The 57671-nt window shown below is 69.5% G+C and carries 47 protein-coding genes and 1 pseudogene (2 of these 48 only partly in view); 29 read left to right on the top strand and 19 right to left on the bottom strand.

All coding sequences use genetic code 11. The annotated features are described in order from the left end of the window. A protein-coding gene (gene hrpA / locus KEG57_RS09160) for an ATP-dependent RNA helicase HrpA (protein WP_272417695.1) crosses the window boundary here: on the bottom strand, positions 1 to 3252 show its 5' portion. Its footprint begins 450 nt before the window's first position; 3252 of the gene's 3702 nt are visible here — the first part of the coding sequence; it begins with the start codon at positions 3250 to 3252; the stop codon falls past the left edge of the window. Positions 3253 to 3351: 99 nt separating this feature from the next. Continuing rightward, on the bottom strand, positions 3352 to 3888 hold the full coding sequence (locus tag KEG57_RS09155; RefSeq protein ID WP_272417694.1) for a hypothetical protein: 537 nt from the start codon (positions 3886 to 3888) through the stop codon (positions 3352 to 3354). A gap of 62 nt (positions 3889 to 3950) precedes the next feature. Between KEG57_RS09155 and KEG57_RS09150 the strand changes: the two genes are divergently transcribed. From KEG57_RS09150 to KEG57_RS09140, 3 genes are all read left to right on the top strand, one after another. Beyond that, positions 3951 to 4766: a M15 family metallopeptidase gene (locus KEG57_RS09150; RefSeq protein WP_272417693.1), complete on the top strand. Its 816-nt coding sequence runs from the start codon at positions 3951 to 3953 to the stop codon at positions 4764 to 4766. 82 nt (positions 4767 to 4848) lie between these two features. Next, complete coding sequence (gene rnz / locus KEG57_RS09145) at positions 4849 to 5781, top strand: ribonuclease Z (RefSeq protein WP_272417692.1); 933 nt, start codon at positions 4849 to 4851, stop codon at positions 5779 to 5781. 91 nt (positions 5782 to 5872) lie between these two features. Next, on the top strand, positions 5873 to 6967 hold the full coding sequence (locus KEG57_RS09140) for a DUF4215 domain-containing protein (protein WP_272417691.1): 1095 nt from the start codon (positions 5873 to 5875) through the stop codon (positions 6965 to 6967). Positions 6968 to 7023: 56 nt separating this feature from the next. Here KEG57_RS09140 and KEG57_RS09135 read toward each other — a convergent pair whose 3' ends face one another. The 9 genes from KEG57_RS09135 to KEG57_RS09095 all read right to left on the bottom strand — a co-directional run bounded on the left by KEG57_RS09135 (position 7024) and on the right by KEG57_RS09095 (position 12988). Then, positions 7024 to 7266: a hypothetical protein gene (locus KEG57_RS09135; RefSeq protein WP_272417690.1), complete on the bottom strand. Its 243-nt coding sequence runs from the start codon at positions 7264 to 7266 to the stop codon at positions 7024 to 7026. After that, entirely contained in the window at positions 7263 to 7898 is a 636-nt protein-coding gene (locus tag KEG57_RS09130) for a hypothetical protein (protein WP_272417689.1), read from the bottom strand. Before KEG57_RS09130 ends, KEG57_RS09135 begins: the two co-directional genes overlap by 4 nt. Positions 7899 to 8024: 126 nt before the next feature. Continuing rightward, a complete protein-coding gene (locus KEG57_RS09125; protein ID WP_272417688.1) occupies positions 8025 to 9347 on the bottom strand; it encodes a serine/threonine-protein kinase in 1323 nt (440 codons plus the stop codon). A 23-nt stretch (positions 9348 to 9370) separates the two neighbouring features. Beyond that, positions 9371 to 9643, bottom strand: coding sequence for a hypothetical protein (locus KEG57_RS09120; RefSeq protein ID WP_272417687.1), 273 nt, complete (start codon positions 9641 to 9643; stop codon positions 9371 to 9373). A gap of 100 nt (positions 9644 to 9743) precedes the next feature. Beyond that, complete coding sequence (locus KEG57_RS09115) at positions 9744 to 10610, bottom strand: hypothetical protein (RefSeq protein WP_272417686.1); 867 nt, start codon at positions 10608 to 10610, stop codon at positions 9744 to 9746. A gap of 140 nt (positions 10611 to 10750) precedes the next feature. Then, a complete protein-coding gene (gene dps / locus KEG57_RS09110; protein ID WP_272417684.1) occupies positions 10751 to 11227 on the bottom strand; it encodes a DNA starvation/stationary phase protection protein Dps in 477 nt (158 codons plus the stop codon). Between the two features lie 106 nt (positions 11228 to 11333). Then, positions 11334 to 11876: a carboxymuconolactone decarboxylase family protein gene (locus tag KEG57_RS09105; protein WP_272417682.1), complete on the bottom strand. Its 543-nt coding sequence runs from the start codon at positions 11874 to 11876 to the stop codon at positions 11334 to 11336. Between the two features lie 4 nt (positions 11877 to 11880). Beyond that, positions 11881 to 12420 carry a peroxiredoxin gene (locus tag KEG57_RS09100; protein ID WP_272417681.1) on the bottom strand — a complete coding sequence of 180 codons (540 nt, stop codon included), beginning with the start codon at positions 12418 to 12420 and terminating at the stop codon, positions 11881 to 11883. 118 nt (positions 12421 to 12538) lie between these two features. After that, complete coding sequence (locus KEG57_RS09095; protein ID WP_272417680.1) at positions 12539 to 12988, bottom strand: Fur family transcriptional regulator; 450 nt, start codon at positions 12986 to 12988, stop codon at positions 12539 to 12541. A 284-nt stretch (positions 12989 to 13272) separates the two neighbouring features. Here KEG57_RS09095 and KEG57_RS09090 point away from each other — a divergent pair, with 284 nt between their 5' ends. Continuing rightward, entirely contained in the window at positions 13273 to 13965 is a 693-nt protein-coding gene (locus KEG57_RS09090; protein WP_272417679.1) for a hypothetical protein, read from the top strand. 29 nt (positions 13966 to 13994) lie between these two features. Here KEG57_RS09090 and KEG57_RS09085 read toward each other — a convergent pair whose 3' ends face one another. Further along, positions 13995 to 18971: an AAA family ATPase gene (locus KEG57_RS09085; protein WP_272458371.1), complete on the bottom strand. Its 4977-nt coding sequence runs from the start codon at positions 18969 to 18971 to the stop codon at positions 13995 to 13997. Positions 18972 to 19141: 170 nt separating this feature from the next. Between KEG57_RS09085 and KEG57_RS09080 the strand changes: the two genes are divergently transcribed. Both KEG57_RS09080 and KEG57_RS09075 read left to right on the top strand, forming a co-directional pair. Beyond that, positions 19142 to 19504: a hypothetical protein gene (locus KEG57_RS09080; protein ID WP_272417677.1), complete on the top strand. Its 363-nt coding sequence runs from the start codon at positions 19142 to 19144 to the stop codon at positions 19502 to 19504. Between the two features lie 18 nt (positions 19505 to 19522). Continuing rightward, on the top strand, positions 19523 to 19954 hold the full coding sequence (locus KEG57_RS09075) for an acyl-CoA thioesterase (protein WP_272417676.1): 432 nt from the start codon (positions 19523 to 19525) through the stop codon (positions 19952 to 19954). Here KEG57_RS09075 and KEG57_RS09070 read toward each other — a convergent pair. Beyond that, entirely contained in the window at positions 19944 to 21203 is a 1260-nt protein-coding gene (locus KEG57_RS09070; RefSeq protein WP_272417675.1) for a PAS domain S-box protein, read from the bottom strand. The two genes, KEG57_RS09075 and KEG57_RS09070, sit on opposite strands and share 11 nt — an antisense overlap. Beyond that, entirely contained in the window at positions 21200 to 22726 is a 1527-nt protein-coding gene (locus tag KEG57_RS09065) for a leucine-rich repeat domain-containing protein (protein WP_272417674.1), read from the bottom strand. Before KEG57_RS09065 ends, KEG57_RS09070 begins: the two co-directional genes overlap by 4 nt. Before the next feature lie 86 nt (positions 22727 to 22812). Here KEG57_RS09065 and KEG57_RS09060 point away from each other — a divergent pair, with 86 nt between their 5' ends. Together KEG57_RS09060 and KEG57_RS09055 are read left to right on the top strand one after the other, a co-directional pair. Next, on the top strand, positions 22813 to 25707 hold the full coding sequence (locus KEG57_RS09060; RefSeq protein ID WP_272417673.1) for a vWA domain-containing protein: 2895 nt from the start codon (positions 22813 to 22815) through the stop codon (positions 25705 to 25707). Positions 25708 to 25778: 71 nt separating this feature from the next. Then, positions 25779 to 27299 (top strand): GMC family oxidoreductase, encoded by a 1521-nt coding sequence (locus KEG57_RS09055; protein WP_272417672.1) that lies wholly within the window; start codon positions 25779 to 25781, stop codon positions 27297 to 27299. Here KEG57_RS09055 and KEG57_RS09050 read toward each other — a convergent pair whose 3' ends face one another. Continuing rightward, entirely contained in the window at positions 27300 to 28340 is a 1041-nt protein-coding gene (locus KEG57_RS09050) for a hypothetical protein (protein WP_272417671.1), read from the bottom strand. A gap of 16 nt (positions 28341 to 28356) precedes the next feature. Then, positions 28357 to 29688: a hypothetical protein gene (locus KEG57_RS09045; protein WP_272417670.1), complete on the bottom strand. Its 1332-nt coding sequence runs from the start codon at positions 29686 to 29688 to the stop codon at positions 28357 to 28359. A 242-nt stretch (positions 29689 to 29930) separates the two neighbouring features. Between KEG57_RS09045 and KEG57_RS09040 the strand changes: the two genes are divergently transcribed. Genes KEG57_RS09040 through KEG57_RS09030 form a run of 3 tightly spaced genes read left to right on the top strand, consistent with a single transcriptional unit; the run spans position 29931 to position 35035 of the window. Beyond that, positions 29931 to 32441, top strand: coding sequence for a S1 family peptidase (locus KEG57_RS09040; RefSeq protein WP_272417669.1), 2511 nt, complete (start codon positions 29931 to 29933; stop codon positions 32439 to 32441). Between the two features lie 22 nt (positions 32442 to 32463). Beyond that, positions 32464 to 34551 carry a caspase family protein gene (locus KEG57_RS09035; protein ID WP_272417667.1) on the top strand — a complete coding sequence of 696 codons (2088 nt, stop codon included), beginning with the start codon at positions 32464 to 32466 and terminating at the stop codon, positions 34549 to 34551. A gap of 37 nt (positions 34552 to 34588) precedes the next feature. After that, positions 34589 to 35035, top strand: coding sequence for a CoA-binding protein (locus KEG57_RS09030; protein WP_272417666.1), 447 nt, complete (start codon positions 34589 to 34591; stop codon positions 35033 to 35035). Positions 35036 to 35044: 9 nt separating this feature from the next. Here KEG57_RS09030 and KEG57_RS09025 read toward each other — a convergent pair. After that, a pseudogene (locus KEG57_RS09025) lies at positions 35045 to 35464 on the bottom strand (hypothetical protein); the annotation flags it as partial. 12 nt (positions 35465 to 35476) lie between these two features. Beyond that, entirely contained in the window at positions 35477 to 35869 is a 393-nt protein-coding gene (locus KEG57_RS09020) for a hypothetical protein (protein WP_272417665.1), read from the bottom strand. Between the two features lie 82 nt (positions 35870 to 35951). On the opposite strand from KEG57_RS09020, the gene KEG57_RS09015 reads away from it, so the two are divergent. The 6 genes from KEG57_RS09015 (at position 35952) to ftsH (ending at position 45131) form a co-directional block, all read left to right on the top strand. Next, a complete protein-coding gene (locus KEG57_RS09015) occupies positions 35952 to 38687 on the top strand; it encodes a serine/threonine-protein kinase (protein WP_272458370.1) in 2736 nt (911 codons plus the stop codon). Positions 38688 to 38699: 12 nt separating this feature from the next. Beyond that, positions 38700 to 40094: an FHA and sigma-54 interaction domain-containing protein gene (locus KEG57_RS09010; protein WP_272417663.1), complete on the top strand. Its 1395-nt coding sequence runs from the start codon at positions 38700 to 38702 to the stop codon at positions 40092 to 40094. A gap of 196 nt (positions 40095 to 40290) precedes the next feature. Further along, a complete protein-coding gene (locus KEG57_RS09005) occupies positions 40291 to 40836 on the top strand; it encodes an AgmX/PglI C-terminal domain-containing protein (RefSeq protein WP_272458369.1) in 546 nt (181 codons plus the stop codon). A 46-nt stretch (positions 40837 to 40882) separates the two neighbouring features. Beyond that, complete coding sequence (locus tag KEG57_RS09000; RefSeq protein WP_272458368.1) at positions 40883 to 42754, top strand: FG-GAP repeat domain-containing protein; 1872 nt, start codon at positions 40883 to 40885, stop codon at positions 42752 to 42754. Between the two features lie 49 nt (positions 42755 to 42803). Continuing rightward, the gene (locus KEG57_RS08995; RefSeq protein WP_272417660.1) at positions 42804 to 43118 is read left to right on the top strand and encodes a hypothetical protein; all 315 of its coding nucleotides are present in this window, start codon (positions 42804 to 42806) and stop codon (positions 43116 to 43118) included. A 111-nt stretch (positions 43119 to 43229) separates the two neighbouring features. Beyond that, complete coding sequence (gene ftsH, locus KEG57_RS08990; protein WP_272417659.1) at positions 43230 to 45131, top strand: ATP-dependent zinc metalloprotease FtsH; 1902 nt, start codon at positions 43230 to 43232, stop codon at positions 45129 to 45131. Here ftsH and KEG57_RS08985 read toward each other — a convergent pair. Continuing rightward, a complete protein-coding gene (locus KEG57_RS08985) occupies positions 45026 to 45475 on the bottom strand; it encodes a hypothetical protein (protein ID WP_272417658.1) in 450 nt (149 codons plus the stop codon). The two genes, ftsH and KEG57_RS08985, sit on opposite strands and share 106 nt — an antisense overlap. Before the next feature lie 214 nt (positions 45476 to 45689). Here KEG57_RS08985 and KEG57_RS08980 point away from each other — a divergent pair, with 214 nt between their 5' ends. The 12 genes from KEG57_RS08980 to KEG57_RS08925 all read left to right on the top strand — a co-directional run. Further along, positions 45690 to 46454, top strand: a complete 765-nt coding sequence (locus KEG57_RS08980) for a class I SAM-dependent methyltransferase (protein ID WP_272417657.1) — start codon at positions 45690 to 45692, stop codon at positions 46452 to 46454. A gap of 135 nt (positions 46455 to 46589) precedes the next feature. Beyond that, positions 46590 to 47069: a chemotaxis protein CheW gene (locus KEG57_RS08975; protein ID WP_272417656.1), complete on the top strand. Its 480-nt coding sequence runs from the start codon at positions 46590 to 46592 to the stop codon at positions 47067 to 47069. Further along, positions 47066 to 48562 carry a CheR family methyltransferase gene (locus KEG57_RS08970; RefSeq protein ID WP_272417654.1) on the top strand — a complete coding sequence of 499 codons (1497 nt, stop codon included), beginning with the start codon at positions 47066 to 47068 and terminating at the stop codon, positions 48560 to 48562. The genes KEG57_RS08975 and KEG57_RS08970 overlap by 4 nt, the downstream gene beginning before the upstream one ends. A 27-nt stretch (positions 48563 to 48589) precedes the next feature. After that, positions 48590 to 50065: a CHASE3 domain-containing protein gene (locus tag KEG57_RS08965; RefSeq protein ID WP_272417653.1), complete on the top strand. Its 1476-nt coding sequence runs from the start codon at positions 48590 to 48592 to the stop codon at positions 50063 to 50065. 190 nt (positions 50066 to 50255) lie between these two features. Further along, positions 50256 to 50846, top strand: a complete 591-nt coding sequence (locus KEG57_RS08960; RefSeq protein ID WP_272417652.1) for a chemotaxis protein CheW — start codon at positions 50256 to 50258, stop codon at positions 50844 to 50846. 22 nt (positions 50847 to 50868) lie between these two features. Then, complete coding sequence (locus tag KEG57_RS08955; protein ID WP_272417651.1) at positions 50869 to 52947, top strand: hybrid sensor histidine kinase/response regulator; 2079 nt, start codon at positions 50869 to 50871, stop codon at positions 52945 to 52947. Continuing rightward, on the top strand, positions 52944 to 54110 hold the full coding sequence (cheB, locus tag KEG57_RS08950; RefSeq protein WP_272417650.1) for a chemotaxis-specific protein-glutamate methyltransferase CheB: 1167 nt from the start codon (positions 52944 to 52946) through the stop codon (positions 54108 to 54110). The genes KEG57_RS08955 and cheB overlap by 4 nt, the downstream gene beginning before the upstream one ends. A 31-nt stretch (positions 54111 to 54141) precedes the next feature. Next, positions 54142 to 55239 (top strand): response regulator, encoded by a 1098-nt coding sequence (locus KEG57_RS08945; RefSeq protein ID WP_272417649.1) that lies wholly within the window; start codon positions 54142 to 54144, stop codon positions 55237 to 55239. A gap of 31 nt (positions 55240 to 55270) precedes the next feature. Further along, positions 55271 to 55600, top strand: a complete 330-nt coding sequence (locus tag KEG57_RS08940; RefSeq protein WP_272417648.1) for a hypothetical protein — start codon at positions 55271 to 55273, stop codon at positions 55598 to 55600. Next, positions 55524 to 56345, top strand: coding sequence for a Smr/MutS family protein (locus KEG57_RS08935; RefSeq protein WP_272417647.1), 822 nt, complete (start codon positions 55524 to 55526; stop codon positions 56343 to 56345). Before KEG57_RS08940 ends, KEG57_RS08935 begins: the two co-directional genes overlap by 77 nt. Before the next feature lie 112 nt (positions 56346 to 56457). Continuing rightward, positions 56458 to 57378: a branched-chain amino acid transaminase gene (locus tag KEG57_RS08930; RefSeq protein ID WP_272417646.1), complete on the top strand. Its 921-nt coding sequence runs from the start codon at positions 56458 to 56460 to the stop codon at positions 57376 to 57378. Between the two features lie 2 nt (positions 57379 to 57380). Then, positions 57381 to 57671, top strand: the start of a protein-coding gene (locus KEG57_RS08925; protein ID WP_272417645.1) for a hypothetical protein. Its footprint extends 357 nt past the window's final position; only the first 291 of its 648 coding nucleotides appear in the window; it begins with the start codon at positions 57381 to 57383; the stop codon falls past the right edge of the window.

The following is a 57671-nucleotide window of genomic DNA, read 5'->3' as shown; positions in this document are numbered from 1 at the left end:
GCCGAGGCGAGAGATGCTCGCCGCGAGCTCGACCTTGCCGGCGTCGAGGCGCGCGAGGAAGTCCTTGCGCGCGCGCGGGAAGCGGCCCGGGTCGTTCAAACCGAACGCGTCGTCGAGCGCCCGGAGCACGATCTGGCGGCGCAAGGGAACACCGCCCGCGCCCGCGCGCTCGGCGAGGGCGCCCGTCGCGACGGCCGCAGAGACCTGGTGCTCCAGCTTGTTCATCGGCATGCTCATCTGGAGCAAAAAAAGCCGCCGCAATCCGCCGCGCGTGGCCTCGTCCGCCGCCTCGCGCGAGGCGAGCACGCGCAGGGCCACCGACATCTCCGTGTCGACGAGCGCGGGATACCCCGCGAGCTTTCGGCCCGCGACCTCGATGCGCACCTCTTCGGGCAAGGTCTCGAAGCTCCACGAGGTGAGGCCCTCGCGTTCGAGGGTCGCCTTCGACGCGCCGGCCCAGGCATCACGCGCGCGTTTCGCGAATCGCTCCTTGAGCGCCGCGAGGTCGCGCCCTTCGCCGACGACGCGGCCCTCCTCGTCGAGGACGCGGAAATAGAATCGCAAGAAGGGCGGGAGCTCGTCCGGGCGGAGCGCATCCATCGGGACGCGGACGCCCGTACGCTCCTGGATCGAGCGGGCGAGGGCTTCGAGCATCGGGCCCTCGAAGGGGCGGTGCCGCCGCGCGAGCTCGGCCGCGAGCTCCTTCACGCCGCCGACCGATTTGCGGACGGCCTTGGGCATCGCGTCGAGCAGCCATTCGATTTTTTCGGCGTGCCAGCCCGGAATGGTCCATTCGAACACGGCCGGATCCGCCTGCGGGAGGAGCGCGAGGGGCAAGGAGATCGTGACGCCGTCGTCGTCCTCGCCCGGATCGAAGCGGTACGTGAGCGGCAATTTGGTGCCGTACAGCGAGAGGGTGTCCGGGAATCGCTCGGGCGTGAGCTCGTCCGCTTCGCCCTGGAGGACGTCCGCGAGCGAGAGCTCGAGCAGGCGCGGGTTCTTCTCCTCAGCCTCCTTGCGCCAGGCCTCGAACGTCTTGCCGCTGTAGATGCCCTCGGGGATGCGCTCCTCGAAGAAGAGGGAGAGGGCGTGGTCGTCGGCGAGCATGTCGCTCTTGCGCGCCTTGTCCCGGAGCCGCTTCACCTCGTCGAAGAGCTTTTTGTTGTGCTCCATGAAGCGCGCCTTGGTCGCGTATTCCTGCCGGACGAGCGCGTGCGTGATGAAGATCTTCCGCGAAGCCGCAGGGTCGAGCGGGCCGTAATGAACCTTTCGGTCTCGTACGATCGGCAGGCCGTAAAGAGAGACCTGCTCGCGGGCCATGACCTGCGCGGGTTTTTCCTCCCAGTGCGGGTCGCTGTGGTGCTTGCGGCAAAGCGAGCCGCCCGCCTCTTCGAGCCAGCCGGGATCGACACGCGCCGCGGTGCGACCGAAGAGCTGCGAGGTCTCGACGAGCTCGGCCGCCATGATCCACGCGGGCGGCTTTTTCGAGAGGCCACTCGACGGGTGGAGCTGGAAGCGGGTTTGTCGGGCCCCGACATACGCCTTCGCCTCCTGGCTCCACATGCCGATCTTGCTGAGCAGGGCCGGGACGATCGCGCGGTGCACGCCGTCGCCGCCGTCGCCCTGCGTGCCCTCGACCCGGAAGCCCATCTCCCGCACGATCTGCGAGATCTGCTGGTGGATGTCGCTCCACTCGCGCATGCGGAGGTGCGAGAGGAAGTTGTCGCGGCACCACTTGCGGAGCTGGTTCTTCGAGAGCCGCGCCTCGGCTTGCTTGTAGGCGTGCCAGAGCTTGATCAGACCGGCGAAGTCGCTCTGTTCGTCGCGGAATTTGCGGTGCGCCTCGTCCGCCTGCTTCTGCGCGGAGAGCGGGCGCTCGCGCGGGTCCTGGATGCCGAGCGCCGAGGCCACGACGAGGACCTCGCGCAGCGCGCCCTCCGCCTCGCCGCCGAGGACCATGCGGCCGAGCCGCGGATCGAGGGGGAGGCGCGCGAGCTTTTTGCCGATGTCCGTGAGCTCGCCTGCGTCGTCGATCGCCCCGAGCTCTTCGAGGACCCGATATCCCTCGTCGACGGCGCGGCGCGGGGGCGGGTCGAGGAAGGGGAAATCACGAATGTCGCCGATCCCCAGCGATTTCATCTGCAAGATGGCGCCCGCGAGGCCGACCCGTAAAACCTCGGGGTCGGTGTAGGCCGGGCGCGTCTCGAAGTCGCGCTCTTCGTAGAGTCGGAAACAGACGCCGCTGCGGATGCGGCCCGCGCGGCCCTTGCGTTGCTCGGCGCTGGCGCGGGAGATCGGCTCGATCTGGAGCGTCGTGACGCCCGAGCGCGCGTGGTAACGATTGACGCGGGCGAGGCCGGCGTCGATGACGTAGACGATGCCCGGAATCGTGAGCGAGGTCTCGGCGACGTTCGTGGCGAGGACGATGCGCCGCTGCGGCAAGGGGGCAAAGACGCGTTGCTGCTCGGATTGCGGGAGGCGGCCGTAGAGCGGAAGGACCACGGTGTGCGGCAGGCCGTGCGAATGCAGCTCGTCCATGGTCTCGTGGATTTCGCGCTCGCCGGGCAAAAAGACGAGGATGTCCTCGCGAGGGTCGAGCTCGGTGATCTCCTCGATGGTATTGCCGATCGTCTCGGCGAGCTCGGTCTCTTCTTTGCGCGGCGGCCGGTGGATGACCTCGACCGGGTGCGTGCGGCCCGAGACCTGAATGACGGGCGCGCCGTCGAAGAAGGCCGAGAATCGCTCGGTTTCGAGCGTCGCGGAGCTGACGACGACGCGCAGGTCCTTTCGCCGAGGCAGGATTCGCTTGAGGTAGCCGAGGAGGAAATCGATGTTGAGCGTGCGCTCGTGCGCCTCGTCGACGATGAGCGTGTCGTAGGCGCGGAGGAGCGGGTCGCCCTGGATCTCGGCGAGGAGGATGCCGTCCGTCATGAATCGGACGTACGTCGACGGGCTCGTCCGGTCGGCGAATCGAATCTTGTAGCCGACCTCCTTGCCGAGGTCGACGCCGAGCTCCTTGGCGACGCGGGCCGCGACGCTCGTCGCAGCGATGCGGCGGGGCTGCGTGACGCCGATGCGCGCATGGAGGCCGCGGCCCATGGCAAGCGCGACCTTCGGGAGCTGCGTGGTCTTGCCAGAGCCGGTCTCGCCCGCGATGATGACGACGGGGTGTTCGTGCATCGCCTGCGCGATGTCGCGCACGCGCGCAGAGATGGGCAGCTCTTCGGGGAACTCGACGGGCGATTGGCTCACGGCGGCCGAGGGATAGCATCCTCCGGAGATCCGCGCTTGCGGCCGTGGGACGGAGAAATCCTGCTCGGACGATCACCTACGTGCGTGATCGTCCCTGCCCTACACCCGCGCTTTGCGCACGAGCGCGCGGAGCTCGGCGCCGAGCCAATCGAGGAATTCGGCGTCCCAGGGCGCGCCGTCCGGATATCGCGCGCCGATCGCCTCGGCGAGCTCGAGGTCCCAACGGCCGAAGAGCGCGGTCAAGCGATCGTGCATCTTGCGGCCTCGCGGCACGCGCGGATCTCCCTCGTTTTCCGCCGCGGAGAAGGCTTCCTCGCAAAGGTAATAGTTGCAGGTGGCGCTCCTTCGATCGGGCGGAAGGACGCAACCAGTCGGGCCGAGGTAGCCACAACGCTCGGGGAAGGGCTCGCTCGGCGGAGCCCGTCGAATGGAGAGGCCACGCGTTTGCGGGAGGAGGCGGCCTTCGTGGATCTCGGCAAGCAAAAAATCACGGCCGCCGAGCGATACGATCCGCCCGATGTCGGCCCAGGCCACGGCCGGCGGGGCCTCGCAGCAGCCGGCCCGCCCGTGCGGGCAGCGCGCGCAGAGCGGCGACAGAAGGAGCGAGTGAACGCCGGCGAGCTCGAGCCGAATCATGCGCCACGACTGGATACCAGGGCAAGCCGACCCCGTCCACGCGGCGTCGAATCGGACAGGATATGTCCGAAGTGGGCGGCGCGCGGAGCTCGCTCGTTTTTTCTTTCTGGTATTCTCGCATCGCCGTGATCGACCCACGCGACGACCGCCGTGCCCTGCGTCGCGCCCTTCCCGGGCATGTGGGGCTCGGGCTCGTCTTTGCGCTTGCTGTCGCGGCGGCGGCGCACGCGTCGAGCGCGCCCGCCGTGCCGCTCGAAGGGATCGCCTGCAACCAGCAAAAACCGCTGCCGTTCCTGGTGCGCGGGAACTACGCGATCCAGGACGGCTTGTCCCCCGAGGAGCGCAAAGCCCGCATCGACATGCAAACGCGGGCGCTCCGGTTCCGGACCGAGCGATATGGAAGGTCCTCGGGCGCGGTGCCGCTCGAATGGAACGAGCACGCGGTCGGCGACTACATCGAGCAAGCGCGCTTCCTCGGCCTGCCCGTGCAGGTGAACCGAAGGATCGTGCCCGCCCTGCGCTGCGTGGAGCAAGCGATCGCGGAGCGCTGCGGCGATACGCCCTACGAGCCGAAGCGCCTGCTCGGCGTGCGCGGCAAGAACACGTTCCACAACGGCGAGGTCTCGAACCACCTCTATGGGATCGCGATCGACATCGATCCCGAGCGCAACCCCTGCTGCCGCTGCGTCGAGCCGTTCCCCGATCACCCGGCATGCCGCAAGCACGGCGCGACCGCCTACGAGCGCGCGGAGCTGCCGCGGTGCTGGATCGAGACGTTCGAGCGATACGGCTTCTACTGGCTCGGGCACGACAAGCTCGAGGACACGATGCACTTCGAGTTCCTCGGCGACCCGGACCGAATCACGTCCACACCGTGATCGAAAGCGCGGGATGGCAGGGGCCCGCGCGCGTGGTACGTTCGTCCGGCCGGTCCGAAGAAAACGTCCCCTCTCCCCTCCCATGTCGAGCCTACGCCTCACCTTCCTCGGCACGTCCGCCGCGGCCCCGACCGCGCACCGGAACCTGTCCGGTCTCTTCGTCAAGCGCGAGGGCCAGAGCTTCCTCTTCGACTGCGGCGAGGGCACGCAGCGGCAGATGATCCGCTTCGGCACGGGCTTCGCGCTCGACGCCGTGTTCTTCACGCATTTCCACGCCGACCATTACCTCGGCATCATCGGCTTTTTGCGCACGCTCGGCATGCTCGGCCGCACCGAGCCGCTCGCGCTCGTCGGCCCACGCACGGCCGCGACGTTCCTGCCCAAGGTGATCCGCCTCGGCGCCGAGGACGCGCCCCTGCCCGTGACGATCGCCGAAGCCGAGCCCGGCGACGTGGTGTTCCGCGGAGACGGATATCGCATCGAGGCGTTCGCGACGGACCACCGCATTGCGTCGATCGGGTACGTGCTCATCGAGGATCCGCGGCCGGGTCGGTTCGATCCGGCGGCGGCGCGCGCGGCCGGCGTGCCCGAGGGTCCGCTCTTCGGCAAACTCCAGCGCGGCGAGGTGGTACGGCTGCCGGGCGGGCGCACGATCGCGCCCCGCGAGGTGATGGGGCCCCCGCGGCACGGCCGGCGGATCGTGATTTCCGGCGATACGCGGCCCTGCGAGGGCACGATGCGGGCAGCGGAGGGCGCGGACGTGCTGGTGCACGAGGCGACGTTCGGCGATCAGGAGCAGGCGCGCGCGCGGGAGACGCGGCACGCGACCGCGCGGGAGGCGGCGATCGTGGCGCGCGACGCGGGCGCCCAGCGGCTCGTGCTCACGCACCTGTCGACGCGATACGATCGAGATCCGGACATTCTGCTCGGCCAGGCGCGCGAGGAGCTCGGAGAGCGGACACCGGTGATGGTGGCCGAGGACGGTGATGGGATCGATCTACCGCTGCGCGATTGACGCGCCCGAAATCGGGGCCGGCCGCGCTTGACGTTGCCGGCGTTCCGGACGAACATGGCGCTTGCTTGGCCGAGTTTGTCCGGGAGATGCCATGACCGCCTTTCGCCACGCTGGGATTTTCCTCGCCCTCACGCTCTTCGCCGCCTGCTCCTTCGTCAACGCGCCCGATCCGGTGAAAGGAGGAGGCGAGGGCGGCGAGGGAGGCGAGGGCGGCGAGGGCGGCGGGGTGCCGTCGCCTTGCGGGAACGGCGTGTATCAGACCGGCGAGGAATGCGACGACGGCAACGACATCGAGACCGACGGTTGTCTCTCGACCTGCAAGACGGCCAAATGCGGCGACGGGTTCGTCTGGGAAGGCGTCGAGGGCTGCGACGACGGCAACATGGTGAACGACGACGGCTGCACGAATGCCTGCAAGCTGTCGACCTGCGGCGACAACACGATCCAGGAAGGCGAGGATTGCGACGACGGCAACCAGGACGACACCGACGTCTGCACGTCGGCTTGCAAGACCGCGACCTGCGGGGATGGATTCGTGCTCGCGGGGATCGAAGCCTGCGATGACGGGAACACGGACGACACGGACGGCTGCCTGCAAGGCTGCAACGTGGCGACGTGTGGCGACGGGTTCGTCCAGGTGGGCGTCGAGGAATGCGACGACATGAACCTGTCGAACACCGACGGGTGCGTCGCGTGCAAGAACGCGATCTGCGGCGACGGGTTCGTCCGGTCCGGCGTGGAGGAGTGCGACGACGGCAACCTCGTCGGCGGCGACGGCTGCGGGCCCGGCTGCACGAAGGACAACCTCCTGCCGCAATGCATGAGCTACGCGACGCTGAGCGAGGCGGACCGCAACGTCAATTTCAACGACGGCGACGGCGGGGTCGAGGTCTGCGACAGCGAGGTGATCGGGGAGGGCTGGTACCGGTTCATGGGCGCCGCGGGCACGCAGATGCCGACGTTCCCGCCGCCCGACTACGCCTGCGGCACCGACGCGCCCGGATGGGTCCAGGGTTCCTACCCGGCCCAGCAGGGCGATGTCGTGAACGCGACGGTGTGTTTCAACTGGTCGGGCAACAATTGCAGCTGGTCGTCCGCGATCCAGATCGCGCATTGCGGCGGGTTTTACGTGTTCTACCTGCCGCTGACGCCGGTCTGCCACCTTCGTTATTGCGGGACGAACTGAAATGAAAAAGGGGCCGGTCTCCCGGCCCCTCGCCTGCACGGCTCTCCGCCCCTGGCTCAATCCTGGGACGTGATTTCCTTCTCGAGCGTGTCGAGCTCGTTCTTGTAGTTCGTGGCGGAGATGTCCTTCTCGGCCTGATCGTCGTAATCAGCCGCGGTCGGGATGTCCTTGTCGTCGAGGACCACCGGGGCCGGGGCCTGGGCGGCGCCCGTCGTCCCGCCGGTCTGGGACTTCGGCTCTTCACAGGCGACGACGAGCGCCGAGAGCGCGCAAAGCGCGAGCACGATCGAGCGATTCATTTCTCACCTGCCTTCTCCGCGGGCTTTCCGTCCACGCCCTTCGCGCCCGTCCCCTTCGCGTCGTAGTTCGACATCCACTTCTCGTGGCGCGCGTTCTCCTTGTCGAGGAGCTTCTGCACGCGCTCGGTCGCCTCGGTGTCCTTCGCCTCCTCGGCGAGGTCCTTCACGCGCTCGAGGCGCGCGAGGCGGCGCGCATGCCGCTCGAGCTCCTGCTTCATGGCCACGGCCATCGGCTGGCCCTTCAGCGCGGCCGAGACCTTCTTCTTGAGCGCGTCGCGCTCCTCCTTGGACTTCGTCTTGCGCGCTTCCTTCTTGGCCTTGCGCTTCTCTTCCCGGGCCTTCTGGTCCGCCTCGGACTCGGCCGGAGCCGCGGCCGCGTCGGCGCCCGCATCCTTGTCCTTGTCGGCCTTGTCCTTGTCGTCGGGCTTGCCCTTGTCCTCGGGCTTGCCCTTGTCCTCGGGCCCTTTGCCCTCAGGCCCCTTGCCCGCCTGCGCCTTCTCCGGGCCCTTGCCCTTGTCCACGACCGGGACCGGCCTCGGGTCCGGCGCCACATCCGCGGACGCCATCCCCGTCACGCCGAGCAACCCGCCCAGCACGAGGGCCACGGCGCCCTTCTTCCACAATCCGTTCATCGTAGATCTCCCTTCGCGCGCCGCCCCCCCAACGGGAAACCATGGCGCTCGTCGATCCGTTCGAAGCGGAGCGGACTTTATCCCGGGCGCGTCGACGAGGGCAAATACAATCGCGTATTCGGGGTGCTACCGCCCACGCGTGCCACGAATCGACAAGGATCCGGGCGCCCCCTCGACCGCATATTGCTCTTCGAGAAGCTGCGCCGTCGCGTCGTCGATACGCACGGGCGGCTCGTTCACGTCGGCACGCGGCCGCTCGAGCGCGCGTGTTCCACGCTCGATCACGGACGCCGATAAACCCGCCCCGGACGGCAAGGCCCCGCCGGTCACGAGCGACAATCGGACACCGGTCATTTGTTTTACCAGGTCGAGCGCCGCATCCGCCGCGCGCAGGAGGCCGTCGGCACATTCTCCAGCGAAAATGGCAGCCACACCACGACCGAGCAATGGAATGACCACCCCGCCCTGCTGTTCGGCGACACGCTGGAAAAGGGCACGTGTCCGGCCCACGTTGCTCGAAAGGGGCAATCGGCCGAAGATGACGCCCACGAGGTGATCGTCGCTCGGGACGAGGGCCGGCGGGAGCGCGATATCCTCCGGCGGCGCCGCGCCTTCGAGGACCACGCGCCGGGCGGCCTCGATCGCGTCGGCCATCTCGCGGGCCGAGGAGAATCGTGCTTCGGGGTCGCGCGCGAGCGCCCGCGCGACGAGGGCGTCGAGCACCGGCGGCGCCTCGGGCCAGGCGTTCGACAAACGCGGCGGCGCCTGGAGGACGATCTTGGCGAGGACGGAGAAGGCATCGTCCCCCGCGAAAGGTCTTTTGCCGGAAAGGAGCTCGAAGAGGAGGACGCCGAGGGAAAAGAGGTCCGAGCGAGGGCCGATCTCGGTGTCGCCCCGGGCCTGCTCGGGGGACATGTAAAACGGCGTGCCGAGCGCGACCCCGTCGACGTTCTCGGAGGCGCTGTCGTGCGCGACGCCGAGGTCGAGAAGTTTGACCACAAAAGGCCCGCCGTCGGGCGGCAGGGCGAGGAAGAGGTTGCCCGGTTTGACGTCGCGATGGACGATGCCCGCCTCGTGCAGCGCCAAGAGCCCGAGCGCCGCCTGGCGCGCGATCGTGAGGGCCTCGGCCGTGCCGCACTGCGCGCCCGAGGTGCGGATGCGGTGCGCGAGGTCCTCGCCTTCGAGCCATTCGAGCACGAGGTAGGGGCGGTCGTCCGCGTCGATGCCGGAGGCAACATAGCCGACGACATGCTCGCTCGTGATCCGCGCCGAGAGCCGCGCCTCGCGCTCGAATCGATCCCGCGTGAGCGGATCGACCGAGAGGTGCTCGTGCAAGCGCTTGATCGCCACGGGCACGCGGCGCTCCTGATCGAAGCCCCGAATGACCTCCGCCGTCGCGCCGATACCGACGCGCTCGGCGAGCGTGAATCGATCCGCGCTCCCCACCACGAAAACCCCCCCGCTCCTCGCCCTCAGTGCCAGGCCGACGCGGTCCGGACCGACTGGCCCGTCCGGTCGTGCTCGGCCAGAAGCTCCGTCGAGCGCGCGCGGCAGCCGCTGCACGAGGGGAACGTCGAGCCGTGCAGGCAACGCAGCATCACCGCCTCGCCCGTCTGCAGTTCTTCGGGCTCGAGGTGACGGCCGCACGCAATGCAATGGATGTGATGCACGTGCGCGGGGGCCGCGGGGCGCGCGGGCGCAAGGGCCTTGCGCTCGCGCTTCGTCAATCGCTTCTCTCGCTTCATCGCTCGTGTTCCCTGGCGGGCCGCTCAAGGCCCTCGCCGGGTCATACGAGGTTCGGCGCACGCGGGCAAGGGCTTGTTTTCGTGCGCAGGATCTCGTGCACTACGGCGCACCTGTGGGCCCGTGGCTGCCCCACTGTTCGTGGAGCGAGCTGAACGTCTGCCGCACGCCGCTCGCGGGCCCGTGCTCGTCTTCCTCCTCGCGCGTCTCCTTCCGCCCGCGTGCGGGCTTGCCTCCGAGCGCCTTGGCTCCGCCTCGGCTGATCGGGACGACGACCGGGCTGCGCCGCGCCCGCGGCTTCCGCCCCGAACGACGTGGCGTGCGGAGGCGCCGCATGCCGGCCAAAAAGCCGAGGTAGACGCCGAGGAACGTCGCGCCGGCCCACGCCGCGAGCGCCCCGAACGCATACCCCGCGGTCTTCATACCCGCATCACCGCGCGCGAAATTCGCCATGGTTTCCATGGATCCGCGCAGCGTCGCCACGTCCTCCATCGGCCCGCGCAGCGCCGCGACGTTGCTCATCGGCTCGTCGAGCCGCGCGACCTTGCCCATCACGGCGTCGAGCGCTGCGACCTCTTTCATCGGCTCACGCAGCAAAGCCACGTCCTCCATGGGCTTTTCGAGCCGCGCGAGGCCCTTTTCCATGGTGCCCATCTGCGCTTCGAGGCGCGCCATGCCGGCGCCGAGCCGGTCCATCACCGGGCCGAGGGCCGCAAGATCCTTCATCGGCGCTTCGAGCCCCGAGAGCCGCTCCATGGGCGTGCCGAGCGCGTCGAGCTCTCCGGCCATTCGCTCCATGTTCGAATTCGACCGCTCGAGAACACCGGCGGTGTCGTTCATGGTTTTCGTGGTTTCCTGGATGGCGCGCGTGTTCGTCTCGATCGTCGATGCCATACCGCAGCCCGCGATCGCGGGCGCGACAAGCAGGGTGACGAGGACGAGGAGCGTCTTCCTTCCCGACGGGCTCATGCATGAAGCATCGAATGGGAGACGCTCCGCGTCAACGCATTCGCGCACTGCGCAAGGACAGAATATGTCCTATGCTCAGAACAGGGTGATTTGGGGCGATTTCGGACGGGAAAGGACGGAGCTCCGGGTTCCTTTTGTGCTCAGCCTTCCAGGCTCGCGAGCAGGAACCAGGTGTGTTTGTCGAACGTCGTGATGATGTTCGTGAGCAGGTCGGACGTGTCGGCGTCGCGGTGCTCGTCGGAGATCGCGCGCGAGGCGTGCAGGCCCTGGATGTAAACGCCGAAGCGCTCGGCGAGGAGGCGGACGTGGTCGAGTCCGCGCGTGGTCTCCTGCGGATACTCGGGCACCCGCGAGGACGCCGCGACGTGGCGCGCCGTGCCGGCCGCGAGCCCTCCGAGCGTGACGGCGCGCTCGGCGATCTCGTCGTTGAAGGCCGCAAGCTCGGTCGCGAACGTCTCGAAGAGCGGATGCAGCGCGGCGAAATGCGGGCCCTTGACGTTCCAGTGCGCGACCTTGATCTGGCTGTGCAAATCGAGGCCGTCGGCGAGGCGCTCGTTCAGGGTCTTGACGATGGCCACGCGGGAGGATTCGGGCAGATGGCTCGAGCTCGCGTACATGAGAAGCTCCTATCGGAATGGGTGACAGTTTGTCCTTCGGGAACCCGGCGCCTCGCCGCGCAGGGGGGCAAGCGCGGCGAGGCGCCGGGTCCGAGGGTTTGGGAGGTTAAACCGCCCCGGCGGTGATCTCCAGCGCGACCGTCGCCGCCTGGATCGTCGCCGCGATTCGCACCGCGTCGTGCACCTGGTCCTCGCCGAGCCCTGCGGCGAGGACGGCCTGCTCGTGCGACTTCACGCACGCCTCACAGCCGTTCATGGCGCTCACGGCGAGGCTCATGAGCTCGAAATCGACCTTCGAGGTCTTCGGCTGGGCGATGCGGTTCATGCGGAGCTTCGGCGAGCGCTGCGAATACGTTTCCTTTCCGATCATGTGCCGGAACCGGTAATACACGTTGTTCATCGCCATCAGGGTCGCCACCGCATAGGCGTCGTCGATGACGGCTTCGGCGTTCTCGAGCTCCGCCCGCGCCTGCTCGAGGAACGCCTCGCGGAGCGGCAAACTACGCGCGTTCGCCGCCGTCGCGATGGCGATCCCGAGCCGCTGCGCCCGGGTGAGCGAGGAATCGCCCTCCAGCACGCTCTGCAGGTTCAGCTTCGTGTCACGCGCAGCGTCGGGCAGCTTCGCGCGGATGGCCTCGAGCGCGCTCATGGCGTCAACCCGCCTCCAGCGTCGGCTGGCCCTTCACCCAGTTGCAGGGGCAAAGCTCGTCGGTCTGGAGCGCGTCGAGGACACGGAGCACCTCGTCGACGCTGCGGCCAACGGAGAGGTCGTTCACGCCGACGTGCCGGATGATGCCCTGCGGGTCGACGATGAACGTCGCGCGGAGCGCCACGCCCTCCTGCGGGTGCAGGACGCCGAGAGCCTGCGAGAGCTCGCGCTTCGTGTCGGCGACCATCGGGAACGGCAGATCGCGCAGATCCTGATGCTGCTTGCGCCAGGCGAGGTGCACGTATTCCGTGTCGGTGCTGAGGCCGAGGACCTCGCAATCGCGATCCTTGAAGTCGCGATAACGCTTGCCGAAACCAGCGATTTCGGTCGGGCAGATGAACGTGAAGTCCATCGGCCAGAAGAACAGCACGAGCCACTTGCCAAGGAAGTTCTCGCTCTTGATGTCGTGGAACTCCTTGCCCTGCTCGAGGCTCACGACGGCCTTGAGGTTGAACGCGGGAATCTTCTGGGAAACCGTCAGCATGTCTTCCTCCTGGGAAATCTCTCTCGACTTCAGAATCCGTTTTGTACTACGTCCAGCTCTGGACCTCGTCTAAACGCTTGGCGCAAAAAAGCGGCCACGCCTCGGACGCGCGAGGGCGTCAGGTGGAGCGGGCCTTCTTGAGCTTGCCGCGCAAGACGACCTGGTATTCGTGCACGTCGAAGCCTTCGAGCGCGTCCACGTTCGACACGGCGAGCGCGCTCCACGGGACGTCGTGAATGGCGCCCGTCTCCTCGTCGATGAAATGATGGTGCGGCGCGAGGTTCGGATCGAACACCACCTTGCCCTCCGCGAGGACGTGGGCCCTGAGCAGGCCCCTGTCCACGAAGAGGTTCAAGGTGTTGTAGACCGTCGCCCGCGACACCATCGGCAGCGCCCGCTTGACCTTCGCAAAGACCTGGTCGGCCGACGGATGCTCGTCGGTACGCAGGACGTACTGCGCGATGGCCAAGCGCTGCGCCGAGGGCAGAACACCGTGCCGTTCGAGGAGCTCCGCCTCGGAAAGCACGCTGCTCGCCGTCGTCGGCTTGGTCGGCTTCGTCGGCCTCACGGGGGTTAGACTGAGTCTAAACTGAGACCCTGTCAAGAACGGCGAACGAATTTCTCGCCAGGACTCGGTCCGGGGCGGCCGCATGAGAAGGGATCACGCGCGCAGGCAGCCCGAGCGCGGCCGGAGGGCGGCGAGCGTGGACGAGCGCCCGCCCGCCCGTCCGGACGAACCCTTTCGGCACGGCGCATGCGAGCACGAACCGGCGTGCCAGGCCGATCTCACACGCCGCTGCGCCCTTTCGCGCAGCGCCCAGGCTCGGCCAACCAAAGGCGAGGGTAGTAACCATGGACAATCTCGGCAATACGACGGGCACCCGGCCGCCCGAGTTCGACCGGCAGGAGCGCGAGCGTTCGATGCAGGTCGTGACGGCCGGCTCGCTCGTGGAGGCCCTCGGCGGCGTCGCCGCCGTCGTGCTCTCGGTCCTCGGTCTGGCGGGGATCGCCCGGCAAACGATGATCGCCATCGCCATCATCTCGATCGGCGCCGCGCTCCTGTTCGCAGGCGGCGCGCTGGCCTCGCGGTACACGCAGTTCGCCTCGCGCGTGAGCGGGCAACGCGTGGACGAGGTGGAGTTCGGCGGAGGCGTGGGCGTGGAGTTCCTCGTGGGCGCCGCAGGCGTCGTGATGGGCGTTCTCATCCTGCTCGGCATCGCGCCGCTGACGCTGTCAGCCGTGTCCGTCGTGGCCTTCGGCGGCGGGCTCTTGCTCTCGACCGGCGCGACGAGCGCCGTGAACCAGCTCGGCGAGGCATTCCCCTACGACCGGCGCGTGCGCATGGCGCGTGACGCGGTGCAAGGCGCGGCCGGCGTGCAAGCGCTCGTGGGCATCGGCGCCGCGATCCTCGGCATTCTCGCGCTACTCGGCATCCAGCCGTACACGCTGCTGCTCGTGGCGCTGCTCGGGCTCGGCGGCGGCATCCTGATCGCGGCGTCGGCCGTGAGCGGGCGCATGCTGGTCGGGATGCGCGGGTTCCGCTGATCGGGACGCGTTCGTCTGTCGAGACAACCCTATCGCTGGGTCCGCGCGAGCGCCCAGGCGACCGCGCCCTTCAAGGTCGCCCGGGTGGCGATGCCCTGCATCGGATGGCCGAGGTCGACGAGCGTCCGCGCCACCGCGGCGCGAATGCCGGAGATGACGACCTCGGCCCCGAGCAGGCCCACGGCCGAGGCCGCAGCGACGAGCGCGGACGCGACGCTCGCCGAGGCCCCCCGCACCCCCGTGATGTCGAGGATCAAGACGCGCGCGCCGCTCGACGAGACACCCGCGAGCGCCGCCGCGAGGATCTCGTCGGCGCGGCGCTCGTCGAGCACGCCGATGAGGGGCATCACGACGATCCCGTCCGCGATGGGGAGAATCGGCGCCGAGAGCTCGCGCAACCGCTCCTCTTGCGCCGTCAGCATCGCGTCGTGGATCGCCTCTTTTTCGCGCTCGGCGCGCTCGCGCTCGAGGAGCTCGCGTTCGAGCTCCGCGGTGCGCGCCCGGACCTCGTGCTCGAGGCGCTCGTTCGCGAGCCGCTGCGCCTCGTGCATGCGCTGGATGCTCGCCACGAGCAGCGCGTTCTCCACGGCGATCGCGGCCTGCGAGGAGAGGAAGGAGGCGACCGCGATGCGCGCCTCGCTGAAGACGTCGGCCGCCGCGCGGTTCTCCAGGTAGAGCACGCCCGAAAGGCGGCCGCGGTGGGCCATGGCGAGGCAGAGGAGCGAGCGCGGCCGCCTTTCAGCGAGGTACGGATCCTTGGAGAACCGATCGAACCCGCGGGAGCCGCCGAGCACCACGGGCGCACGGGTCGCCGCGACCTCGTCCACGAGCGCACGCGGAAGCTCCTCGCCGGCCGCGCGCGCGGCGTCGATGCCGACGAGCACGCGGTCGGGATCGATCGTCATGGCCGCCTCGACGTGCAGGCCCGAGCCCCGATCGAGCAGGAGCACGGCGCGCTGGGCGCCCGCGGTCTCCACGATGACACGCATCACCCGATCGAGGAGGACATCGAGGACGATCTCCTCGGCGATGGCCCGGGTCGCGCGCATGACCGCGCCGAGGTCGAACTCGCCCGAGAGCCCCGGCAAAGGCGCAGCCGAGGGGCCGACGCTGCGGCGCGGCAAGAGAAAGCCGTACCGCTCGCGGAGCATGTCGACCTTGGTGATCGCGCCCCAGCGGAGGTAGGCCTGGTAGGCCTCGCCCATGTAGGCCCGCGCGACCGTGTCGCGGCGGCGTTCGAGGTGGAAACGCGCGGCGAGCTCGTTGGCGAGCGCCTCGTCCCGCGAGACGCCGCTCTCGGCCGCCGCGCGGATCGCCTTCTCGTAGAGCGAGAGCGCCAGGGCCTCGTCCCCCGCGGCGCGCGCGCGCTCGGCCGAGACGAGGAGCCATTTGCGCTCGTAGTTCTCGGGGCAACGCGCGGCGAGGGTCGAGAGCTCGGCGAGGATCGCGTCCACCTGCGCGAGGCGTGACGCGCGCGCCGACGGGAGCGCGGTGGTGTCGAGGAGGAGCGCGAGCCCGAGCCAGACGGGCAGGTCCGTCGCGAGGAACTCGCCCTCGACGTCGGTAAGGCCCTCCGCCGCTGCGAGCGCCTCGCGCGCCGCGCTCGCCGCGTCCTCGTGCAGGAGGAACAGCTCCGCCCGGCGCGCGTGCCCGTAGAAGCGCGCCCGCGCGCCGACGGCGCCCTCGTCCGTGCCGAAGAAGCTCGCCTCGTCGAAGTCGTCGCCGTCGAGGCTCGCGGGGGCACTCGTCCGCCCGAGCAAGCTGCGCACGGCCTGCAAGGTGACACGCGCGGCCGGATCGGCCGCGGCCTCGGCGCCCGGGGCGCGGCGCGCGAGGGAGAGGCTGCGCTCGGCTTCGTCGCAGGCGCGGGCGAGGTCGTCGCCGAGCTCGAAGCGCGCGGCGAGCACCTCCGCCGCTGCACGGCAAGCCGTGGGCACGTCGCCCACGGCCGCGGCCTGGCCCACGGCGCGGTGGAAATGGAAGAGCGCGAGGCGCCGAGGCCTGCGCGCGTGCAGGATCGAGCCGGCGGTGAGATGGACGCGGCACGCGAGCGGCCCCTCGCCGAGGTCCTCCGCGAGCGCGAGGGCGAGGTCGCCGAACGCCTGGCCGGCCTCGGAGAGCCCGGGAAGGACGAACAACGCGGCGCCGTACGCCGCATAGCCGACGGCCGACGCCTCGGTGTTGCCGTGCGCCATGGATGCGCGCACCAGCGCGGCCGCGACGAGCCCCGTGGCCGAACGGCTCACGGCGCCCGCGGGCGCGAGCAGTTCGAGGAGGAGCGCCATCGTGGCCACGGCCTCGGGGCTCCGCGCGACGGGCAACGAAAGGAGCGAGGCAGGCGCGCGGCCGGCGAGCTCCGCCTCGATCGCCTGCGCCTCCCGGCCGAGCGCCGCGCGCCGCTCGGCCTCGCTGTCCGGCACGACGAACGCGAGCTCCCCGAGGTCCCGCGCGCCCACGTGGAGCGCCTCGATCGGGTGGCCGGCGGCCGTCTGGCGCGCGACCTCCAGCCGCTCGGCCTCGATCCGTTCGAGCTTCGACCGCGCCCCGCGGGCGAGCGCCGCGACGAGCGCCTCCGCGGCTCCGCTCGGCTCACGCGTGACCAGGCAGGCGCAGAGCTCGCGGGTCAGATCGAACCAGAGCGCGTGGGGCTCATCCCCGGCGAGGGCCAGAAGCCCCGCCTCGAAACAAGCGATCGCCTCGGAGAGCGCGCCGATCGCCTGGAGCCTCCGGCCCGCGAGCAGATCCCGCTCGGCGAGGGCGCGCCGCTGCCCTGCGTCGCGCATCGACGCGAGCCCTCGGTTCTGCTGGTACACCGCCGCCAGCATGTCGCGCTCGCCGTGCTCCCCGCGGGAAGCCAAGATCTCGCCGAGCCGGAGGTGCTCGTCCTGCCGCCGTGAATCGGGGATCCGCGCGTAGACGGCCTCGTGCACGCGCTCGTGGGAGAATGCGTACGGCACCTCCCACGCCTCCCCCGGGGACGGCGGCGTCGCGGAGGCGTGCGCGAAGCGATAATCGGACGAGAGCGGCAGGACGAGGCCCGCTTCGAGCGCGGGCCAGAGGTCCTGTGCGACGGCGGCCGGCTCCCGCTCGGCCACGCACGCGAGCGTGTCGAGGTCGAAGCTCGGCCCGAGACAGGCGGCGAGCTCCAGGATTCGCTGCGAGCGCGCCGGCAGCGCGGCGATCCGCTCGCTGACGAGATCCCGCGCGCCCTCGGCGCCGAGGTGGTTCCGCACGAGCTCGACGTCCCAGCGAAAGGCGCCCGCGCCCGCATCGAACCGCACGAACCCCTCGGCGTGGAGCGCGCGCAGGGCCTCACGCAACAGGAACGGGCTCCCGTGCGTCGCCGCCGCGAGCACGTCCGCGAGATCGGCGACGCGATCCTCGGGCGCGCCGAGCGCATCGCCGAGCAGCGCGCGCACGTCCGAGGGCGCGAGCGGCCCGAGCGCGATCTCGGTCACGCAAACGCCCGTTTGCCGCAGCTCGTGCAGATCAAGGAGCCGCGCCTCGTCGGACGGCGCGCTCTCTTGCCGCGACAGCACCACGCAGAGCCGCTTCGCCGAAGGATCCGCGCAGAGGACCCGCACCACGGAGATCGAGTCCGCGTCGGCCGCGCCGATGTCGTCGAGGAACAGCACGAGCGGACCTTGCCGGCTCGCCGCATCGAGCAGCGCACGCACGAGCACCGCGAGCTTCCCGCTCGACGCCGCCGCCGACATCGGCGGATGCGCCTCCCGCTCGCCGAGCGCTCCATCGAGCTCCGGGACGATCGCGAACAGCGCCGCCGAACCCGCGTCGACCGTCCGCGCGAGCTCCCGCAAGAACGCCCGCGCGTCTTCGGGCGGCCCGCCGAGGATCCGCCGCACGAGGTCCCGCAGCGCCGACGAGAGCAGCCCACACGGCGCGCGGCTCCCGACCGCGTCGGCCCTGCCCTCCGCGAAGATCCCCCCGCGCAGCGCCGCCGCGCTCTCGAGCTCGCGCACGAGCGTCGATTTGCCCACGCCCGCCGGACCCGACAGCACGATCACGCCGAGCCGCCCGGACGCGGCGCGCTCGAACGCCTGGGCCATCTGCTGCCGCTCCCGCTCCCGCCCGTAGAGCCTTTGCGGCAGCACGAGCTCTGCGCCGAGGTCGTGCTTGCCGAGCCGGAACGGCTCGATCTGGCCGTGCTCCTCCCACGCGGACGCGCACGCGGCGAGGTCTGCTTCGAGCCCCCGCGCGCGCTGGTAGCGATCGTCGGCCGATTTCGCCAGCAGCTTGACGATGATGTCCGACACCACGCGCGGCAGCTCGGGCGCGAGCACGTGCGGCGGCACGGGCGCGCGTGCGATGTGGGCGTGCGCGAGCTCGAGCGGATCTTCCATCACGAAGGGCAGCGCGCCGGTCGCGAGCTCGTACAGCGTCACGCCGAGCGCATAGAGGTCCGCGCGATGGTCCACGACCCGGTTCATCCGGCCCGTTTGCTCCGGCGCCATGTACGCGAGCGTCCCTTCGATCGCCGAGGCGGCCGCGATGCGCGCGTCTTCCCGGGGCAGCCGCGAGGCGTGGCCGAATCCGACGAGCTCCACCTCCAGCGTCCCGTCGTCGACCAGGATATTCGCGGGGCAGATGTCCTTGTGCACGAGCCCCACGAGGTGCACGCGGTCGAGCGCGCGCGCGATCGAAACGCCGAGCCGGAGCACCGCGCCGACATCTTGACGCCCTGTGCGCATCCGCGGGGCGAGCGGCCGTTTGCCCGCGTCCGAAAGCACGAGCGCCACGCCGTTGCGACATGGCGAAAGCCCGAGCGCCTCGGGCACGCAGGGCAGCGCGAGCCCGCGCATCACCAAGAATTCGTGCCGGATCCGCGCCACGTCCCGCGCGACCGGGTAATCCTCGTTCAGCGCCTCCACGAGAACCGGCGCTCCATCGACGTCCCGGTACCCGCGATAAAGCGTCGTCACTTCCCCCTCGAGGACGACCTCCGTGAGCGTGTGCCCCTCCAGCCAGAACCGCATCGGCACAGCCATCCGTCCCCTCGCGCCTCGCGTCAACCGGGCTCGCATCGACGTTGGTCCGGAACGACCTATTTGTGGTCCGAAACACGAACCATGATTTGCATTGCGGAGACAATTTCTTGGCATGCCGGCACGATGCGACCGGGTATGGTACCGCGTCGAACCTCGCCGCGTTCGCCACTATGGCCCCTGCACCTCCGCGCACGCCGCCGTCCGAAACGCCGCTCCCGCTCCTCGTATCGGCCGGGCTCCTCGTGGCGCTCCTCGGCTCGGCGCTCGCGCACCGCTCGTTTTTCCTTGCGGCTTACCTCGCGATCGTCGCGCTCGTGCCCGCCGTCCCCCGCGAGCGCCTGCGCGCGCTCGGCGTCGCCCTCGCGTGGATTGGCGTCGCCGTTTGTGTCGTCGCGATCGTCCTCGTCCCGCTCGGCGCGCGCGTCTCGGCTGTATACCTCCCGGGCTGCGCCGTGCTCCTCGTCCGCGTCGCCGCCCTCCGCGCGGCGTCCACGCAGGCGTGGGCCGTGCAAACGGTGGACTCTTCCCGCTAGCTGCTATTCTCCGCCACCATGACCCGCTTTCACGAGACGCTCATGGGCGTCTACTTCGACGACCTCGACGCCTTCCAGATCCTGCACAACGCTCGGTATCTCCTCCTCTTCGAGCGCACGATCGGCTCCTTCTGGAAGCACCTCGGGTGGGGCGGCGTCCTCGACGCCCAGAAGAACCCCGATCAGTTCCACTTCGTCCGCGCCAACAACATCGAATATCTCCGCCCCGTCGTCGGCGTCCGCGACGTGCGCGTCCGGGTCTGGATCGAGAAACTAGGGCGTTCGAGCCTCACGTTCGGCTTTCGCGTGCTGCCCACCGATCAGGACGAGGACTTCGCCCGCGGCACCCGCACCGTCGTGCGCGTCGATCCCACGACACACCGACCCGTGCCCTGGACCGACGCCTTCCGCGCCACGCTCGAGCCCTACCGCGCCGACCTCAACGCCTGAGCGCCCAGGCGATCCCCGCCCGCAGCGTCGAGCGCGTGGTGAGGCCGCCGAAGCCCTCGCCGAGGTGCACGAGCGTCTGCGCCAACTCCCCGCGGATCCCCGTGATCACCACGCGCGCCCCGAGCAGCTCGGCCGCGCGCGCCGCCCGCACGAGCGCGCCCGCGACGTCGATGTCCATGTTCCGGACCCCCGTCACGTCGAGGATCGCCGTATGCGCCCCGTACCGGTTCACGCCATCGAGCAGCGTATCCATGATCTCCTCGGCCCGCTGCGCATCGATCGCCCCCACGAGCGGCAGCGCCACGACCCCCTCGGCGAGCGGCATCAGTGGCGTCGACAGCTCCCGCAGCGCGGCCTTCTGCGCCTCGATCACCTGATCGCGCAGCAGGGCTTGCTCCTCCTCGGCGCGCCGGCGCTCCGTGATGTCCGTGCAGATCACCGCGATCGCCATCGGGTTTGCCTGCGCGTCGAGCACGGGGAACTTCAGCGCCAGGTACGAGAGCGGCCCGTCCGGCGAGGGCAAGGTCTGCTCGTACTGCATGGCGCGGCCCGTCCGGAGCGCCTCCTCGTCCTGCCGGTGGAAAAACGCGGCCACGTCGCGCGAAAAAATGTCGTAATCGGTCAATCCCGCGATTTCGGCGCGTGATTTCCCGAGGTACGCCTCGACCTGCCGATTGACGAGCAAGAACCGCCCCTGCATGTCCTTGACGAACACGTAGCTCGGCGTGTTGTCGAGCACCGCGAGCAAAAGCCGCTGGCTATCGCGCAGCGCGCGCTCCGTCGCCTGCTGATCGGTCACGTCCTCGACCTCCGACAAGACCTCCGTCGGCTGCCCCTCCGCATCGCACAGCACCGTGTGCGACCATTGCACCTGGAGGGCCCGCCCGTCGCTCGTCATGTACTGGGCCCGCATCGTCGCCGTCGGCTGCGACATCATTCGATCGGCCCATTGCCGAAGCTCCTCCGGCGTCCGCTTGTGGGTGCCCATCAGGTCCGTGATCAGCATCCCCAGCGCCTGCTGGCGCGAATAGCCGAGCAGCCGCGCTGCCTCCTCGCTCCAGCGCGTCACGAGCCCTTCGAGGTTCCAGCCGATCGTCGCCCGCCCGAGCGACCCGATGAACGCCTCGTCGAAGCTCACCTCGGCGGAAGCCGGTCTTCCCGCGGCCTTTGCTTCGAGCTCCGCGACGCGCGCGCGGAGCACCCGGACCTCTGCTTCGAGCTCCGCGATCCGCGTCGCGTCGTCCTTCATCGACCCGTGTCTCCGCTACGACGACTCTTCGTCCCGCCGCTCGCTTGCGCGCCGTCGAGCAGCTGCTCCAGCACCTCGTGCCAGCCGAGCTGATCCTTCGCCACGAGCTCGATCAGCACCCCCACCGCGCCCCGCGTCGTCACGCGCCGCCGCGGCGCCTGCACGAACACCAGCGCGTGCAGCCGCTCGAGCACCTCCTCGTCCACCGGCCGCAGCCGCCCTGCCGCCGGCAAACGCCCCCCGCGCTCGCGTGCGATCACCCACTTGGCGATCTCGACATCGTCGAGCCCCGTATCATCCCGCAGGATGTAGATATCCTCCAGCATCGACCGGTACGTCGCCGCCCAATCGACGCACACTACACGTGTCCTCGGCAGCGCGAGCGTCAGCGCCTCGACCTCGTCGGTCCGGCCGAACGGCGTGTCCGTCAGGTCGATCTCTTCGATGTGCGACATCGACCGCAACGCGGCCGGGATATTCGCGAGCGGATTTCCTTGCAGCCACAAGAATTTGAGACGCGAGAGCCAGGCGAGCGCCTCGGGCAGCACCGTGATCCCCGTGAGCGACAGATCGAGCTCCTCGAGCCCCTCCAGCGTGAAGATCACGTCCGGGGGTTTTCCGTCGCGCAGCCCCACGGGTGATCCGGCGAGAAGCAACGTCCGGAGCCCGGTGAGGCGCGCGAGCGTATCGGGCAGGCTCTCGAGCCACGTGTTTCGCAGGTCGAGCCGCGCGAGCGCGCCGAACGCCGCGACCTCCTCGGGCAACACGACGAGCGGGTTGTCGCCGAGCTCGAGCGCCTCCATCTCGTCCCACGCGTGCCCTGCGAGCGGCAGTGTGCCGATGCGGTTGCCCGACACATCGAGCGCGCGCAGCCGGAGGGCCGGAAGCATGGGCGGCAGCTCCGTGAGCCGATTTCCGCGCAGCACGAGCGCCGCGAGCGCGCCGAGCCTGCCGATCGACGCGGGCAGCCCCGAGAGCCGGTTGTCCCCGAGGTCGAGCTTCCGGAGCGCCGAAAGCGCGCCGAGATCCCCCGGCAGCGCCTCGAACCCGAGCCCCGACAGCCCGAGCTCCGCGAGGCCCGAGAGCGCGAGCACCGGCTCGGGGAACGCTTCGAGCGGGTTCTTCCCGAGCGCGAGCGCCCGGAGCGCCTTCCGGTCCGCGAGCCACCGCGGCACGGACGCGATGCGGTTCTGGGCGAGGTCGAGCGACGCGAGCGCCGGCAGATCCGCGACGAACGAGGGCACCTCGGGGAGCTTGTTGTGGCTGAGCTCGAGGACGCGCAGCTTGTCGAGCCGCCCGAGCTTGCGGGGCAGATCTTCGAGGGCGTTGCGTTCGAGCCGGAGGACTTCGAGCGACGTGAGCTCGCCGAGCCACGCGGGCACCTCCGCGAGGGCATTGCTCCCGAGATCGAGCTCGACGAGGTTCCGGAGCGCGCGGATCGCGGGCGGGACCTGTCCGAGCACGAGGCCACGCAGATCGAGCTTGCCCGTTTTTTCAGCGGTCCCGAGGCGTTCGGCCAGCATTGCGAGCATGCTAGGAAGCCCTTGCTCTGCGCGTCAACCCTTGACGCCGCGAACCGATCCTGAAATGCGTGTGTGAGGAGGCGGGCATGTTCACGGTGGTCGTCGAGGGGGCCAGGGGGAAAGAGACGCGCGACGCGTACGACAAGCCGAGCATCCTGCTCGGCCGCGGGCAGCAATGCGACGTCCTCATCGGATCGAACGGCGCCTCGCGCAAGCATGCCCGGATCGAATGGCAGGACGGCACGATCCGCATCGAGGATCTCGGCTCGACGAATGGCACGTTCGTCAATGCCGAACAGATCCAGAAGCCGCTCGACCTCGCGCCCGGCGACGTGATCGAGATCTGTGACACATGCCTGCGCATCGAGGCCGCGCCCGAGGTCTGGACCCACCCGCGAAAGGCGTCCTGGGGCAAACCGCAAAAACGACGAAAGCAGCCGAAAAAGCCCGCCCCGAACGAAAACGGCGTGCTCCTCTCCGACGCGAAAGAGGGCGATTACCTCTCCGTGCGCGCTGCCCGCGCCGACGTCCACGTCGATAGCCTCCTCTCGCGGGCCCGCCTCGTCGTCACGTTCCACAACGACCTCGGCCGCACGCTGGAAGGCGACCTCGTCTTTCCGCTCCCGCCCATGGCCGCGTTGCGCGAGCTCGTCGTCAAACTCGGCAGCCGCACGATCGAGGGCCAAATCCGCGCGCGTGGGCGGGCGCGCGCCGAGTACGAGCGCGCCGTGCAGGCCGGGCAATCGGCCGCGATCGGCGAATCCGAGGGCGAGGACCTCGCGCGATTGCGAATCGCGCCGATCGAGCCCGGCGAGGACGTCGAAGTCACGCTCACGGTCGATCAGATGCTCTTGCCGATCGCCGACGGCCACCGCCTCATCGTCCCGCTCACGTACATGCCGCGGTACGTGGAGGACGCGGCGAAAGTCACGGAGACCGAGGTCGCCGCGCTCGCTCGTCCCCGGCCGACGACGCTCGCGGCGCGGGCCCGCGTCAACGTCACGATCGAGGATGGCCCGGACGAACCCGCGAGCTTTCGCTGCACCTCGCACCCCACGCGCATCTCGCAGGCCGGCCCGCGCGCGCGGACCATCGAGGTGCACGACGCCCCGCTCGACCGCGATGTGCAGCTCGAGTTCATCAACCGGCCGCGCGGCGAAAAACCCGCCGTGTGGATCCGCCACGACGCGACGGACGGCCCCGATCAAAATGGCCCCTCGACCGCGATCGGCATTGTCCCGCCGGCGTTCGCGGACGAAGGCCCCGTCATTCCGCGCTCCGTGCTCTTCCTCGTCGATCGCTCCGGCTCGATGGGCGGCGCGCCCATGCAATCGGCCATCCGCGCCGTACGCGGCGCCTTGCGCTCGCTCGGACCCGAGGATCGCTTCAACGTCATCGCGTTCGACAACAACCTCGAAGCGCTCGCGGTCTCGCCCGTCCCCTTCGACGACGAACACCTGAAGGCCGCGGACGATTTCATCGGCCGCATCACGGCGCGTGGCGGCACCGAGGCGTCCATGGCCATTCGCGCGGCGCTCTCGGCGCGGCTCGGCACCGACGTCGCGGTTGCCTTCCCGAACCCCACGCCGCCCGACCAGACGTACCGGCTGCGGATCGTCGTCTTCATGACCGACGGCGACGTGGCGAACGCGGCGAACGTGCTCAAAACCGCCAAGGAAAAGCTCATCGACACGCGCCTGCACGTGCTCGGCATCGGCGACTCCGTCCAGCATTCGATGCTCGCCGAGCTCGCGCAACTCGGCGGCGGCACGTACATGCCCGTCGCGACGAACGAGGACCTCGAACGCGCGCTCGTGCGGCTCAAGAATGCGATCACCGCGCCCCTCTGGACGGGCATTCGTGTGCTCGTCGAGCGCGACGGCGAGCGCAAGAGCCCGAAGATGCTCGAACCCCCGAGCCCCCTCGACCTCTTCGCCGCCGAGCCGGTCCTCTTCGCGTTCCGCGGCAAGATCGAGCCGGGTGATCGCCTCGTGCTCCTCGGACAACGCGCGGACGGCGAGGAGGAGCGCGTCGCCCTCGAGCTCACCGTGCCCGCGGACGCGCGCGCCGAGGGCGCGGCCACGCTCTGGGCGCTGCTTCGCAACAAGCGGCTCACGTATCGATTCGATCCGGACGACGACGACACGCTCGAAGGCCTCGGCACCACGTTTGGCCTGGTGAACCGCAAGGTCGCGCTCGTCGGCGTGAATCCGGAAGATCGCAAGGTGACGATCGAAGGAAAGGTCCCGGTCACCCTGCCCATGCCCGCGAACGCCGCCGAGGAAGACGCCGTCATGTTCCGCTCGAACGTCTACGTGCCCCCGCCGCCTGCCATGGCCGCGCCGCCGGGCGGTGGGTTTGTCCCGCCGCCCGCGCTTGCGCGGCCCGGCGCGCCGCAGCCGCCGCCCAGGGTCCCTGCCCCCTCGCCTGCGGCGAAAGCCAGCAAATTGCCTCCGCTCGACGGCGGCAATGAACACGACGAGCGCACCCGCGTGGCCCAGGTCGTCGCACCCCCGCCGCCGCTCCGCGCCCCGGCCCCGACCCCGCGCCTCTCGGATGACGACGCAGGCCTCCGCGCGCTCCTCCTCCATCAAAAGGCCGACGGCCTCTTCGACGCCGACCTCGGCGCCACGCTCGCCGCCGTCGCGGCCCTCGTCGGCCGCGGCCATACCGCCCGCGAGGGCCTCTTCCGGGCCGAGCTCCGCCGCACCACGGTCACCCTGCGCGGCAAGCTCGCGGGATTGTCCTCCGAGGACAAACACCTCGCCCTCCTCGCCCTCCTCGCCCTCGCGCTCCTCACGATGCCCCACGGCGACCCTGCGCCCGAAGGCCTCCCGGCCCCGATCGCCGCGGCCCTCGCGGGCATCTCGCTCGCCGATCGCCCCTCCGCCGCCGGAAAGATCGGCGTCGCCCTCGGGCACTTGCCTTCTGGCTGGGCGGAAAAGCCCCTCGCCGCCGAGATAAAGCGGGTCTTCCTGTAAAACCGTTTGCCACGGAACCCGAGCGTCCGGGGCGACGTGAACCGTTCCGGAAAAATGGTAGGCTCGGGCCCATGCAAGCGGAGACCATCGTGGTGGGCGCCGGTTCGTCCGGCGCGGTCATCGCGGCCCGCGCGACCGAACGCGCGGATCGTGAGGTGCTGCTCGTCGAGGCCGGGCCCGACTATCCCCCGAGCGGGGTGCTTCCCTCGGATCTCGTGGACGGCACCCGCAACTCGATGACCGCCCACGACTGGGGTTTTTCCTATCTGCCCATGCCCGGGCACAAGCCCTTCCTGTACCCGCGCGGCAAGGTCGTCGGCGGCTCCTCCGCGGTGAACACCTGCATCGCGCTCCGCGGCCAGCCCTACGATTACGACGAATGGGCGGCGCTCGGCCTGCCCGAGTGGAGTTTTGACGGGTGCTTGCCCGCGCTGAAACGCCTCGAGGACGATCAAGACGTCCAGAATCGCTGGCACGGCCGCGGCGGCCCCATTCCGATCCGGCGCCACTCGACCGAAGAGCTCTCGCCGTTCCAGGTCGCCTTCATGGAAGCCTGCCGCGCCCTCGGCTTCCCGGCCTGCCCCGATCAAAACGACCCCGACCCGTTCGGCGTCGGCCCGCAGCCCATGAACAAGATCGGCGGCGTCCGCATGAGCGCCGCGCGTTGTTACCTCGACGACGACGTCCGCCGCCGGGAAAACCTCAAACTCCGGCCGCGGACCAGTGTGCGCCGCGTCCTCTTCCACAATGCCAAAGTCACGGGCCTCGAGGTCGAAACCGACGGCAAAATCGAAGTCCTCGCGACGAACCGGGTCATCCTCTCGGCCGGAGCGATCGCCACGCCGGGGATCCTCATTCGTTCGGGGATCGGGCCACGCGCCTTGCTCGAACGGCTCGGTGTGGACGTCGTCTCCGACCTTCCGGCCGTGGGCGCGCGCCTCTTCGATCACCCGGGCTCCCTCGCGCTCTTCGTCCCGCGAACGTACGGATTCGCCAGCATCCAGCATCCGCTCATTCAAACGGTGCTGCGTTACACCTCCGAGGGCAGCCCCTTCCCGAGCGACATGCAGCTCCAGCCGTTTTCCTTTTTCGCCTGGCCCGGCAATTACATGCCGCTCGTCGGCATCTCCTGCTGCGTCGGCAAACCCCGCGGCCACGGCCGCATCACCTGGACGAGCGCCGATCCTTCCGCCAAACCGCTCATCGAGCTCGACACGGTCACCCACCCCGACGACCGCGCCTGCGCCGTCGAGGCCATGGAGCTCGCCGGCCAGGTCGCGCGCACGAAACCCCTGCGCGACCTCGTCGTCCCTTTCTGGCCGAACGATCGCGTCCTCCGCAATCGAGCCGAAATCTCGCACTGGATCGAATGGAGCTCCGGCTCCGGGTATCACCCTTCCGGCACCGTCCCGATGGGCCCGGAAGGGGATCCCGAGGCGGCCGTCGACGGACGGGGCCACGTGCGTGGCGTCTCGGGCCTCGTCGTGGCGGACGCGAGCATCATGCCGACGATCGTCAGTACGAACACGAACGTCACGGCATTGATGATCGGCGAGCGATTCGGGGAGTGGCTGCGGGACGGGGGGCTCTGATCAGGGCTCGGGAGGGGGCTGGGGCGCGGGGAACTGGTCGTAGATGCTCGGGCTGCAGCGGCCCCACGTGGCGTTGCAGCCGGTGAACCCGAGCGTCTTGCAGTCGACCTTGTCGATCCGGCCAGCGTTGCAGACCACGACCGAATCACCCTCGCACGTCGCGTCGGCGCCGAGCGTGGGATCACACTCGCCCGCGAACCCGCAGAAGCTCGACTCGCCCGACGTTTGGCAGGTCAAACCATTCGCGAGCGTGCCGCAATCGACGGCCTGCTCGCCCCCGTTGATGCAGGCGCGCAGCTCCGGCCCGTCGCAGCCCAGGCCCGAGTCGTAGTAGATCCCGAGCCCGCTTTCCGTGCCCGACTGGCACGTCGCGCCCGTCCCGGCGCAGCCGACGCCGCCGAACTGGAGATCCTTGCAAGCGAGCCCGTAATCAGCGCACCTCGGGCCGTTCGTCTCCACTTCGTCGTCGCACACCCGGGGAACCCCGTCCTGGCAGGTCTCCACGAACGTGTCGTAGCTGCAGGCTGGCCCGGCGGTGACGCTCGTGTCGACGCACCCCTGGGTCGCGGAGCACGTGAGGCCGAGCACGCTGCAATCGCCCATGAACGCGAGCTGGTCGTCGCACCCCTTGAACACGTTGCCGGTGCACGTGGGCATGCAGGGGCCGGAGAGGTCGACCTTCAGCCCGAGGCACTCCTCCACGCCCTTGCAGCCATTGGTCTTGCTCGCGAGGCATTTCGTGTAATCGCGTACCTGGAGCTTGTTGGGGCTGCCGCCGCGCTCCGAGTACATGTCCCAGAGAATGGTCTCGATGCCGCCGTCCGGGATGCAGCTCCCCATGAGGATCGCTGCTTTCAGCGCGGCATCAGGATCCTTGGGTCCAGCCGGATCCTTCGCGGTCCCGCCGCCGCCCGCGCCGCCCGCGCCGCCGGTGCCGCCCGCGCCGCCCGAGCCGCCCGCGCCATTGGTGGCCTCGGGTCCACACGCCAGGACAAACCCGGCGAGGACCGAGGCCAAGACGATCGCATTTCGATGAAGCATGGTCCTCTTCATCCGCTCAGTTGGCGCCACCCGGATCGCAGGCGAAGAGCACGGCGATCTTGGCCGCGGCGTCGTTCTTGACCACCCCGCAGGTATCCGGGCAGAGGATGATCTTCTTCGCATCCTTGTCGATGTAGAACGACTCCGGCGCGCATGCCGCCACGTCCGCGACCTGCTTGAATTGCTTGTTCGGCGACATGTCGCCGGGCGTGTAATCGACGACCACGCTGTTCAGATCGACGGTCGTTCCCATGGGCGGATCGGGGATCGCGAAATCGCAGGAGACCTGCGCGCCCGCGACGACGCCCTCGGCGATCGCCTGGAACACCACGTCGTACGAGGTCGTGTCGCAAAGCGGGAAGCGGAGACCGCCCGTGAGCACGCTGAGGGCTTGATAGCCGGTGCCGGGGTTCGCCGCGGTCGGGCACTCGGCGGTCGTGATCGGATCGGCCGGCTCCCAGGGCTTCGTCTGCGGGTCGTTGTATGCCATCGCGACGATGCTGTAGAAGCGATAATTCCGCGCCTCCTTCGTCCCGAAATGCTCGGGCGAAAGCGCGAGCAGGGACGTGTCGAACTGCTCGGCGGCGGAGACACCGCCGGCCGCCGTGTTCCCGTCGCTGTACGACACACCTCCGAACGAGCAGCCCACGCGGTCGTCCGTGAGCTCGATGAACGTCTTGAACGAGTCCGGCCGCACCCACTCCTGCCAGCCCGTCGGGGCGCCGCCGCTCGGCTCGGCGGTGGTGAACGTCGACAGGACCTTGCAGAGCGAGTTCACGCTGTCGATTTCGGTGTTGTAATGGTAGAATTTGCCCGCGTTGTTGACGGGGGCCGCCGGAGGCGTCTCGCAGCCGCCCGCGGGGATGCCGGAAAGCGGCGCCTCGATGCAGACCGACTCGTCCGGGACCGCCTTGCCGTGCTTGGCGATCATGATGACGCGATAATCGAGCCCGCTGTTTTCGATGATCTGCGCGAAGTTCTGGTTGATGTTGTTCTGAACGCCGACGATCTCGTCGCCCATGCTGCCGGAGTTGTCGATCACGATGATGATGTCGACCGGCTTCTTCACGAGCGTCGCCTCGGAGCTCTGGCTCACGCAAGCGCTGTCCTCGGTGAGCGCGCCGTCGCCGGCCCCGGCGTCGAAGAAGTTGATGTCGCCGCCGCCGTCGCCGCCATTACCACCCTGCCCATTGCCGCCGCCGCCCTGCGACGAGCCGGACGAGTTGCCGCCCGTGTTCGCCGAACCCGAGGCCGAGTTCTCACCGCCGGAGCAGCCCACGCCGAGCGCGGCGCCGCTGAGAGAGAAAGCAGCGAACGCGCAAAGGAAGATGGTTCGTTTCGTGCGCATATTATTCCTCCGACCTCCAAGCATCGGGCAGCACGCCTCTGAATGCAAGGACTCGAAGCCCGAAGCAGCGCCACAACGACCCCGCGCCCCCCCGATCGCCCGCGTTCCGTGACACCCCCATGAAGATCGCGCGGCGCTCGCCGTCCACCCTGGCTGCGCGAAGCAACGTTCGCGGCCAGGGGTTTCTGAACCGTCCCGAATTTGGTATGGGTTCGAGAGCGGTAGCGCGCTCGGAGGAGAACATGGGCAAGCGATGGTTCGGCAGGTTGGGCGGGTCCTCGGGGTACGTCGCAGCAGCGATCCTCGGGCCGCTCGTCGCAGCGTGCGGCGGCGCGACGCCGGCCCCTCCGCCCGATCCCGCGAGCGCGAAGGCGGGCCCCGCCCCCGCCGCGAAGGCCACGAAAGCCGAAGCGACGAAGGCCCAGGCACCGAGCACCGCGCGTGTCCCGAGCCGCAGCATGCTCGACCTCCTGCGCCGCGCCGAGCTCCTGCCGAGCCCCGACGCGGCCAGCACGAAGAGCGCCCTCGCGTCGTTGCCCGAGGGCGGCAAGGGCGACGTGCGGGAGAACTACCGCGCGGTCGCGCCGGCCACCGTGATCATCCGGACGCCCACGGGCCTCGGCACCGGCGTGATCGTCGGCCCCACGGGCTGGATCCTCACGAACAACCACGTCGTCGACAGCGGCGAGCGCGAGGACTTCCGCATCAAGGTCTCGGTCGAGCTCGGCAAGCTCGACAAATCGGGCGCCATGGAGCGCACGAACAAACCGATCACGGCCTGGGTGCACAAGGCCGATCCGATGCGCGACCTCGCGATCATCAAGCTCGAAGGCAACCACAAGGACCTGCCTTTCATCCGCCCGGCCGCGAAGGATCCGGCCCCCGGCGAGCCCGTCGCGAGCCTCGGCCACGCCGGCTCGGGCCTCGTCTGGGCGATCAAGGACGGCGAGGTCGCGGCCGTCGGCAAGCTCGCCACGCACCTCTCGCAGCTCGTCTCGCTCGAGTGCAGCGGCAGCGAATCCGCGGGCGACGACGCTTGCCCCAAGCGCAAGCAGGAGATGTTCGAGGGCCTCAAGAAGGTGTTAGAACACGACAAACCCCTCATGGTCGTGCAATCCACCTGCCCGAACTGGCCGGGCGACAGCGGCGGCCCGCTCGTCAATCGGGGCAACGAGCTCGTCGGCCTGAACAGCTTCGGCTACGGCAACAGCGAGAACCGCGCGACCTTCCATGTGCACGTCTCCGAGATCCGCACGTTCCTCTCGGAGATCCCGGTCCAGCCTGCGGACGTCCTGCCCGACCCGTGGTTCGACGGCGGCGAGGAGGCGACGATCGAGGACGCGGATCTCGACGGCCGCTACGACGTCCTGCGCACCGAGGGCCGCGCGGCGATGGCGCGGTTTTACGACCTCGACCAGAGCACGATCGGCGATGGCGCGGGCAAACCCGACGTCGGCGCGCTCTACGGCAAGCGCGGGTTCGACGCGGAGGTCATCTACCTGGCAACGCGGGACGGCAGCTTCGCCTGGTACGACACCGACGACGATGGCCGTTACGACGTGGTTCTTCATGACGAACGCGGCTCGGGCCGCGTGACCCACGGCTACCGCATCGGCAAGAACGGCAAGCTCGGCAAGGACGACGCGCTCGGCTCGGGCGGCCCCATGATCCAGCCCGACCTCGTGGTGCAGAGCGCGGAACGGAATGCGCTCGCGCGGCTCGGGTCGATCACGCTCGGCGCGTCGATGGTCGAGTCGCGGGGCGGCGAGCCCGCGGAAAACCTCCCGAGCCCGCTGCTCGGCGGCGGCCGCGAGGTCGCGATCGAGGACATGGATGGCGACGGCCGCACGGACACGCTCGTCACGCGCTCGGTCTACAGCCATGGCTTCGTGTTCGACGTCGATCAGGGCACGCTCGGCGAGGTGCACAAGAACGACGCGGCGCAGGCGCTGCTCGAAAAGCAGGCGGTGGACGCCGAGGCCACGATGATCGCGCAGGGCCCGCGGCTCTGGGTCTATTACGACCGAAACGACGACGGCAAATTCGATTTCCTCACGTACACGAGCCGCGCCGGCACGGGCGTCGCGCTCGAAGCGTACCGGCTCGGCGAGGGCGGCCGGAAAGAACCCGCGCCCGAGCACGTGGGCCGCAAGATGCTGCGCCCGCGGCTGCTCGAGAATGGCACACTCGCGGCGCGTCTCGGCCGCGTGGCGGTGCGTGCCATTCCCTCGGCGACCTCGGCGATCGCCGACGACGGGCTCGACTCGTTCCCGGATCCGCTGCGGCACGGCGGCATTTATTTCAGCTTCGGCGACACCTCGCGGTGGAGCACGGGTTTCGGCCCCAAGACGGGCTGGGACAAGGCGGTCATCGTCTCGGCGGGCATGACGTCGACCTCGCTCGTCGTCGACGTGAACAAGGACAGCCCCGCCCCGGGCAAACTCTCGGCGCAGGAGGTGATCACGGGCGGCAAATTCAAGCCCGAGTTCGCGTTCTTGCACCGCGACGGCGCCGAGTGGACCTATTACGACACGGACCAGGACGGCCGCTTCGACCTCGTCCTCTTCACGGGGTCGCCCTCGACGGGTCTGGCCGAGCGCGCGTATCGCATCGACGCGAATGGCGCGGCGACGATGGATCCCTCGCTCGCCGGCGGCAAGATGGTCCGTCCTTCGGTCTTCACGAAGAAGCCGACCCAGGCGCAGTTCAAGAAGGTCGCCGGCGAGCTGTTCCAGGCCCGATCACTCGAATAGAAACCTTTCGAGGAGTTTTCCCATGGGCCCTCTCGCAGGACTCTCGCTCGTATGGGCCGCGGAAGGCGTTCGCCCCGAGATCGCGACGCTCTGGCTCGATCGAAAGGCCGCGGCGGGGCACGATTCGCTCTCGCTGCTCGTCTTTCGCGGCGAGGCGCCCTTTGCCACAGAGGGCGCCGCGCTCGAAGGCGCCACGATTGCGATTCGCTCGTTTCCGCACCTGGACGAAGCGTGGGCGCTCTATCTGCTCACGTGCAAGCGGCGCGGCGAGGCGCTCCCGCCCGCGTGGGAAGCGATGTGCCGGTATGCGGGCGACGTGCGGCAGGGGCTCTGGCCCGATCGCGTGGAGCCCGAGCACGCGGTGCAGGCGGTTTATCTCGCGCTCGCGCAGCACCATTTGCTCGAAGACCCGCCGCGGCGGGAGGCCTTCCTCGACGACGCGCTCGCATTTTGCGCGGTCGTCGGGAAAAAGCTCGCCGCGGGCGCACGGCTCTACGACGACGACCTCGTCGCGGGCGAGGCGCGCCTCGAACGGTTTGTCGCATTGCTCGCGCAGGACCACAAGCTCTACGAGGAGGACCTCGGGCGGAGCCTGGGCTTTTTCGCCGAATTGCCTGGCGCAATGAGCGGCGGCGTCGCGCGGACGCTCCCGCTGCTGTGCATTCAGCGCCCGATCGCGACGCAATTCAAGCTGTGGGCGCGAACGGATGCCCGCGCGCCGGGCGGTCGGGGATATCCGCTCCTGCTCGTCGAGCAGGACAAGAAGATGATCGTCTTGAGCGCCGATCCCGCGAGCCGCGCGAAGGTCGGGCTTCTGGCGAAGGCGCTCGGGGAGCGGGAAAACCGGGCGCGGGCGGCGCAAGGAAAAGAGGCGGCGCCGTGGTACGACGGCAAGGATCACGGCGGCACGCTCGCCGCGGCGCCGCGCGAGGGGACGGCGCTCTCGTTCGAGGAGATCGTCGAATGCCTCGAAAAGGAATTGCGGCTCCGGCCGATTCGAAAGGGAAACGGGCGCGGGCGGCTCGTCGCGGCCGGCGCGCTCGCGGCCGCGGCGCTCGCTGGCGCGATCGGGGTCGGATGGATCCTGCATAACCAGGACAAACCTACCGTGGTCGCGGACGCGCGGCCGGCGGCGGTTTCGAACGACGACACGACCGAGACAAACGTCCCCGCGAAGGAGGGTCGTCCGCGAGGTAGCAAGGGCGATCCGCTGCCCGCGGCGGAGGTGATCAGCCTCATCGCGAAGAACGACGGACCACGCTCGATCGAGCCGTACGCGCTCGTCGCGGGCGTATGCGGCTACGAGGGCGAACACGCGCTGCATTCGCCCTGCCGCGACGCGCGGGCGATGCGCGACCTGCTCATCACGAAATACGGCTACAAGCGCGAAAACATCCTGTACCTCGTCGACCAGCCCGCGCCGGGCGACAAGACGGACGGTGTTCCCACGGCCGAAGGCCTCAAGCTCGCGGTCGAAAAATTCCGCGCGCGGTTCGGCGACAAGGAGGACAGCTCGTTCCTCTTTTATTACTCGGGCCACGGCGGTTACATCAAAGGCGCGCGCCAGGATTACGGCGTCCTCCAGCCGGCGGAGTTCTTCGGCAAACTCGCGCATTTGCCGAGCTCGCACAAAGGCTGGGACATGCAGGACCTCGTGAGCGACATCCGCAAAGGCGTGCCCGCGAAGCATGTGATGCTCCTGCTCGATTGCTGCTACAGCGGCTGGGCCGTGGGCGCGAAGGGCGACGACGAGCTCGAGACGCACCTCGGTTCGTTGTGGAAAGAGCGCGCGGAGGTCGTTCTGACGGCGGGCAGCAAGGGCCAGCGGGCGTGGGAGGACGACCCGGACGAGCGGGCGTGGGCCTGGGGCGGGCATTCGGCGATGACGGCGTTCCTCCTCGAAGGGCTCGCCGTCTCGGCCGCGGGCACGGCGGCGGCCGACGCGAACCAGGATCACGTGGTGACCGACGAGGAGCTCGCGAAGTTCGTCAAGGAGCGCGTGCCCCGCTCGGTCGAGGACAAGAAGGAAGCCAAGCAGACGCCGACCCTCTTCCGCTTCGACGCGAACCTGCCGAAAAGCGGCCAATTCCTGTTCGTCCCCAAGCCCTGACGTGCATGCCCGCGAACCCGTGGTTAGGCTCCGCCGCATGGCCACAGCCGAACCGAAGGGTCGCATCGTCACGGACAGCCGCCGCATCGCGGAGATCGCCCGCAATGCCAAGCGGGTCGCCGTCCTCGGCATCAAGACCGAAGAGCAAGCAGGCCAGCCTGCGTACTACGTGCCCGCGTATCTCCAAGGCGCGGGCGTCGAGGTCGTCCCCGTCCCCGTCTATTACCCCGACGTCACGCGCATCCTCGGCCAGCCCGTGTATCGGCGCCTCGCCGACGTGCCTGGCGAGATCGACATCCTCGACGTTTTCCGGCGCCCGAGCGACATCCCGCCGCACCTCGACGACATCCTCGCCATGCGCCCGAAGGTCGTCTGGTTCCAGTCGGGCATTCGCAACGACGAAGCCGCCGCGCGCCTCGCCGACGCGGGGATCGAGGTCGTGCAGGACCGTTGCTTGATGGTCGAGCACCGGCACGCGCGCTGAAACGAATCGTTATTTGGCGAGCTCGGCCTGGATGGCCTGGACGATGGGGTTCGTGTCAAAGCTGTCGTTCGGGTTCTGCGGATCGTCGCCGGGATAGGTCGACGAGGTCCACTCGGCCACGAGTTTTCCGTCCTTCGAGATCAGGTACTTGTGGAAGTTCCACAAGGGCTCGATCGTGGGCGCGGGGCCTGGATTCGGCTGCGCGAGGATCCATTGCCAGACGGGCTGCGGCACCTCCGGCCCGGCGCCGTCCGGATCCTTCACGTGATCGATCGCGAATTGCTTGAAGCTCAAATGATAGCTGTCGATGCACCCGCCGATCTGTTCGTCCGAACCTCCTTGATTGCCGAAATCGTTGCTCAAAAAGCCGAGCACGTGGAAACCTTGACCGCTGAACTTGTCCTCCAAGACCTGGAGGCCCGCATATTGCGGCGTGTAGCCTCAAGCGGCAGCGGTGTTGACGATGAGCAGGACCTCGCCGCGGTACTTGCAAAGCGGCACCGGTTCGAGGTCGTTCACGTCGTAGGACTCGACCGAATGCTCGTACAAGCTGCCGGGCTCGGCGGGCGGATCGCATACGAACGACATCGTGCCGCCAGCGCCGCCGGAGCCCACGCTCGCCGCTGAGCTCGCCACAGCGCCCACGCTCGACGAGGACGAGGCGACCGTCGTCGTCCCCGCATTCCCGCCCGATCCCGGGCCCACCACGCCTCCCGCGCCGGCCGTGCCGCCCTCGCCGCCCGCACTTTCTCCGCCGCCCGAAGAGCAAGCGAATGCGCCGAGCGTGATGGCCAGGGCGACGCACCATCGCTTCCCATCCTCCAAGGTAACCATCGTTAACGCCTCTCCGCGGCCCGAGGCCGCTGCCGAAAGATTCGGCGAGTATACCAAAAAGATACCTCGGCTCCGAGACCTTGTGCACAATGGCCCGGGCTCGATGCTCGCCGAGAACACCGTCTTCGCCGGACGTTACCGGATCGTACGTCGAATCGCGGCGGGCGGCATGGGCGCGGTCTACGAGGCGCGGCACCTCGAGACCGAGCGGCCCTCGGCGCTCAAGGTGATGCTGCCGCACGTCGCCGAGAGCGCGGCGCTGCGCGAGAGGTTCCGGCTCGAAGCGCGCGCCGCGGCGCTCGTCGAGAGCGCGCACGTGGTCGAGGTGCTCGACGCCGGCGTCGATGAAGCGACCGAAAGCCCGTTCCTCGTGATGGAGCTGCTCCGCGGCGAAGACCTCGGCCGCAGGAAGGCGCGGCTCGGACGGCTCTCGCCCGAAGAGGTCGCGACGTGGATCACGCAGACGGCGCGCGGGCTCGACGCGCTGCACGCCGCGTCGATCGTGCATCGGGATCTGAAGCCTTCGAACCTGTTCGTGGCGGAGCGCGCGGGCGAGGCGCCGCGCATCAAGCTGCTCGATCTCGGCGTGGTGAAGCGCGTGGCCGAGACGGCGGGCACGACCGCGGCCGTGGGGACGCCGTTCTACATGGCGCCCGAGCAGCTCCGGAACAGCAAGGTCGGTCCGGCGACGGACGTGTATGCGCTCGGCATGGTAGCGTTTTCGCTGCTCGTCGGGCGCGAGTACTGGGCCGACGAGGCGCTCGCCTCGGAGAGCACGCTCTCGTTCGCGCTGACGACGCTCGACGGGCCGAAGGTGCCCGCCTCGGAACGCGCGGCGAAGTCCGGCGTCACGCTGCCCGCCGCGTTCGACACGTGGTTCGCGCAGGCGACGGCGAAGGATGTCGAGGCTCGTTTCCCGAGCGCGGGCGCGGCCGCTGAGGCGCTCGCGCGCGCGCTCGACGTGAAGGCCGAGAGCGCGATGCAGGCGGCCCCGGAGGCGCCCGCGCGCGTGGCCTCGCCCGACGCGGAGACGGTGCCCGAGGTCGCGCCCGCGCAGGAGCGGACGCAGACGCTCTCGCTCGGGGGCGAAGAAAAGATTGTCCTGCCACCCCCGAAATCCGTCACGGCTCCGGAGGCCGCGGCGGTCTCGCAGGCGCCCGCGGACGAGCCCAAAGCGAAGGGACGATCGCTCGGGCGGAAAATCGCGGCGGCGCTCGGGATCGTGGCGCTCGCCGCGGGCGGCGTGCTGTTGCTGCGAGAAAAAACGCTCGCCCCCATGCCAACTCCGGCGCCCGCGCCGATCGCGGTCGTCGAGGCCGTCGAGTGCGCGGCCGCGACGATCACGGGGACGGGCGCGACGGCCGCGCTCGGCGATGCGCTCGGCAAAGGGGCCTGCGCGCGCCTCGCGATCGAGCTCGGGGTGGTTTGGAAAAACGAACCCGCCGCGCGGCTCGACGTGAACGCGGAGATCGCCGAGGGGTCCACGAAGGTCACGCTCGCCATCGCCGGCAAGAAGGCCGAAGGCAAAGGCGAGACGCCGATCGCCGCGACGAACGCCGCGATCCAGGCGCTCCTGCCGGCGCTCACCCGGCCGGCTCCGTCGAAGGAGCACCTCGTTTGGTGGGGCGCATCGGACGCGGAGAGCGCGCGCCGGATCGAGCGCGTGGTGCGGCGGCGCGCCTTCGGCTTCGCGGCGTGGGACGGCGTCGAGACGGAGGCGCTCGTCCGATCGCAGCCGACCTCGGCCGTGGCGCACGCGCTCTTCGCGTGTGATCTCCGGAGCAAGGGAGATCCGGCGCGGACCCAGGCGGCGAAGGAGGCTGCGCTCGGGCGGCTCGGGGGTCTCTCCCAAAGTCGCGCGAACCTGCTCGAAGGTGTTTTGAGGACGTACGTTCCTCCCTCGCCGCAGCCGGAGGTCGAGCGTGGCGTGTCGCTTCTGATCCAGTCGTACGGTGAGCTCGCGGAGGCCCCGGATTTCGCGGCGCTCTACACGTCGTGTGGGTGCATCGTGACGGATCAGACGCTGCCGATGGCCGATTGGCTCGCGAAGCGCTGGCCCACGATGGCGCTGCCGATCCTGCGCTGCGCGCTGCCCGCGGCGGACGACGACGATCCGCGTTTCTCGCGTTTCCTCGGCTGGATGGGCGCGGCGCTGCCGGAGATGCGGGGCCGGTGGACCAAGCGGCTGCTCGAAGCAGGCCGCATCGAGGAGGCGCGCGAGGCGGTCGAGATCCGTGGCGCGCTCGGCGTGGAGACGGCGACGCGCGCGGAGATCGCCCGGGATCGAGCGTACGTCGCGTTCGCCTCGCTCGACGGGCGGGCGGCGATCGCGATCGCGGAGGAGCTGCTCGGCGAACCCGATCCCGAGGCGAACCACGAAGGCGCCACGTTGCGCATCGGCGCGATGCTGCTCTCCGGCCGCGTGGACGACGCCTTCGCGGCGTGGAAGCTCGAAATCGGGCGGCAGAAGATCCTCGGACGCGAACAACAAGCGGAGGCGCTCGCCAAGGACGAGCTCCGCATCCGTCGCTTGCTCGGGCGCGAGAAGGGAGACGCGCGCGCTGCGGAAGGCGAGTTCGAAGCAGCCCTCGCCCTGGAAAAACGCGGTTCGAAGAAAGAAGCGGAGGAGGCATACCGGGGCTGCCTCGTGCAACCGTGGGACGTGCCGTTCGATGCGATGGCGGCGCGCGTTCGGCTCGCGGAGATGCTCCGCGCGGCCGGAAAGACGGACGAAGCACGCTCGCTCGACGCCGCCGTGGACAAGGCCTGGGCTGGGGCGGATCCGCGCCTGCGCGACTTCGTTCGCCGCATGAAGTAAAACGGCTCTCGCATGACGAGCAGCGACACGAAGACGCTCTCGCCGACGAGAGACGCGGGCAGCGATCGCGCGGCCATTCGCGCGCCGCTCCTCTTGCTCTGCCTCGAGAGCCACCGCCCGTTCGCCCCCGCCGCGCGCCTCTCGCTCGCGGGGCTCGACGAGGTCGCCCTCGGCCGCGGCTCCGCGCGATCGTTCGAACGCGTATCATCGCGGCGGCTCGCCGTGCGCGTGGACGACGCCTGGATGTCCACGAACCACGCGCGGATCGGAAAAGTCCTCGGCCGGTTCACGATCGAGGACAGCGGCTCGAAGAACGGAACCCGCGTGAACGGCGAGCCCGTCACGCGCGCGGCGCTCGCCGATGGAGATCTGATCGAGCTCGGCCGCACGTTTTTCGTGTTCCGCGAGGGGCTCGAGGTCACGCCCGAGGATCCGCCCGTCGTCGAGGTCGCCTGGGACAAGGCAAAAGCGCCAGGCCTTGCGACGCTGTTGCCCTCGCTCGGCCGCGCGTACGAGACGCTCGCGGTGATCGCGCGGGCGACGCTCCCGATCCTCGTGACGGGCGAGACGGGCACGGGCAAGGAGGTCACGGCGCGCGCAATCCACGCGCTTTCGGGGCGATCGGGGGCGTACGTCGCGGTGAACTGCGGCGCGCTGCCGGAGTCGCTCGTGGAGGCGGAGCTGTTCGGCCATCGGCGCGGCGCGTTCTCCGATGCGAAGGAGGATCGGCCGGGGCTCGTGCGCGCGGCCGATCGCGGCACCTTGTTCCTCGACGAGATCGGCGAGCTAAGGCCGCCCGCGCAGGCGGCGCTCCTCCGCGTGCTCGAAGAGCGCGAGGTGCGGCCGATCGGGGCGACTTCGCCGGTGAAGGTCGACGTGCGGTTCGTTTCGGCCACGAACCGCGGCCTCGAACGCATGGTGGAGGCAGGCACGTTTCGCGCGGACCTCTTCCATCGGCTCGCGGGCCATCGCATCGAGCTCTTGCCGCTACGGGAGCGTCGCGAGGACCTCTGGCTCGTCGCGGCCTCGCTGATCGAGCGTCACGCGGGGCCCGAGGCGCCTTCCGTGCGGCTCCATCCGTCGGCGGCGCGCGCGATGTTCGAGCATGCGTTCCCGGGCAACGCGCGCGAGCTCGAGAAGGTGCTCGGCGCGGCACTCGCGCTCGCGGGCGGGGGCGAGGTCACGCTCGACCACCTCCCGCCCTGGGCGCGCGACGAGGCGCCCGCGGAGGAGCCCGCGGCGGCGAAGGACCACGAAGGCGAACCTTTGCGCGAGGAGCTCGTGCGGCTCTTCCGCGAGCACAAGGGCAACGTCTCGGCCGTGGCGCGCGCGATGGGCAAGGCGCGGATGCAGGTGCAGCGCTGGATGAAGCGGTACGGGATCGAGCCGGACGCGTTCAAGAAGTAGGGGTGCAACGGGTGCAACGGGTGCAACAGGGGGTGCAACCGGTGCAACCGCCACGCGGCAGCCGGAAGCAGGCGTGTTTCAGAGAGCCAGGCCACGAATTCCCGCGCCCCGGGGCCCGTTTGGGCATGGCACGCCTGCTGCAATGGCTCCTCGACGAAGCCAACAACAACCCCGGCTGAATCGAATGGAGGTTCCCATGACGACGCTCAAGCACTCGATCCTTTCGCTCACGATTGGCCTTTTCTCGGCGATGTTCATCGGCGGCTGCGCGGCCGATGCGGCAGGGGTCGACGAGAAGACGACGGCGGAGGCGGTTTCGGAGTCGGGCAACGCCAAGAAGGGCGATTATGGTTATGAAATGAAAGACCTCCGCCTCGTGTCGGGCGAGGCCGTGCCCGCGGCGGACGCGGTGACGCCGGATGGGCGCGTCGCTCCGGAGGAGGTCATGCGCCAGGCAAACGCGAAGATCCCGGCGCTCCGCGCCTGTTATGCGGAGGCGCTGAAGAAGGATCCGGGCCTCGGCGGCAAGGTGATCGTCCGGATGCACGTGGAGAAGGACGGCTCGGTGAGCTCGTCGCGCGTGAGCGGCGGCTCGATCGGCGACGCGGCGCTCGGGAGCTGCCTCGCGAAGGAGCTCGGCTCGATGACGCTGCCGGCCGCGACGAAGGGCTCGCTCGAGGTGTTCTATCCGATCGAGCTCAACCCGTCGGATCTCGCGTCGAGCGCGCCCTCCGGCGCCTGATGCCCGAACGCTCGACATCGGGGCGCGTGCCGCTACCCTGCGCGGCATGCGCCCTCGACTTTCAGCTTGCCTCACCCTGCTTACCCTCACGAGCCTCCCGGCCTCTGCGGCCGCGGCGCCGATCTTCGTCGAAAAGACGGAAAACCTCGGCTCCCCGCAGCCCTGCGCCGCCTCGAACGAGGGTTGCTATTCCCATTACGTGCTCCTCGTCGACCTCGACGGCGACAAAGATCTCGACGCCGTCTTCGCGAATGGCGGCGGGTATTATACGCCGTCCACGACCGCGCCGCTCGCGGCGTACTTCAATGACGGCACGGGCAACTTCCAGGAGGTCGGCGGGACCTCGTTCGGGGGTTTTTCCGGGCGCGTGCGACAAATCGCGGCCGCCGACGTGGACGGCGACGGGGACGTCGACCTTTATGTGCCGGATTCATACGGCATGCAGCCCGACGCGCTCTTCGTGAACAACGGCCAGACCCCGCCCCTGTTCACGAACGAGGGCGCCGCGCGGATCGGCACGTCGTCGCGCTCGGCGGGCGCGCGGTTCGGCGATCTCGACGGCGACGGGGATCTCGACCTCGTCTCCACGGACTGGGGGTCTGATCCGCCAGACTCGGCCGGCACGGCGCGGGTCTACCTCAATGACGGCGCCGGGGTTTTCCAGGAAAAGGCCGAGGCCGTGCCGCAGGGCACGCAGGCGATCGGCACGGGGCCTATCGACGCGGACCTCGTCGACGTGGACGGCGATTTTGATCTCGACCTGCTCCTCGCGAGCCGCAAAGGCGAATCGCTCCTGTTCCGGAACGACGGCACGGGCACGTTCGTCGACGCGAACGGCGACCTGCCGGATCAACCGGGCCCGTACGTGTACGGCCCGGACGCGTGTGACGTCGACGGCGACGGCGACCTCGATCTGTGGCTCGACAATGGCGCGACGAACCTGCACGAGCAGCTCCTCGTGAACGACGGGAAAGGCGTCTTCGCGGACGAGACGGCGGCCCGGGTCGTGGGAAACATCGGCGCCGACGACAACGAGGTGCAATGCGCGGACATCGACGGGGACGGCGATTTCGACGCGGTGATCGCGTCGCTTTCGGGGAACGAGCGGGTCCTCGTGAACGATGGCACGGGCCATTTCACGCTGCTCGCCGGCACGTTCCCCACGGAGAATGACGCCACCCTCGGGCTCGATCTCGGCGACGTGAATGGCGACGGGATCCTCGACGTGATCACGGCGCAGGGCGAGTTCGGGGATTTCCGCAATCGGCTTTATTTCGGGGTGTCGCCGCAGCCGATCGACACGCGCCCGCCGGTGATCCGCGCCGTCGAGGCGCTGCCGAGCGGAATGCCAGGCGGCGAGCGGGTCGTGCGGTTCGCGGTGAGCGACGGGTCGACGACGGACGCGGGGCCGAGGCTCGCGAAGGCGTTCGTCGAGCTGGAAGGCGCGGGCGGCGTGGCGCTCGCGCAATTCATCGGGGGTGATCTTTTCCGCGCGACGTTCGTGGCGCCGGGAGACACGACGGTCGTCTACCGCGCGTGTGCCGAGGATCGGCAGGGAAACAAGGCGTGCAGCGCGTCGCAGAGCTTCACGACCGGAAGCGGCAACGGCAGCGGTGGCGCAGGCGGTAGCGGCGGCGCGGGCGGCATCGGCGGCACGGGCGGTAGCGGCGGCGCGGGCGGTAGCGGCGGCGCGGGCGGAAGCGGCGGCGCGAATGGTGGAATGGGCGGCGCGGGCGGCGCAGGTGGCCAGGAAAAACCCGACCTCGTCGTCGAGGACGAGGGAGGCTGCGGCTGCCGGATCCCCGGATCCCGTGGCCCCGATGCCGGCGCGATCGGCCTCGTCGCGCTCGTTTTCGGCTGGCTCCTCCGGCGTGGAATCTCCCGTGACCACCGTGCAGTGTCACGCCAAAAACATTGAAATCCTGCGGCGGGTCGCGCGTGTGGCGCTCTTCTGGTACGCTCCGACCATGAAGAACTTGCTCCTTTCCTCGATCCGCCCGCTCTTCCTCCTCGGCATCCTCACCGCGGCCCTGCCCGCGTGCCGCACCGACGCCGAGGCCGTCTGTGACATGAAGTGCGATTGCGAGGGCTGCAGCGCCCCGCAGCTCGACGACTGCTATCGCCACATCGACAACGAAGAAATCGAGGCCGATCGCCGCGGCTGCATCGATTACTGGGACGAGCTCCAGGCCTGCGAGTACGACACCGGGCGCTGCGGCGGCGCGGATTGGTCGACGAGCTGCAAGGACGAACAGGAGCGCTGGAACAACTGCAGGAAGTGACGCGCGCTCGTCCGCTTCCCGGATGGCTCTGACCGCTCCCTGTTCGCGGAAGGAAAGCATGGGCGCAAGCGGGTTGCTGGGGCGCTCCGTCGTCTCCATGGCCCCCTTGGAATGCCCGAGGTCAACCCGAAACAACGCGCGTGGAGCTGGCTTTTCTATGCGTTCCTGATCCTCGCGGCGCTCGCGTTTTCGGGCGTCTTCGGGCCTACGGGCGCGCGCACCGTGCCCTACGACGAGGCCGTGCGGCTCGTCCAGGAAGGGCGCGTCGCGTCGGCCTCCGTCACAGCCGATGACGTCGTCCTCCGGCTGAAGGCGGAAAGCCCGCCGCCCGCGGAGACCACAAAAAAGCCGCCGAGCTTCCTGCCCAGGCCCTCCCCGAAAGGCGAGGAGGTGCGCACCGGCCGCATCCCCGGCATGGAGCGCGAGCCGCTCATCGACGCGCTGCTCACGAAGGACGTCGCCGTCGACGCGCGCCCCTCGCGCACGCCGTTCTGGGTCATCGCGCTCTGGTGGATCGTCCCGCTCGTCATCATCAATCTCCTATTTTTCGCGGCCTTCCGGCGCGGGGCCGGCGGCGGCGTGGGCGGGCCGCTCGGGCTCACCCGCGCGCGGACCCGGCTCTACGACCGCGCGGCGCGCGAGCCGGTGCGTTTCTCCGATGTCGCCGGCGTGGACGAGGCCAAGGCCGAGCTCGTGGAGGTCGTCGACTTCCTCAAACACCCGGCGCGTTACCGGGCGCTCGGCGGGCGGATCCCACGCGGGATCCTGCTCGTCGGACCGCCGGGGACCGGAAAAACCCTGCTCGCCCGGGCCGTCGCCGGCGAGGCCGAGGTGCCGTTCTTCTCGCTCAACGCGAGCGAGTTCGTGGAGATGTTCGTCGGCCTCGGCGCCGCGCGCGTTCGCGATCTCTTCACCGAGGCCCGGAAAAACGCGCCGTGTATCGTGTTCATCGACGAGATCGACGCCGTCGGCCGGAGCCGCGGCGGGCTCGGCGCGCTCGCGACGCACGACGAGCGCGAGCAGACGCTGCAGCAGCTACTCGCCGAGCTCGACGGCTTCGATCCACGCGCGACCGTCATCCTGATGGCCGCGACGAACCGGCCCGAGGTGCTCGATCCCGCGCTGCTCCGGCCCGGTCGGTTCGATCGGCAGGTGATCGTCGATCGACCCGATCTGGCCGGGCGCGAGGCGATCCTCGCGGTGCACGCGCGGCGCTTGCCGCTCGGGAGCGACGTGGACCTCGGCGCGGTCGCGCGGCGGACGCCGGGCATGGCCGGCGCGGATCTCGCGAACATCGTGAACGAGGCCGCGCTCGCGGCGGCGCGACGGAGCGGCACCGAGATCACGCAGGCCGATTTCGAGGACGCGCTCGATCGCGTGCAGCTCGGTTTGCGCCGCCGCGGCATCATGATGACGCCGGGCGAGCGGCGTCGCGTCGCCGTCCACGAGGCGGGACACGCACTCGTCGCGCTCGCCTTGCCCGAGGCCGATCCGGTGGAGCGGGTGTCGATCGTGGCGCGCGCGATCTCGCTCGGCGTGACCATTCAGGTCCCGCGCGACGAGCGACACGTGCTCACGGAGTCCGAGCTCGAAACGCGCGTGATGGTGCTGCTCGGCGGTCGCGCGGCGGAAGAGCTCTGCCATGGCTCGCCGTCGACGGGCGCGCACGACGATCTCGGGCGAGCGACCGCGCTCGTGCGAGAGATGATCACGCGCTTCGGGATGAGCCGGCGGCTCGGACTGCCCGCGCTCGCGCGGACCGTGGGCTCACCGCTGCTCGGCGTGACGCAGGAAGAGCGGCTCTGCAGCGACGAGACCGCGCGCGAGATCGACGAGGAGGTGCGCGACCGGCTCGCCGAGCTCTTCGGTCGGGCCAGGGCCTTGCTCGAAGCCCGGCGCGCGAGCCTTCAGGCCGCGGCGGAGGCGCTGGTCGCCCGCGAAACCTTGACGGGGGCCGAGCTCGCGCGCATCGCGGACGAGGCGGCTGCGCGCGAGGCGCCGGGCGCGGCTTGACCGCGAAGGGCCGGGACAAGTCCCGCGATGCCGAGGGCGAGGAGCGGGTATCCCGCCAGGATGAAGGCCAAATCGCCGACGATGAAGCCGCAGAACAGCATCATCAGCACGATGCAGAGGCCGACCTGCGCCTTGTCGCGGTAGGACAGGCGCGGATCGAGGGCCGCGAGGCCGACGGCGACGACGCTCGCTCCGACGGAGCCGATGGAGCCGGCGATGATGACCCCGAGCCCACCGCGACCGATGATCACGGCGGCGAGTCCGAGGGCCGTGAAGACGCTCGCGAGGACGAGATCCTTTCGGGACGAGCTCCGCGAGGCTTCGTCTTCTCGAACCGATTCCATGCGCACCATGAACGTCCCCACGGTGCACCTCGCGTGCCCGGCCGGATCCATCGGTAAAACCCACGATCGGATCCCCGCGCACCTCGCGCAAATGGCGGAAAGCTCACGCTACGGAAGGCGCGCGGATTGCGTGCTACGCGCATGCTTTGCGTTTCGAATGCGGATAGAGGGCATGATATCGTTACGCAACGAAAGCCGCTCGAGGGAGCTTGCAATGTCGATGCCGGATCATGTCGCGAAGAACCAGGAGTACTGGAACCGAATCGCTGGTGAATACCAGCAGCAGCACGCCGAGCATCTCGGCATCGTGGAGCCGACCTGGGGGGTGTGGAGCATCCCCGAGCGCGACCTCCAGATCCTGGGCGACGTCGCGGGCAAGGACGTGCTCGAATTCGGCTGCGGCGCCGCGCAGTGGTCGGTGGCGCTTTCGCGCCGCGGGGCGCGCATGACGGGGCTCGATCTCTCGACCGAACAGCTCCGCCACGCGCGCGCGCTCGTCGAGCGGGAGGGCGTTTCCGTGACGCTCGTGCAAGGCAGCGCCGAGGCGGTGCCGCTGCCGGACGCGAGCTTCGACCTCGTGTTCTGCGATCACGGGGCGATGACGTTCGCCGACCCGCACAAGGCCGTCCCGGAGGCGGCGCGGCTCCTGCGTCCGGGCGGGATGTTCATCTTCAACATGGCGACGCCGCTGCTCTACCTCGTCGTCGACAAGGCCACGGATCTCGTGGTGCCCGCGCTCGTGAACGATTACTTCGACATGAAGCCGTGGGAGGATCTGGACGGCGCGACGTCGTTCCAGCTCCCGTACGGCGAGTGGATCCGGCTGTTCCGGCGCTCGGGGTTCGTGGTCGAGGACCTCGTCGAGATCCGGCCGCCCGAGGGCGCGAAGACGACCTACGAGGGATATGTGCCGCTCGAATGGGCACGAAAGTACCCGGCCGAGCACGTGTGGAAGGTGCGGCGCGAGCCTGCGCGATGAAGTGAAACAGCATCACGCCGACACTTCACCAGCCATTCGCGGTTTCGCACGGGGATCGTCGATGTTTTGACGGGGGAAAGCGCGGGATGACCACTTTACAAGGGCTGTCTGCGCGTGCGATGGAGATAGATAGCCATGGAAGAACCCACGGGTCGACGCACCTTTTTGCTCGTCCGGGCGCGCTCCTGGGTGTGCGCGTTACCCGCGTCGTCGGTCGTCGAGACGATGCGCCCGCTTTCGATCGACCCCGTCGCGAACGCGCCGCGCTTCGTCGTGGGCGTCTCCGTGGTCCGCGGCGAGGTCGTTCCGGTCGTATCGCTATCGTCCGTTCTCGGTGGCAGCGAACGAACGGAAGCGCGGCGCCTCGTGCTGGTGCGAGCGGGCGAGCGGCGGATGGGGCTGCTCGTGGAGGACGTGGTGGGCCTCGAGGAGTTCGACGAGAAGCGCCTCGAGGCGCTGCCGCCGCTGCTTGGCGCGGCGCTCCCCGCGGAGGTCGAGCGCATGGGCTCGCTCGATGGGCAGGCGCTCGCGGTGCTGGACGCCGCGCGCCTGCTCCCGGCGGACGCGTTCGCCGCGCTCCCGGGCGCCGCTTCCCTTTCCGACGAATCACGATGAACGCCCCGCGTGACGCCAAGGGCATCGAGGACCTCATCGAGGCCCGCTTCGGCCTCGCGCCCTCGGCGTTTCAACGCGACCGCATCGAGACAATCCTCGACGAAAAGCCGATCAAGAGCGGCGGGCCGATTCCGCTCGAACGCCTGGTCGAGGCGGTGACGGTCGGCGAGACCTATTTCTTTCGCGAGCCCATGCAAATCGACGCGCTCGTGCGGCGGGTGCTCCCCGAGCGCGCGCTCGTGGGGCCGCGGGGGCGGAAGTTACGTATTCTCTCGGCGGGCTGCTCGTCCGGCGAGGAGCCGTATACGATGGCCATCGCGGCCGAGGTGACCACGCCGGAGCTCTCGCCGCTCCTGTCGATCACGGGGCTCGATTTGAACGGGGCCGCGATCGAGAAGGCGCGGCGGGCGCGTTATTCGCCCTGGGCCGTGCGCGGGGCCTCGCAGAAGATCCGCGAACAGTTTTTCAGGAAAGACGGCGAGACGTTCGTGCTCGATCCGCGCATCCAGAGCCGCGTGACCTTCGAGGAGGGCAACCTGCTCGACGTGCTCGCGCGCGTGCCGGAGGCCACGTACGACGTCGTTTTTTGCCGCAATGTGCTCATTTATTTCTCGGAGCGCGCGCTCCACCGGGCGCTCGCCGGGTTTGGCCGGGCGCTCCTGCCGGGCGGATATCTCTTCCTCGGCCACAGCGAGTCCCTCCGGGGGATCTCCGACGGCTTCGAGCTCGTGCACGAGCACGACGCATTTTATTATCGATTGAAAAGCCCGAGCGCCCCGACGATCACGACGACGCCCGCGTTCTTGCCGCTTCCGCTCCCCGAGCCCCCGATGCGCGCGCTCTTGCCCACGCCGGAGGACGGCACGTTCGCGTGGGCGGAGGAGATCCAGCGCTCGGCGGACCGGATCGCCCGGATCGCGGAGACGCGGGAGGCCGGGGATGCGGCGAGCGTGGGCCAAGCGCGGGCAGCGGAGGCGCCTTCCGCGCTCGCGCGTGTGCTCGATCTGCTCGAAGCGGAGCGACACGACGAGGCGCTGCTCCTGGTTTCGACGGCGGGTCCGGGCGCGCCGCCGGAGCTCGAGCTCTGCCGGGCGGCCATTTACGGCGAAAAAGGACGATTGCGGGACGCGGAGCGCACGCTCGGCGCCTTGCTCGCGCGGGGGCAATGCGAGACGGGGGCGCATTACCTGCTCGGGTTGCTCCGCGAAAACGAGCGCGACATCGAGCGGGCGGCGTGGCATTACCGCGAGGCGAAGCGGCGGGATCCGCTCTTCTCGCTGCCGCGTTTGCGGCTCGGCATGGTGCTCCGGCGCGAGGGATACGGCGCCCAAGCGTGCGTGGAGCTCGAAAAGGCGCTCGATCTGCTCCAGCGCGAGGAGCGCGCGAGGATCGTGATGTTCGGCGGGGGGTTTCGCAGGGAGGTGTTGCTCGAGCTGTGCAAGGCCCAGCTCGGTGCGCTGGGTGTCCCGAAGCGAGACCCGACACCCGTGTGATCGGATGGAAAGAGGGAGGCGGGCAACGTGCGCAAATCATGGACGGTCGGGCAGCAAATCGCGGCGGGGTTCTTGCTCCCGCTCCTCATCCTGATCGCGCTTGGTGCTTTTTCGTATCGGAGCACGCAGCGGCTCCTCGCGACGAGCGAGGCGGTCACACACGCGCACGAAGAAATGACGGGGTTGTCGAGCTTCCTCGCGGCGCTCGACGAGACCGAGACGGGCAAACGCGGATTCGTGATCACGGGCCGCGAGGAATTCCTGCAGCCCTATCACACGGGTAAAAAAGGCGTCGGCATCGAGCTCCGGCAGCTCGAAGAGCTTTTCGGCGACGACTCGGACCAGAGAGTCCGCGTCAAACAGCTCCGGCCGCTCGTGGAGGAGCGCCTGCGCGAGATCGACGAGACGATCGACACGCGGAGGACGCAGGGGTTCGACGCTGCGGTGAAGATTGTCATCGAAGGCAATGGTGCGAAGGTGATGGATCGGATCCGGCACGTCGTGGCCGAGCTGAAGACCCACGAGCAAAGGCTCCTCACCGAGCGCAGCACGGATGCGAAGCAGGCCGCCGCATGGTTGAGCCAGATCCTGATCTTCGGCACGCTCGCGGCCGTGCTCATCGTGGCGAGCATCGCGGTGTTCCTGACCCGCGGCCTCGGGGCGCGGATCGGCGCGGCCGTGCAGCACATCCGGAGCGCGGCGGCGGAGCTCGAAGCGGCCGCGACCCAGCAGGTCCGGGGTGCAAAAGGCCAGGTCTCCGCGGCGACCGAGGTGAGCACGACGGTGCGCGAGCTCGTGACGACGTCGCGGCAAATCTCGGAGAGCGCGCAGCGGGTCACGCAGGTCGCGAGCGAGACGGCAATGGCCGCCAAGGGCGGCAATCACACGGTCGAGGGCGCGCAGGAGGCGATCGAGACCGTGCGGCGGCAGGTCGATCAAATCGTCGCGCACATGCTCGATCTGGGACGGAAATCGCAGGAGATCGGCGGGATCCTCGACATCGTCTCGGAGCTCAGCGAACAGACGAACATCCTCGCGATCAACGCGACGATCGAGGCCGTCAGCGCGGGCGAGACGGGGCGTCGGTTCGGGGTCGTGGCGGGCGAGATCCGCAAGCTCGCGGATCGCGTGGGTGGTTCGGCGAAGGAGATCCGCCGGCTCATCGAGGAGATCCGGGCCGCGGCGAATACGACGGTGATGGCCACCGAGGACGGAGCGAAGGCCGTGGAGGCGGGAACGCGTCGGTTCGGCGAGGTGGCGCAGAGCTTCCGGCGGATCGTCGAGTACGTGGGCTCGACCGCCGAGGCGTCGCGTGAAATCGAGCTCAGCACGAAACAACAAACGAGCGCGATGGAGCAGGTGGCCTCTGCGATTGCGGACGTCGCCCAGACGGCGCGCGAAAGCGAGTCCGGTTCGTCGCAGACATTGAACACCGCCTCGCAGCTCTCCGGGTTGTCCGGCGACCTCGTGCGTCTCATCCGACAAGAGGAGCAGGCCGCGTGATCCCGCGCCGATCGTCCCGAAGGCATGGGCCCCTCGCCCACCGGACGCTGCCATTGCAATTGGCAAAACGGGCCGTGCGCGAGAGAAGCACGAAACGAGCGGTATCATACGGGGGCGAAGGATTGTGCGGGCCCCAGGGTTCGTGCTATCTTCATGATTCTTTTTCCGGTTCCGGGGTCGAGGGGGCTCGATGAACGGTCGTTCGCAGGAACGGGACAAGTCGGGCGACGAGGCTCCGGTTTCCGCGCCCAACATTGCAGCGGAGCGACACGTCGTGGAGCTGCGCCGCGCATTCGACACCTCGTTCGCCGCGCCGCCCCGCGACGCCGAGCGATCCGGTGAGCTCGTCCTCGCCATTCAGGCAGGTGGACAGGGCTACGCCCTTCGGCTGTCCGACATCGACGGCGTGCACGAGTGCCGCAAGGTCGTGCCCCTGCCCGAGGGTCCGCCGGGCCTGCTCGGGATCACGGGCATTCGCGGCCGGCTCTTCGCGGTGCACGCGCTCGGGGCGCTGCTCGGCCTGCCGACGTGGAACGAGAAGCCGCGCTGGCTGCTCATCGCGGGCGGCGACGAGCCGATCGCCATCGGCGTCGCGTCGATCGAGGCCTGCCTCGAAGTGAGCCCCGCCGATCTCGTGCCCGTCGATTCGGCGAAGGAGGACGAGGCGCACGTCCGCGAGATCGTGACGCTCGCCGGAGAAGCACGCGGGGTGCTCGTCCTCGAATCGCTGGTCGCGCGGGCATTGGAGCGGGCCGGAGAGCGCCGCGAGGGCGCGTCGTGAGCGAGCCCCGGGAGAATCGCCCATGAACGAGCTCGAGGATTATTTCCGCGACGAGGCAAACGAAATCGTCGAAGGGCTCACGCGGGACCTGCTCGCGCTGGAGAAAAACCCGACGGATGGGTCGATCCTCGCCCGCTGCATGCGGCTCGCGCACACGCTGAAAGGCGCGGCGCGCGTGGTCCGGCAGGTTCGCATCGGCGAGATGGCGCATACCATCGAGGACGCGCTCGCCCCGTTCCGCGACGCCGGCGAGACCATCACCAGCGATTACGTGAGCGATCTGCTCCGGATCCTCGAACGGATCCGCGAGGAGACCATGAAGCTCGGGGCCACGATCGCGCCCGGGCCCGCCTCGGGGCCCGAGGGCAAGGGCGCGAGCAAGCCCGCGCCGCCGCCGATCGACGATCGACTGGAGACGGTGCGCGTCGACATCGCCGACATGGACGCGCTGCTCGAAGGTTTGTCGGAAGCGTCCATCCAGGTCGGCCCGCTGAACGGAGGCCTGGTCGCGCTGCAGCACGCGCTAAGGCTCGCGGTCCTCCTGCGCGAGGAGCTCGAGCTCGGACAAACCCCGGGCGAGCGAGGCCGAAGTCCGCGGCTCGCGGCGCAGATCGCCGAGATCACGCAGAGCCTCGTGCACGCCGAGCGGGACATCGGCGCGTCGCTCGGGCGGATCGAACGCGAGCTCGGCGAGGTGCAGTCGCGCGCGGCGACGCTGCGGCTCCTGCCGGTGGGCGCGATCCTCGGCACGCTGGAGCTCACGACGCGGGACACGGCCGAGGCGCTCGGCAAGACCGTGAGCTTCTCGGCGCGAGGCGGCGAGGTGCGCCTCGAAGGGCACGTGCTCTCGGCCGTGCGCGATGCGCTGCTGCACGTGATCCGCAACGCCGTGGATCACGGCATCGAGCCGTTCGAGGAGCGGATCGGCTGGGGCAAACCCGAGGTCGGTCGCATCCACCTGGAGATCGAGCGGCGCGGCCGGATGGTCGCGTTCCGATGCAGCGACGACGGGCGCGGGATCGACGTCGCGGCCGTGCGGCGAGCCGCCGTGCATCGTGGCCTCGCAACAGGCGAGGAGGAGCTCGACGAGGAGGCGACGCTCGCGCTCGTGTTCCGCTCGGGGCTCACGACGGCCGCGGAAGTGACGGAGATCTCGGGCCGCGGCGTGGGGCTCGACGTCGTGCGCGAGGTGGCGAGCCGGCTGCGCGGATCGGTGCAGCTCACGAGCAAGCTCGGCGAGGGCACGACGATCGAGATCGAGGTGCCGGTGTCGCTCTCGTCGATCCCGGTGCTGTCCGTGATGTTCGGCGGATCGACGGCGCTCGTGCCGCTCGACGCCGTGCGTGGCACGCGGCGCTTGAGCGCGTCGGAGCGGCTGCAAGGGCCTGACGGCGAGCGGATCCTGTTCGGCGATCGAGCTGTGCCGTTCACGCCGCTCGGCGCGGTGCTCGTGCCCGAGAGCGAGGGGCACGATCTGCCGCAGGCCTGCTCGGCGGTGATCGTGCAGTCGGGCGAGGCGTGGATCGCGCTCGGCGTGGATCGGCTGCTCGGCACGATGGACGTCGTACTCCGGCCGCTGCCGCCGGGCGCGGGGACGCCGGCAGCCGTCGCGGGCGCGGCGTTCGACGCGCAGGGCGATCCGCTGCTCGTGCTCGATCCACCTGCGCTCGCGCGGACGGGCGCGCGACGCGGGGCGGCGACGGAGACGCGGCGCGAGGCGCCGAAGCGGCTGCCGATCCTGGTCATCGACGACTCGCTCACGACGCGGATGCTGGAGCAGAGCATCCTCGAGTCGGCTGGCTACGAGGTGGATCTCAGCGCGTCGGCCGAGGAGGGCCTGCGCAAGGCGAAGACGCGCAAGTACGGCCTGTTCATCGTGGATGTCGAGATGCCGGGCATGAACGGCTTCGAGTTCACGGCGACGACGCGCGCGGATCCCGCGCTGCGCGACGTGCCCGTCATCATCGTCACCTCGCTCGCCACCTCGAAGGATCGCGAGAAAGGCGCCGCGGCCGGAGCCTCCGCGTACATCGTGAAGGGCGAGTTCGACCAGAAGCACTTCGTCCGGAAGGTCGCCGAGCTTCTGGGGGCGGCTTCATGAGCAAGACGCGCGTCCTCGTCATCGAAGACTCGCTCACCGTGCGGCGCCGCCTCGTCCAGGCGCTCACGGCCGATCCGGGCTGCGAGGTGGTCGGCGAGGCCGAGGATGGAGCGCGGGGCATCGCGCTCTGCGAGTCGCTCCGCCCCGACGTCATCACGCTCGATCTGATCCTGAAGAAGGGCAACGGCGTCGAGGTCACCGAGCACATCATGGCGTTCTGCCCGACGCCGATCGTGATCGTGTCGGCCTCGTTCAACCGCGGCGACATGATCAAGACCTACGACGCGCTCCGGGCCGGCGCGCTCGAGGTGATCGACAAACCGACCGGCGACGAGCCCGACGAAGCCTGGGCGCGGCGCTTCGTCGAGACGGTCAAGCTCGCCGCGAAGATCCGCGTGATCACGCACCCGCGGGCCAAGCTCAAGCCGAGCCCGCCGCAAGTGCGGCCGCCGGTTCCTCCTCGCGTCCGCCCGACCGAACGAATCCCCGAGCGGATCCCCGAGCGAATCCCCGAGCGGATCCCGCCGCGCGCCCCTGTCGTGCCCGCGCCGATGCCGCTCGCCGACACGGGCACGTCGCACTCGCTCATCGCGATCGGCGCCTCTACCGGCGGGCCGGGCGCGCTCGTGCAGATCCTGCGAGAGCTCCCCGAGACGTTCCCGCTCCCCGTACTGCTCGTGATCCACATCGGCCAGCCCTTCGGCCGCGCGTTCGCCGACTGGCTCGACGGCATGGTGCCGCTCCCCGTCTTCGAGGCGAAGCACGGCGACCTGCTGCCGCCGCCGGGCACGGGGCGCATCCTGATGGCGCCTCCCGAGCGTCACCTCGTCGTGCGCGGGGGACGGCTCTGGCTCGACGACGGCCCGGAACGGCACTCGTGCAAGCCCTCGGTCGATGTCCTGTTCGAGTCGGTCGCCACGGAGATCGGCAGGACGGCGATCGGTTGCCTGCTCACGGGCATGGGCAAGGACGGCGCGCTCGGCTTGCTCGCGATGAAGCGCGCTGGATCGACGACACTCGTCCAGGACGAGTCCACGTCGGTCGTCTTCGGCATGCCGCGGGAGGCCATCCGGCTCGGCGCCGCCAGCCGCATCCTCCCCATCGGTGACTTCGGGCGCACCTTGCTCGCACTCGGTCGCCCGGTTCGAGGGGGAAACGTGTAATAAAGGTAGGTTCGGGGGAAAAGGGGGTCCGATGAAGCCGCAAGTCCTCGTGGTCGACGACAGCCTCACCGTACGGATGGATCTACGCGGCGCGCTCTCGGCCGCCGGCTTCTCCGTGACCGCCTGCGAGACCAAGCGCGAAGCGGAAAAGGCCCTCCGCGAGCGCACCTTCTCCCTCGCCGTGCTCGACGTGATCCTGCCCGATGGCAGCGGCATCGACCTGCTCGGCATGATCCGCGGAAGCGACGAGCTCGCCCATCTCCCCGTCATCGTCCTCTCCACCGAGGCCGAGGTGCGCGACCGCGTGAAGGGGTTGACCACGGGCGCCGACGAGTACGTGGGCAAACCCTACGACATCACCTACCTCGTCCGCCGCGCGCGCGCTCTCTGCGAGCGGACGAGCGGCGAGGAGACCGGTCCCGTCGCCGCCGCGCGCCGCATCCTCGCCGTCGACGACAGCCCCACGTTCCTCACCGAGCTCGCCTGCAAGCTGCGCGAGGATGGCCACGACGTCGTGCTCGCACACTCCGGCGTCGAGGCGCTCGAGCTCCTCGCGGTGCAGTCCGTCGACTGCGTGGTGCTCGACCTCGTGATGCCCGACGTCGACGGCATCGAGACGCTCCGCAGGCTCCGCCGCATGCCGGGCCGCGAGTCCACGCCGACGGTCATGCTCACGGCGAGCGAGGATCCGGCCCTCGCGCGGCGCGCCACGGATGCGGGCGCGTCCGACTTTCTCCACAAGAGCGTGAACCTCGACGCCGTGCGCGCGAGGATCCGCAACCTCCTCCGCAACCGTCGTGCCGCGCAGGCAAGCGCTGCACCCTCGCGCGCATCGAGCGCCGAGAAGCCGCCCGCTTCACGACCGCGCGACGTGGCCTCGGAGAAACCCCTTCTCGCGCGCGTCATCGCGGCGATGGGGCTCTCGCCGCTGCTCGCGCGGAACGTGCTCTCGAAAGCGTGCAGCCGCGCCGGCGTCGACGCGAGCGCGCTCGGCGCCGACGGGATCCGGCGAGCTCTGCCGTGCATCCGCGAGGCCCTTCACATGTTCTACTCCGTCGAGGAGGCGCAACGCCGCACGCAAGAGATGGCTGCGTTGGTCGCGCCCACCTCGGATCATCCGGGGGCGTGAGCGCCTCGGCCCTTTTGCTACGCTCCGCGCCATGAGTGCTCCGGATGCAAGGCAGCTCTTCGAACGCGTTCTCTCGCTCGTCGAGGCGATGGAGGAGAACCAGCGGCAGAAGGTCCTCTCCTTGGCACGGCGCCTCTTGCCGGGGCTCACGCCGGAGGACATCCGCAATCCTCATGATTTCCCGGACCTCGACGACCCCGACTGGCACTTCGAAGACGGGCAACTGACGGGAATTCAGTCGGTGCGGTTTGCGCTACGGGCGCTCTCGGGTGAAGTTCTGTCTCATGGCGACGAAGGCGCGAGCCGGGCGGACCAGCACCAAGAAGACGCAGAAGAAGCCGAGCAAACAGGCGGCCGATAGTCCCTTCTTCCGCCCGTTCGCGAAGCTCGCGTCGAAAGGACGCAAGGGCAAAGCGGAGAAGGGCGAGAAGGCCGACAAGGCCGACAAGGCCGAAAAATCTGCGCCTGTGACGAAACAGGAAGGCGGCGCGAAGAAGCAGGCGTCGCAACGTGTACCTGTACAGTTGACGAACGAGCAGGCCGAGCCGGAGGTGCAACCGAGCGACGCCGAGACGTTCGCCATGTACATGGCGGGCGTGCGCACGCTCGAGGATCGCAAGGCGCGCGTCCCTCGCTCATCCACGCCGATCGAGCCGAAATCCAAGGCTCCGCGCGCCACGAAGGACCTCGATGCCGACGCGCGTCACATGCTGCACTCCCTCGTCGCCGAGGGCGTTCGCTTCGAGGTCACCGACGATGGCGAGCGCATCGAAGGACGCAGGCTCGATGTTGATCCGCGCGAGGTGCGACGCCTTCGACGCGGTGCGTATACGGTCGATGGTCGGCTCGATTTGCACGGCATGAACGCAGGTGAGGCGCGTCGCGAGGTAGAGAAGTTCGTACGCAAACGGCGCGCGGACGGTGATCGTGTCGTGGCTTTGATCCACGGTCGGGGGAACCACTCGCCGCGCGGCATCGGCGTGCTGCGCGGCGAGATTGCGGCGTGGTTGAGCCAGGGTCCGGTCGCCCACCATGTGGCCGCGTTCGCGTCGGCACCCGAGGACGAAGGCGGCACGGGAGTCGTGCTGGCGCTCTTGGCACGCTGACGGGATCGGGCTAGTTCCTCTCTCGCACTCCCCCTCGCAGCGGACGGCGAACGCGGGGTGGAAGCGGCATCGAACGAAGCGTCGGAACGACGAACCTCCGAAGGAGCGCGTGATGGTCGACAAGCTGAAGAAGATCTGGATGGAAGGCGAGTTCGTCGACTGGGACGACGCCAAGGTGCACATCCTGACGCACTCCTTGCACTACGGGCTCGGCGCCTTCGAAGGGATCCGCGCCTATCGCAGGACCGACGGCGGCACGTACGTGTTCCGGTTGAAGGAGCACATCGATCGGCTCTTCGACACCTGCAAGCTGCTCGCGATCCAGCCGCGTTTCACCAGGCAGCAAGTGGCCGACGCGACCGTGGAGTTCCTCCGTCAGAACGACATGCAGGAGGGCTACATCCGCCCGCTCGTGTACATGGGCGACGGGCCGATGGGCGTGTACGCGCACGACAACCCCGTGCGCACCACGGTCGTCGGATGGCACTGGGGCGCGTACCTCGGCAAGGGCGCGACCGAGAGCGGCATCCGCGCGAAGATCAGCGCGTTCGCTCGGCACCACATCAACGTGGGTTTGCCCAAGGCGAAGATGATGGGGCAGTACACGAACAGCTCGCTCGCCAAGCGCGAGGCGCGCATCGCCGGCTACAACGAGGCGATCCTGCTCGATCCGAACGGCTACGTCAGCGAGGGCTCGGGCGAGAACATCTTCATCGTGCGCCGCGGCCGTCTGCTCACGCCGCCGCTCTCGGCCTCGATCCTCGAGGGCATCACGCGCGACACGATCCTCACGCTCGCGCGCGAGGAGGGCATCCCCGCGTCGGAGGAGATGATCACGCGTGATCAGCTCTACCTCGCCGACGAGGCGTTCTTCACGGGCACGGCCGCCGAGGTCACGCCGATCCGCGAGGTCGATGATCGCACGATCGGCGAGGGCCAGGTCGGCGCGATCACGCGCAGGCTGCAGCAGCGCTTCTTCGGCATCGTGCGGGGCGAGGACAACTCGCACCCCGAGTGGCTCACGCGCGTCTGACCGTGCGCGCGCCCTTCGCGCTCGCCCTCGCCCTTCTCTGCGGCTGCGGCAGCGCGCCCTCTCCCCAGACAAACCCGCCGCGCCCGCTCCCCTCCGCGGGGAGCGCGGCGCCGAAGCCCGCGCCCGACGCCATCGCCGCGGCCTCGTCCTTCACGACGTTCACCTCGGCGCGCTTCGACCTCTCCTTGCCGCTGCCCGACGGCTCGGCGTTCCGTGTCGACGATCGGACCGAGCGCTGGCTCGTGGCTCGGCACGAGGCGACGAGCTCGGTCCTGCTCGTGCGCACGTGGCGC

It is taken from the genome of Polyangium jinanense, assembly GCF_028435365.1.
Note: the sequence above shows the minus strand (reverse complement) of the source record. Positions and strands in the feature narration are given on the sequence as shown.

Bases quoted from the DNA above. Each gene is read 5' to 3' on its own strand.
- cheB (WP_272417650.1), top strand. From the start codon at position 52,944: ATGAGCAAGACGCGCGTCCTCGTCATCGAAGACTCGCTCACCGTGCGG.
- KEG57_RS08930 (WP_272417646.1), top strand. From the start codon at position 56,458: ATGGTCGACAAGCTGAAGAAGATCTGGATGGAAGGCGAGTTCGTCGAC.
- KEG57_RS09090 (WP_272417679.1), top strand. From the start codon at position 13,273: ATGGACAATCTCGGCAATACGACGGGCACCCGGCCGCCCGAGTTCGAC.
- KEG57_RS08960 (WP_272417652.1), top strand. From the start codon at position 50,256: ATGAACGGTCGTTCGCAGGAACGGGACAAGTCGGGCGACGAGGCTCCG.
- KEG57_RS09005 (WP_272458369.1), top strand. From the start codon at position 40,291: ATGACGACGCTCAAGCACTCGATCCTTTCGCTCACGATTGGCCTTTTC.
- KEG57_RS09080 (WP_272417677.1), top strand. From the start codon at position 19,142: ATGGCCCCTGCACCTCCGCGCACGCCGCCGTCCGAAACGCCGCTCCCG.
- KEG57_RS09135 (WP_272417690.1), bottom strand. From the start codon at position 7,266: ATGAATCGCTCGATCGTGCTCGCGCTTTGCGCGCTCTCGGCGCTCGTC.
- KEG57_RS09000 (WP_272458368.1), top strand. From the start codon at position 40,883: ATGCGCCCTCGACTTTCAGCTTGCCTCACCCTGCTTACCCTCACGAGC.
- KEG57_RS08945 (WP_272417649.1), top strand. From the start codon at position 54,142: ATGAAGCCGCAAGTCCTCGTGGTCGACGACAGCCTCACCGTACGGATG.
- KEG57_RS09035 (WP_272417667.1), top strand. From the start codon at position 32,464: ATGGGCCCTCTCGCAGGACTCTCGCTCGTATGGGCCGCGGAAGGCGTT.
- KEG57_RS09140 (WP_272417691.1), top strand. From the start codon at position 5,873: ATGACCGCCTTTCGCCACGCTGGGATTTTCCTCGCCCTCACGCTCTTC.
- KEG57_RS08935 (WP_272417647.1), top strand. From the start codon at position 55,524: ATGGCGACGAAGGCGCGAGCCGGGCGGACCAGCACCAAGAAGACGCAG.
- KEG57_RS09055 (WP_272417672.1), top strand. From the start codon at position 25,779: ATGCAAGCGGAGACCATCGTGGTGGGCGCCGGTTCGTCCGGCGCGGTC.
- KEG57_RS08955 (WP_272417651.1), top strand. From the start codon at position 50,869: ATGAACGAGCTCGAGGATTATTTCCGCGACGAGGCAAACGAAATCGTC.
- KEG57_RS09075 (WP_272417676.1), top strand. From the start codon at position 19,523: ATGACCCGCTTTCACGAGACGCTCATGGGCGTCTACTTCGACGACCTC.
- KEG57_RS09050 (WP_272417671.1), bottom strand. From the start codon at position 28,340: ATGCTTCATCGAAATGCGATCGTCTTGGCCTCGGTCCTCGCCGGGTTT.
- dps (WP_272417684.1), bottom strand. From the start codon at position 11,227: ATGTACGCGAGCTCGAGCCATCTGCCCGAATCCTCCCGCGTGGCCATC.
- KEG57_RS09120 (WP_272417687.1), bottom strand. From the start codon at position 9,643: ATGAAGCGAGAGAAGCGATTGACGAAGCGCGAGCGCAAGGCCCTTGCG.
- ftsH (WP_272417659.1), top strand. From the start codon at position 43,230: ATGCCCGAGGTCAACCCGAAACAACGCGCGTGGAGCTGGCTTTTCTAT.
- KEG57_RS09115 (WP_272417686.1), bottom strand. From the start codon at position 10,610: ATGAGCCCGTCGGGAAGGAAGACGCTCCTCGTCCTCGTCACCCTGCTT.
- KEG57_RS09065 (WP_272417674.1), bottom strand. From the start codon at position 22,726: ATGCTGGCCGAACGCCTCGGGACCGCTGAAAAAACGGGCAAGCTCGAT.
- KEG57_RS09085 (WP_272458371.1), bottom strand. From the start codon at position 18,971: ATGGCTGTGCCGATGCGGTTCTGGCTGGAGGGGCACACGCTCACGGAG.
- KEG57_RS09155 (WP_272417694.1), bottom strand. From the start codon at position 3,888: ATGATTCGGCTCGAGCTCGCCGGCGTTCACTCGCTCCTTCTGTCGCCG.
- KEG57_RS09020 (WP_272417665.1), bottom strand. From the start codon at position 35,869: ATGGTTACCTTGGAGGATGGGAAGCGATGGTGCGTCGCCCTGGCCATC.
- KEG57_RS08995 (WP_272417660.1), top strand. From the start codon at position 42,804: ATGAAGAACTTGCTCCTTTCCTCGATCCGCCCGCTCTTCCTCCTCGGC.
- KEG57_RS09130 (WP_272417689.1), bottom strand. From the start codon at position 7,898: ATGAACGGATTGTGGAAGAAGGGCGCCGTGGCCCTCGTGCTGGGCGGG.
- KEG57_RS09060 (WP_272417673.1), top strand. From the start codon at position 22,813: ATGTTCACGGTGGTCGTCGAGGGGGCCAGGGGGAAAGAGACGCGCGAC.
- KEG57_RS09105 (WP_272417682.1), bottom strand. From the start codon at position 11,876: ATGAGCGCGCTCGAGGCCATCCGCGCGAAGCTGCCCGACGCTGCGCGT.
- KEG57_RS08980 (WP_272417657.1), top strand. From the start codon at position 45,690: ATGTCGATGCCGGATCATGTCGCGAAGAACCAGGAGTACTGGAACCGA.
- KEG57_RS09045 (WP_272417670.1), bottom strand. From the start codon at position 29,688: ATGCGCACGAAACGAACCATCTTCCTTTGCGCGTTCGCTGCTTTCTCT.
- KEG57_RS09100 (WP_272417681.1), bottom strand. From the start codon at position 12,420: ATGCTGACGGTTTCCCAGAAGATTCCCGCGTTCAACCTCAAGGCCGTC.
- KEG57_RS08970 (WP_272417654.1), top strand. From the start codon at position 47,066: ATGAACGCCCCGCGTGACGCCAAGGGCATCGAGGACCTCATCGAGGCC.
- KEG57_RS09040 (WP_272417669.1), top strand. From the start codon at position 29,931: ATGGGCAAGCGATGGTTCGGCAGGTTGGGCGGGTCCTCGGGGTACGTC.
- KEG57_RS08975 (WP_272417656.1), top strand. From the start codon at position 46,590: ATGGAAGAACCCACGGGTCGACGCACCTTTTTGCTCGTCCGGGCGCGC.
- KEG57_RS09070 (WP_272417675.1), bottom strand. From the start codon at position 21,203: ATGAAGGACGACGCGACGCGGATCGCGGAGCTCGAAGCAGAGGTCCGG.
- KEG57_RS08985 (WP_272417658.1), bottom strand. From the start codon at position 45,475: ATGGAATCGGTTCGAGAAGACGAAGCCTCGCGGAGCTCGTCCCGAAAG.
- rnz (WP_272417692.1), top strand. From the start codon at position 4,849: ATGTCGAGCCTACGCCTCACCTTCCTCGGCACGTCCGCCGCGGCCCCG.
- KEG57_RS09150 (WP_272417693.1), top strand. From the start codon at position 3,951: ATGTCCGAAGTGGGCGGCGCGCGGAGCTCGCTCGTTTTTTCTTTCTGG.
- KEG57_RS09030 (WP_272417666.1), top strand. From the start codon at position 34,589: ATGGCCACAGCCGAACCGAAGGGTCGCATCGTCACGGACAGCCGCCGC.
- KEG57_RS08940 (WP_272417648.1), top strand. From the start codon at position 55,271: ATGAGTGCTCCGGATGCAAGGCAGCTCTTCGAACGCGTTCTCTCGCTC.
- KEG57_RS09010 (WP_272417663.1), top strand. From the start codon at position 38,700: ATGACGAGCAGCGACACGAAGACGCTCTCGCCGACGAGAGACGCGGGC.